The organism is Rhodoferax sp. RT4P68 (genome assembly GCF_056521305.1).
In genome coordinates this window covers 57,672-115,342 of sequence record NZ_JBWMBB010000017.1, presented here as the reverse complement: position 1 = coordinate 115,342, position 57,671 = coordinate 57,672, and the positions used below count along the sequence as shown (strand labels likewise).

Annotated in this window: 47 protein-coding genes and 1 pseudogene (2 of these 48 cut by a window edge); 29 read left to right on the top strand and 19 right to left on the bottom strand. The window is 68.4% G+C overall.

The genetic code is table 11. The annotated features are described in order from the left end of the window. The 3 genes from AC099J_RS28195 to AC099J_RS28185 form a co-directional block, all read right to left on the bottom strand. Nucleotides 1-764, bottom strand: partial view of a quinoprotein dehydrogenase-associated putative ABC transporter substrate-binding protein gene (locus tag AC099J_RS28195; protein WP_479618628.1) — the 5' portion only. Its footprint begins 127 nt before the window's first position; the window shows 764 of its 891 coding nt (coding positions 1-764); it begins with the start codon at nt 762-764; its stop codon lies beyond the left edge, outside the window. Next, nucleotides 761-1,165 (bottom strand): c-type cytochrome, encoded by a 405-nt coding sequence (locus AC099J_RS28190; protein WP_479618627.1) that lies wholly within the window; start codon nt 1,163-1,165, stop codon nt 761-763. Before AC099J_RS28190 ends, AC099J_RS28195 begins: the two co-directional genes overlap by 4 nt. A gap of 95 nt (nt 1,166-1,260) precedes the next feature. Then, a complete protein-coding gene (locus tag AC099J_RS28185; protein ID WP_479618626.1) occupies nt 1,261-3,087 on the bottom strand; it encodes a methanol/ethanol family PQQ-dependent dehydrogenase in 1,827 nt (608 codons plus the stop codon). Between the two features lie 535 nt (nt 3,088-3,622). Between AC099J_RS28185 and AC099J_RS28180 the strand changes: the two genes are divergently transcribed. The 6 genes from AC099J_RS28180 (at nt 3,623) to AC099J_RS28155 (ending at nt 10,928) form a co-directional block, all read left to right on the top strand. Further along, entirely contained in the window at nt 3,623-4,336 is a 714-nt protein-coding gene (locus AC099J_RS28180; protein ID WP_479618625.1) for an ATP-binding cassette domain-containing protein, read from the top strand. Nucleotides 4,337-4,412: 76 nt separating this feature from the next. Further along, nucleotides 4,413-5,408 (top strand): PQQ-dependent catabolism-associated beta-propeller protein, encoded by a 996-nt coding sequence (locus AC099J_RS28175; protein ID WP_479618624.1) that lies wholly within the window; start codon nt 4,413-4,415, stop codon nt 5,406-5,408. Nucleotides 5,409-5,524: 116 nt separating this feature from the next. Further along, entirely contained in the window at nt 5,525-6,667 is a 1,143-nt protein-coding gene (locus AC099J_RS28170) for a type 1 periplasmic-binding domain-containing protein (protein ID WP_479618661.1), read from the top strand. Nucleotides 6,668-6,747: 80 nt separating this feature from the next. After that, nucleotides 6,748-7,545, top strand: a complete 798-nt coding sequence (locus tag AC099J_RS28165; RefSeq protein ID WP_479618660.1) for an ABC transporter permease — start codon at nt 6,748-6,750, stop codon at nt 7,543-7,545. Between the two features lie 68 nt (nt 7,546-7,613). After that, on the top strand, nt 7,614-8,612 hold the full coding sequence (locus tag AC099J_RS28160) for a tripartite tricarboxylate transporter substrate binding protein (protein WP_479618623.1): 999 nt from the start codon (nt 7,614-7,616) through the stop codon (nt 8,610-8,612). A 15-nt stretch (nt 8,613-8,627) separates the two neighbouring features. Beyond that, nucleotides 8,628-10,928, top strand: a complete 2,301-nt coding sequence (locus AC099J_RS28155; RefSeq protein WP_479618622.1) for a TonB-dependent receptor — start codon at nt 8,628-8,630, stop codon at nt 10,926-10,928. 977 nt (nt 10,929-11,905) lie between these two features. On the opposite strand, the gene phnX is transcribed toward AC099J_RS28155, so the two are convergent. Genes phnX through AC099J_RS28125 form a run of 6 tightly spaced genes read right to left on the bottom strand, consistent with a single transcriptional unit; the run spans nt 11,906 to nt 18,540 of the window. Next, on the bottom strand, nt 11,906-12,739 hold the full coding sequence (gene phnX, locus AC099J_RS28150) for a phosphonoacetaldehyde hydrolase (RefSeq protein ID WP_479618621.1): 834 nt from the start codon (nt 12,737-12,739) through the stop codon (nt 11,906-11,908). 34 nt (nt 12,740-12,773) lie between these two features. Then, a complete protein-coding gene (locus tag AC099J_RS28145; RefSeq protein ID WP_479618620.1) occupies nt 12,774-13,904 on the bottom strand; it encodes a TIGR03364 family FAD-dependent oxidoreductase in 1,131 nt (376 codons plus the stop codon). 5 nt (nt 13,905-13,909) lie between these two features. Further along, nucleotides 13,910-14,635 carry an HAD family hydrolase gene (locus AC099J_RS28140; RefSeq protein ID WP_479618619.1) on the bottom strand — a complete coding sequence of 242 codons (726 nt, stop codon included), beginning with the start codon at nt 14,633-14,635 and terminating at the stop codon, nt 13,910-13,912. A 29-nt stretch (nt 14,636-14,664) separates the two neighbouring features. Beyond that, nucleotides 14,665-16,344 carry a putative 2-aminoethylphosphonate ABC transporter permease subunit gene (locus AC099J_RS28135; protein ID WP_479618659.1) on the bottom strand — a complete coding sequence of 560 codons (1,680 nt, stop codon included), beginning with the start codon at nt 16,342-16,344 and terminating at the stop codon, nt 14,665-14,667. Between the two features lie 47 nt (nt 16,345-16,391). Next, nucleotides 16,392-17,486 carry a putative 2-aminoethylphosphonate ABC transporter ATP-binding protein gene (locus AC099J_RS28130; RefSeq protein ID WP_479618618.1) on the bottom strand — a complete coding sequence of 365 codons (1,095 nt, stop codon included), beginning with the start codon at nt 17,484-17,486 and terminating at the stop codon, nt 16,392-16,394. A 16-nt stretch (nt 17,487-17,502) separates the two neighbouring features. Next, nucleotides 17,503-18,540: a putative 2-aminoethylphosphonate ABC transporter substrate-binding protein gene (locus AC099J_RS28125; RefSeq protein WP_479618617.1), complete on the bottom strand. Its 1,038-nt coding sequence runs from the start codon at nt 18,538-18,540 to the stop codon at nt 17,503-17,505. 158 nt (nt 18,541-18,698) lie between these two features. Between AC099J_RS28125 and AC099J_RS28120 the strand changes: the two genes are divergently transcribed. Both AC099J_RS28120 and AC099J_RS28115 read left to right on the top strand, forming a co-directional pair. Further along, complete coding sequence (locus AC099J_RS28120) at nt 18,699-19,427, top strand: phosphonate utilization associated transcriptional regulator (RefSeq protein WP_479618616.1); 729 nt, start codon at nt 18,699-18,701, stop codon at nt 19,425-19,427. An 89-nt stretch (nt 19,428-19,516) separates the two neighbouring features. After that, nucleotides 19,517-20,113, top strand: a complete 597-nt coding sequence (locus AC099J_RS28115) for a phosphonate degradation HD-domain oxygenase (protein ID WP_479618615.1) — start codon at nt 19,517-19,519, stop codon at nt 20,111-20,113. A gap of 3 nt (nt 20,114-20,116) precedes the next feature. On the opposite strand, the gene AC099J_RS28110 is transcribed toward AC099J_RS28115, so the two are convergent. After that, nucleotides 20,117-21,025, bottom strand: coding sequence for a LysR family transcriptional regulator (locus AC099J_RS28110; RefSeq protein WP_479618614.1), 909 nt, complete (start codon nt 21,023-21,025; stop codon nt 20,117-20,119). 104 nt (nt 21,026-21,129) lie between these two features. On the opposite strand from AC099J_RS28110, the gene AC099J_RS28105 reads away from it, so the two are divergent. The 4 genes from AC099J_RS28105 (at nt 21,130) to AC099J_RS28090 (ending at nt 24,675) form a co-directional block, all read left to right on the top strand. Then, a complete protein-coding gene (locus tag AC099J_RS28105) occupies nt 21,130-21,903 on the top strand; it encodes an SDR family oxidoreductase (RefSeq protein WP_479618613.1) in 774 nt (257 codons plus the stop codon). Between the two features lie 79 nt (nt 21,904-21,982). Then, a complete protein-coding gene (locus AC099J_RS28100) occupies nt 21,983-22,252 on the top strand; it encodes a hypothetical protein (protein WP_479618612.1) in 270 nt (89 codons plus the stop codon). Nucleotides 22,253-22,328: 76 nt separating this feature from the next. Next, on the top strand, nt 22,329-24,122 hold the full coding sequence (locus tag AC099J_RS28095; RefSeq protein ID WP_479618611.1) for a monovalent cation:proton antiporter-2 (CPA2) family protein: 1,794 nt from the start codon (nt 22,329-22,331) through the stop codon (nt 24,120-24,122). After that, nucleotides 24,094-24,675: a DUF924 family protein gene (locus tag AC099J_RS28090; RefSeq protein ID WP_479618610.1), complete on the top strand. Its 582-nt coding sequence runs from the start codon at nt 24,094-24,096 to the stop codon at nt 24,673-24,675. Before AC099J_RS28095 ends, AC099J_RS28090 begins: the two co-directional genes overlap by 29 nt. On the opposite strand, the gene AC099J_RS28085 is transcribed toward AC099J_RS28090, so the two are convergent. After that, nucleotides 24,676-24,837 carry a hypothetical protein gene (locus tag AC099J_RS28085; protein WP_479618609.1) on the bottom strand — a complete coding sequence of 54 codons (162 nt, stop codon included), beginning with the start codon at nt 24,835-24,837 and terminating at the stop codon, nt 24,676-24,678. 128 nt (nt 24,838-24,965) lie between these two features. Then, a pseudogene (locus tag AC099J_RS28080) lies at nt 24,966-25,346 on the bottom strand (cytochrome P450); the annotation flags it as partial. A gap of 435 nt (nt 25,347-25,781) precedes the next feature. On the opposite strand from AC099J_RS28080, the gene AC099J_RS28075 reads away from it, so the two are divergent. The 3 genes from AC099J_RS28075 (at nt 25,782) to AC099J_RS28065 (ending at nt 29,536) form a co-directional block, all read left to right on the top strand. Next, nucleotides 25,782-27,011: a metallopeptidase domain-containing protein gene (locus AC099J_RS28075; RefSeq protein WP_479618608.1), complete on the top strand. Its 1,230-nt coding sequence runs from the start codon at nt 25,782-25,784 to the stop codon at nt 27,009-27,011. 82 nt (nt 27,012-27,093) lie between these two features. After that, complete coding sequence (gene lgt / locus AC099J_RS28070) at nt 27,094-27,921, top strand: prolipoprotein diacylglyceryl transferase (RefSeq protein ID WP_479618607.1); 828 nt, start codon at nt 27,094-27,096, stop codon at nt 27,919-27,921. Nucleotides 27,922-28,099: 178 nt separating this feature from the next. Beyond that, entirely contained in the window at nt 28,100-29,536 is a 1,437-nt protein-coding gene (locus tag AC099J_RS28065) for an iron-containing redox enzyme family protein (RefSeq protein WP_479618606.1), read from the top strand. A 19-nt stretch (nt 29,537-29,555) separates the two neighbouring features. Here AC099J_RS28065 and AC099J_RS28060 read toward each other — a convergent pair whose 3' ends face one another. Beyond that, nucleotides 29,556-30,188 carry a GAF domain-containing protein gene (locus AC099J_RS28060; RefSeq protein WP_479618605.1) on the bottom strand — a complete coding sequence of 211 codons (633 nt, stop codon included), beginning with the start codon at nt 30,186-30,188 and terminating at the stop codon, nt 29,556-29,558. Between the two features lie 223 nt (nt 30,189-30,411). Here AC099J_RS28060 and AC099J_RS28055 point away from each other — a divergent pair, with 223 nt between their 5' ends. The 3 genes from AC099J_RS28055 (at nt 30,412) to AC099J_RS28045 (ending at nt 34,551) form a co-directional block, all read left to right on the top strand. Continuing rightward, entirely contained in the window at nt 30,412-31,695 is a 1,284-nt protein-coding gene (locus AC099J_RS28055; protein WP_479618604.1) for a phospholipase D-like domain-containing protein, read from the top strand. A gap of 108 nt (nt 31,696-31,803) precedes the next feature. After that, complete coding sequence (locus tag AC099J_RS28050; protein WP_479618603.1) at nt 31,804-33,090, top strand: solute carrier family 23 protein; 1,287 nt, start codon at nt 31,804-31,806, stop codon at nt 33,088-33,090. 120 nt (nt 33,091-33,210) lie between these two features. Beyond that, a complete protein-coding gene (locus AC099J_RS28045; RefSeq protein ID WP_479618602.1) occupies nt 33,211-34,551 on the top strand; it encodes an MATE family efflux transporter in 1,341 nt (446 codons plus the stop codon). Nucleotides 34,552-34,921: 370 nt separating this feature from the next. Here AC099J_RS28045 and AC099J_RS28040 read toward each other — a convergent pair whose 3' ends face one another. The 4 genes from AC099J_RS28040 to AC099J_RS28025 form a co-directional block, all read right to left on the bottom strand. Further along, complete coding sequence (locus AC099J_RS28040; RefSeq protein ID WP_479618601.1) at nt 34,922-35,983, bottom strand: TAXI family TRAP transporter solute-binding subunit; 1,062 nt, start codon at nt 35,981-35,983, stop codon at nt 34,922-34,924. After that, the gene (locus AC099J_RS28035; RefSeq protein WP_479618600.1) at nt 35,980-36,759 is read right to left on the bottom strand and encodes a double zinc ribbon domain-containing protein; all 780 of its coding nucleotides are present in this window, start codon (nt 36,757-36,759) and stop codon (nt 35,980-35,982) included. Before AC099J_RS28035 ends, AC099J_RS28040 begins: the two co-directional genes overlap by 4 nt. 589 nt (nt 36,760-37,348) lie before the next feature. Continuing rightward, nucleotides 37,349-38,803 (bottom strand): N-acyl-D-amino-acid deacylase family protein, encoded by a 1,455-nt coding sequence (locus tag AC099J_RS28030; RefSeq protein ID WP_479618599.1) that lies wholly within the window; start codon nt 38,801-38,803, stop codon nt 37,349-37,351. Nucleotides 38,804-38,860: 57 nt separating this feature from the next. After that, entirely contained in the window at nt 38,861-40,150 is a 1,290-nt protein-coding gene (locus AC099J_RS28025) for an alanine racemase (RefSeq protein ID WP_479618598.1), read from the bottom strand. 83 nt (nt 40,151-40,233) lie between these two features. On the opposite strand from AC099J_RS28025, the gene AC099J_RS28020 reads away from it, so the two are divergent. Further along, nucleotides 40,234-40,623, top strand: a complete 390-nt coding sequence (locus AC099J_RS28020; protein WP_479618597.1) for a RidA family protein — start codon at nt 40,234-40,236, stop codon at nt 40,621-40,623. Nucleotides 40,624-40,634: 11 nt separating this feature from the next. Here AC099J_RS28020 and AC099J_RS28015 read toward each other — a convergent pair whose 3' ends face one another. Next, nucleotides 40,635-41,183: a hemerythrin domain-containing protein gene (locus AC099J_RS28015; protein ID WP_479618596.1), complete on the bottom strand. Its 549-nt coding sequence runs from the start codon at nt 41,181-41,183 to the stop codon at nt 40,635-40,637. A 204-nt stretch (nt 41,184-41,387) separates the two neighbouring features. On the opposite strand from AC099J_RS28015, the gene AC099J_RS28010 reads away from it, so the two are divergent. Beyond that, complete coding sequence (locus tag AC099J_RS28010; protein WP_479618595.1) at nt 41,388-41,921, top strand: hypothetical protein; 534 nt, start codon at nt 41,388-41,390, stop codon at nt 41,919-41,921. A gap of 50 nt (nt 41,922-41,971) precedes the next feature. Here the strand turns inward: AC099J_RS28010 and norR are convergent, their stop codons facing one another. After that, nucleotides 41,972-43,522: a nitric oxide reductase transcriptional regulator NorR gene (norR, locus tag AC099J_RS28005; protein ID WP_479618594.1), complete on the bottom strand. Its 1,551-nt coding sequence runs from the start codon at nt 43,520-43,522 to the stop codon at nt 41,972-41,974. A gap of 142 nt (nt 43,523-43,664) precedes the next feature. On the opposite strand from norR, the gene ytfE reads away from it, so the two are divergent. The 9 genes from ytfE to AC099J_RS27960 all read left to right on the top strand — a co-directional run. Continuing rightward, nucleotides 43,665-44,366 (top strand): iron-sulfur cluster repair protein YtfE, encoded by a 702-nt coding sequence (gene ytfE, locus AC099J_RS28000; protein WP_479618593.1) that lies wholly within the window; start codon nt 43,665-43,667, stop codon nt 44,364-44,366. 18 nt (nt 44,367-44,384) lie between these two features. Next, nucleotides 44,385-46,676 carry a nitric-oxide reductase large subunit gene (locus AC099J_RS27995; protein WP_479618592.1) on the top strand — a complete coding sequence of 764 codons (2,292 nt, stop codon included), beginning with the start codon at nt 44,385-44,387 and terminating at the stop codon, nt 46,674-46,676. Nucleotides 46,677-46,829: 153 nt separating this feature from the next. Then, entirely contained in the window at nt 46,830-47,825 is a 996-nt protein-coding gene (locus AC099J_RS27990) for a Bug family tripartite tricarboxylate transporter substrate binding protein (protein ID WP_479618591.1), read from the top strand. A 295-nt stretch (nt 47,826-48,120) separates the two neighbouring features. Continuing rightward, on the top strand, nt 48,121-50,409 hold the full coding sequence (locus AC099J_RS27985) for a glycosyl hydrolase (RefSeq protein WP_479618590.1): 2,289 nt from the start codon (nt 48,121-48,123) through the stop codon (nt 50,407-50,409). Between the two features lie 102 nt (nt 50,410-50,511). Continuing rightward, complete coding sequence (locus AC099J_RS27980; RefSeq protein ID WP_479618589.1) at nt 50,512-52,707, top strand: Ig-like domain-containing protein; 2,196 nt, start codon at nt 50,512-50,514, stop codon at nt 52,705-52,707. Between the two features lie 25 nt (nt 52,708-52,732). Beyond that, nucleotides 52,733-54,052, top strand: coding sequence for a porin (locus tag AC099J_RS27975; protein WP_479618588.1), 1,320 nt, complete (start codon nt 52,733-52,735; stop codon nt 54,050-54,052). A gap of 10 nt (nt 54,053-54,062) precedes the next feature. Next, nucleotides 54,063-55,835 (top strand): glycoside hydrolase family 17 protein, encoded by a 1,773-nt coding sequence (locus tag AC099J_RS27970; RefSeq protein WP_479618587.1) that lies wholly within the window; start codon nt 54,063-54,065, stop codon nt 55,833-55,835. Beyond that, nucleotides 55,835-57,187 (top strand): glycoside hydrolase family 30 protein, encoded by a 1,353-nt coding sequence (locus AC099J_RS27965; protein WP_479618586.1) that lies wholly within the window; start codon nt 55,835-55,837, stop codon nt 57,185-57,187. Before AC099J_RS27970 ends, AC099J_RS27965 begins: the two co-directional genes overlap by 1 nt. A gap of 35 nt (nt 57,188-57,222) precedes the next feature. Beyond that, a protein-coding gene (locus tag AC099J_RS27960; protein ID WP_479618585.1) for an MFS transporter crosses the window boundary here: on the top strand, nt 57,223-57,671 show its 5' portion. Its footprint extends 1,954 nt past the window's final position; 449 of the gene's 2,403 nt are visible here — the first part of the coding sequence; its start codon is at nt 57,223-57,225; the stop codon falls past the right edge of the window.

The window sequence follows — 57,671 nt, the reverse complement described above, 5'->3', positions numbered from 1 at the left end:
TAGCGCACGCCCATGGCCATCTGGTAGTCCAGCCGGATGCCCTTCTCGGACTTCAGCGGCACCACCGTCATCTGGGGCGACTTGATCTGCCGTGCGAAGAAGCCGGCGATCGGGCCCCACACCACCACCGCGTCGAGCTTGCCCTCGGCCAGGTCGCGGGCGACGATCTCGCCGGCGTACTGCGCCGGGTCGGCATTCACGAGCTTGTAGGGCACGCCTTGTTCGAGCAGGCCGTGCCGGGCCAACCAGGCCGACGCTGGCGAGCGGTCGTAGATGCCGATGCGCATGGCCTTCAGCCGCGCCGGATCGAGTTTCAGGAACTCTTCTGCCGTCGTCACGTTGTCCAGGCCCTTGCCCTTGGGGAACATCAGCGCGTAGGTGGAGCGGTAGTAGGGCTTGGTGACGGACACCTCGTCCAGCCCCACCGGCACGCCCATGACGATGTCGCAGGGGTAGTCCTGCCCCGGCACCTTGAAACGCAGCGTGTTGCGAAAGAACGCCATGCGCTGCGGGAAGGAGTAGTAGGTGACCGGCAATCCCAACGCCTTGCCAAACAGCTCGGCGATGCGGTTTTCGATGCCTTCTCCTTGCGTGTTGGAGAACGGCATGTTGTTCGGGTCCTGGCACACCCGCAGCGCGGTGCGCGGCGGCGCCTCCTGGGCCACGGCGGGCAGCAGCGCGCAGGCGGCAGCGGCACCCAGCAGGCCGGCACGCAGGCCAGCGCCAAGGGCAGCGCGGGCGGTCGCGCGCTGGCGGCCTTTCATTTGGCCTCTTCCACGCGGGCGCGGGTGATGGCGCCGTCGGATCGGCCCTTGAGGTAGGCGTACAGCTGGTCGATGTTGCCCATCACCTGCGGGCTGGTGCCGAAGCTTTGCATGCCCTTCTCGAGCCGGCCGTCGCGCACGACCTTGATGAATTCTTCCTTGGTCAGCGTCTTCAGACTGGTGATCAGCGAGGGGCCGACCATGCCTTCCTGGTTCGGGCCGTGGCACCGATCGCAGGCGGCAGCGCGCCAGGTGCGAAAGCCTTTCATGGTCTCAGGGTCCACCTTGTAGCCTTCGGTGACCTTGTAGGGCGGCGGTTCGGCGGCGGCAGTGGCCGGCACGCAGGCCATGGTGGCGAGCAGGGCGATAGAGGGCAGCCAGATGGGCATGCGAAGGTTCATGGCTCCGGGATCTCTCGGTGAAGGGTCGTGGGGAGGGAGAGCCCCGCCAGCGGGGCTCCCACGGGCCGCGCACAGCGGCCGCGGTATCTCAACGGTCAGTTGGGCAGTGCGAACACCGTCAGCGAGCCACCGAGGTCGGTGTACTGGCCCAGTTCCTTGTAGCCGCCCACGGCACCCAGGCCTTCGGTGCTCTTCTCCGGGTCGATGCCGGCCGCCATGCCGATGCCGGCCCAGCCACCGATGCCCGAGAACACGCCGATGTACTGCTTGCCCTTGTGCTCATAGGTGAACACGTTGCCGATGATGCCGGACGGGGTCTTGAACTTGTACAGCTCCTTGGTGATGTCCCTGGCGTCCACGCACTTGAGGTAGCCCTCCAGCGTGCCGAAGCACGAGATGCCCCCGGCCGTGTTCAGCGAGCCGCTCCACACCGAGAACTTCTCGGCCTTGGACTGCACGATCTTGCCGGTGCCAGCGTCCCAGGTGATGAAGTTGCCCATGCCACCATGGCTGCCCGGCGTGGGGTACATCGACAGCGTGGCGCCCACGTAGGGCTGGCCCGCGGTGTATTCGACCTTGAAGGGCTCGTAGTCCATGCAGACATGGTTGGTCGGCACGTAGAAGAGCTTGGTGTTGGGGTCGAACGAGGCGGGTTGCTGGTCCTTGCTGCCCAGGGCGGCCGGGCAGATGCCCTTGGTGTTGACGTCGGCACCGTTCTGCGCGGTCGAATACTTGGCCACCACCTGCGGCCGGCCGGTCTTCATGTCCACATGGGTGGCCCAGTTCACCTTGGGGTCGTACTTCTCGGCCACCAGCAGCGCACCGGTGACGCGGTCCATCGTGTAGGCGAAGCCATTACGGTCGAAGTGCACCAGCGCCTTGGTCGGCTTGCCCTTGACGTTGATGTCCGCCAGGATCATCTCGTTGACGCCGTCGAAGTCCCACTCGTCGTAAGGCGTCATCTGGTAGACCCAGTTGGCCTTGCCGGTGTCCACGTCACGCGAGAAGATGCTCATCGACCACTTGTTGTCGCCAGGGCGTTGCGCCGGGTTCCAGGTCGAGGGGTTGCCGGTTCCGTAGTAGACGGCGTTGGTCGCCTTGTCGTAGCTGAACCACCCCCAGGTGGTGCCGCCGCCGATCTTCCACTGGTCGCCCTGCCAGGTCTTGAGCGACGAGTCCTTGCCGACCGGGGCCATCTTGCCGTCGGTCCAGGTCATGGTCTTGTCCGGGTCCATCAGCATTTCGGCGTCCGGCCCGGTGCTGTAGCCCTTCCAGACCAGCTTGCCGTCGGCGATGTTGTAGGCGGCCAGGTAGCCCCGCACGCCGAACTCGCCACCGCTGATGCCGGTGATGACCTTGTCCTTGAACACGTGGGGCGCGTTGGTGTTGGTGGCGCCGACCTTCGGGTCGCCGTTCTTCACCGTCCACACCACCTTACCGGTCTTGGCGTCCAGCGCGACCAGGTTGGTGTCGGCCTGCTGCAGGAAGACCTTGCCCTCGGCATAGGCCAGCCCGCGGTTCACGGTGTCGCAGCACATGACGGCGATCACGGACTGGTCCTGCTTGGGCTCGTACTTCCACTTGATCTTCTGCGTGTCCACGTCGATCGCGAACACCTTGTTCGGGAACGGCGAGTGCAGGTACATGGTGCCGTCGATCACCAGGGGCGAGCCTTCGTGGCCGCGCAGCACGCCGGTGGAGAACATCCACGCGACCTGCATCTTGCCCACATTGGCCTTGGTGATCTGGTTCAACTTGCTGTAGCGCTGGTTGAACATGTCGCCCGCTTGCATCGCCCAGTTCTTCGAATTGGCGATGTTTTTCTCGACATCGGCATTGGCCAGCGCGACGGCTGGTAGTGCCAACATTGCGATGCCTAAAACCCGTGCAAGACGGGCGGCGATCGGCCTGGATAACGTCATGGATGTCTCCTCATTCTTCAGTCGGTTGGGAACACGATCAAGGCTGCCAGCCTGCGGATCTTTCGATCATCTCGGCGAGTGCCCCGGACCGCAACATCCATGCCCACGTTGGACGCGTGCGCAAACGCTGGTGCCCTGGCCGGTGATGCATGTCGGCCACGCCAGCGCGCTTCCCACTGGCAATGCCGAGCGCGGTGACACCGAGACCCCACGCACGGCCCGATGCGAGGGACCTGGAACCTAGGGAAACCCCCTGGGAGATCGGCGCACGGCCTGGCCCCGCGAGCGCCGCTGCAGGCGGCGCATTGCATCGGTGTGCGCATCAAATATGGTGCAAAGTGTCTCGCTCCAAACACCGCAGGCCGAACGTCGTGCACCGTCCACCGTGCTGCGCGCGGCGCCAGCGCTGGCGATGGCGTGTGCGGGCATCACGGTGAAAACCCGGGGCGTGCAGGGGCACAGAAGTTGCAGGATTGACACTGCGCAATTCGCCCGACCCGCCACCCCCACCAGCCGAAAGTTTTCAACGCCCGACATGCTGCGCACCACCGACCTGACCAAGCGCTATGGATCGCGAACGGCGCTGCAGTCGCTGTCGCTGCACATCCCCGCAGGCCAGTTCGTGGCGCTGCTCGGGCCCAACGGCGCAGGCAAGTCCACGCTGTTCCAGGTCCTCACGGGCATGTTCGCGGCGGATGCCGGCGAGGTCGAGGTGGCCGGCCATTCGCTGCGCCGCGCGGCCACGCAGGCGCTGCGCCACATCGGCGTGGTGTTCCAGCAGATCTCGCTCGACCTGGACCTCTCCATCCGGCGCAACCTGCTGTTCCAGGCCGACCTGCATGGCCTGCCGCGGCCCCTGGCCCACGCCCGCATCGCCGCCGCCTGCGCGCGCCTGAACATCGATGCCGACCTGGACCGCAAGGTGCGCGAGCTGTCCGGCGGCAACCGGCGCAAGGTGGAGCTGGCGCGCGCCGGCCTGCACCGTCCCGCCGTGCTGCTGATGGACGAGGCCACGGTGGGGCTGGACCCGAAGTCGCGCCAGGACCTGCTGGCCGCCCTGCGTGCGGACGTGCGCGAGCGCGGCGTGTGCGTGCTGTGGGCCACGCACCGCGTCGAGGAAGCCGAGCAGGCCGACCGCGTGCTGGTGCTGCACAAGGGCGCGCTGCTGGCGGATGGCACGCCGGCGCAGGTGGTCGAGCGCCTGGGCGGCGCCACGCTGGAGGAGGGATTCATCGCACGGACTTCGTGACACCGCTGACACCCGCTGACACAGACTGACACCGCCAGCCCTCCGGCTGCGCCAGAACAAACACAGGAGACATCGCATGCTGCAAGCCACCCGTTCTTCCACCGCCTCCATGGCGCGTGCCGGCGCCGCCGCGCTCGTGCTGGCCCTGGCCTGCGGCGCCGCGCTGGCGCAGGGCACCGCCTACGTGACCAGCGAGAAGGACAACGCGCTGACCCTGATCGACCTGGGCACGCTGGCAGTGAAGGGCACGATCCCGACGTGCAAGCGCGCGCGCCACATCCAGCTGACGCCCGAGCGCCAGATCATGGTGGCCTGCACCGATTCCAACCAGGCCGACCTGATCGACCCGGCCAGCGGCAAATCGCTGCGGCGCATCCCGCTGGGCGATGAGCCCGAGGCCTTCGACCTGTCGCCGGACGGCAAGGTCATCTACGTGTCGAACGAAGACGCGGGCGAAGCCAGCTTCATCGACACGGCCAGCGGCAAGAAGCTGCGCGCCGTCAAGGTGGGCGGCGAGCCCGAAGGCGTCAAGGTCAGCGCCGATGGCAAGACGCTGTACGTCACGTCCGAGGTGGCCAGCCTGATCCACGTGATCGACACGGCCAGCGGCAAGGTGGTCAAGAACATCCGCGCCGGCAAGCGCCCGCGGCGCATGGCCATCACGCCGGACGGCAAGGAGCTGTGGGTCACCAACGAGCTGGACGCCAGCGTCAGCATCATTTCCACGGCCACGCACGAGGTCATCGACACGCTGAAGTTCGAGGTCAAGGGCGCGCGCGCCGAGGACATCACGCCGGTGGGCGTGCAGATCACCAGCGATGGCAAACGCGCCTTCGTCGGCCTGGGCCGGGCCAACCATGTGGCCTTTGTGGACGTGGCGAGCCGCAAGGTCGAGTCGCTCGTGCTGGTGGGCAAGCGGGCGTGGAACGTGACGCTGGACAAGGCGCAGACGCGGCTGTGGGTGGTCAACGGCCTGAGCGACGACGTGACGGTGGTCGACGTGGCCGGTGCCAAGGCCGTCAAAAGCATCCCGGTCGGCCGCGTGCCGTATGGGCTGGTGATCGTGGAATGAGGCGCGCCCGGCTCATCACAGGCACGCGCTGCGCAACCGAAGGCGAAGGCATCGGCACCGCGGCCCCCTCTCTGACGCGCGTGCGGCAGGGCAGGCTTGCCGGCGTGCTGCTGGCCATGGCCATGCTGGCCGTGGCCGGGGCGGCGCCTGCCGCTGCGGCGGCCGTGCTCAGGGCCACGTTGATCACGCAGGGCGACGACCCGCGGCTGGAGCGTTCGCGCCTGGAGCGGGCCTACCTCGGCCATCCGGGCGGCCCGCTGACCGACGGGCTGGAGGTGGCGCTGGACGAGGCGAAGTTCGAGCTCGACGCCGCCGGTGCCGAGGTGGCGCTGGCCAGCGCGCCGGCCACCACCATCGAGGCGGCGCGCGCCGCGGCGCTGGCAGCCGAGAAAGCCGGCGCGGCCGTGCTGCTGACCGACCTGCCGGCCGACTGGACGCTGGCCGTGGCCGACGCCGTGAAGCTGCCGGTCCTGAACCTGGGCGAGGCCGCCGACCGTCTGCGCCAGCGCGACTGCCGCGCCCGCATGTTTCACCTGATCCCCAGCGAACGCATGCGCAGCGATGCGCTGGCCCAGGCCCTGACCACGCGCAAGTGGAGCAAGCTCTTGCTGCTGGTGGGCGACAGCCCGCAGGACGCGGTGCGGGCCGCCACGGCGCAGGCCTCGATCAAGCGCTACGGCCTGCAGGTGGTGGCCACCAAACCGTTCAAGCTCTCAGCCGACCCGCGCGAGCGCGAGCTGGCCAACCCGCTGCTGCTGACCGCCGGCAACACCTACGACGCAGTGTGGGTGGTCGACAGCGACGGCGAATTCGCCCGCACGTTGCCCTACCGCACCGTGCTGCCGCGCCCGGTGGTGGGCGATGCCGGGCTGGTGGCGCTGGCTTGGCACCCGCAGTTCGAGCGCTATGGCGCGCCGCAGGTGGCCCGGCGTTTTGCCAAGGCCGCCAAGCGGCCGATGGTGGCGCAGGACTGGGCAGCGTGGGTCGCAGGCAAGGCCCTGGCCGCTGCAGCCGTGGCCGCGCCCAAGGGCCCGAACGCCGCCTGGGCGCAGGCGCTGGGCAAGGGCGCGCTCGATGGTTCCAAAGGCACCAACCTGAGCTTTCGGCCCTGGGACGGCCAGCTGCGCCAGCCCATGCTGCTGACCGACGGGCAGGGCGTTGTCGCCCAGGCGCCGGCCGAAGGCGTGCTGCACCCGCGCGACGTGCTCGACACGCTGGGCGCCGACGCACCGGAGAAGCTGTGTCCCATCGCCCGGTGAACACGTTGACCACGGCCGCGCCCGCTGGCGACCCGGCCGAGTCGCCGGCACGTCGCGGCCTGGCCCATGCGCTGCAGGCGATGCGCGCCATCGTGCTGCGCGAGCTCTACAAGTTCTCGCAGCAGACCGGGCGGCTGGTGTCGGCGCTGGTGCGCCCGCTGCTGTGGCTGGCGGTGTTCGCGGCGGGCTTTCGCAACGTGTTCGGCGTGGCCATCGTGCCGCCCTACGACACCTACATCCCCTACGACGTCTACATCGTGCCGGGGCTGGTCGGCATGGTGCTGCTGTTCAACGGCATGCAGTCCTCCCTGGCGATGGTCTATGACCGTGAGATGGGGCTGATGCGGCTGCTGCTCACGGCGCCGCTGCCACGGCCCTGGCTGCTGTTCTCCAAGCTCTGCGCCACGGCCTTGCTGTCGGTGCTGCAGGCGCTGGCGTTCGTCATCGTGGCGGTGCTGATCGGCACCGATCTGCCGCTGTGGACGCTGGCCAGCCTGCACGCGCTGGTGGCGCTGACGGTCGGCGCGCTGATGCTGGGCGCGCTGGGGCTGTTGCTGTCGGTGCACATCAAGCAGCTGGAGAACTTCGCGGGCACGATGAACTTCGTCATCTTTCCGATGTACTTTCTGTCGACCGCGCTCTACCCGCTGTGGAAGCTGCAGGAGTCGGGCGCCGAGTGGGTCTACCAGCTCGCGCGCTTCAACCCGTTCACTTACGCGGTGGAATGGATTCGCTTCGCGCTGTACGGCAAGGACCCGGGTTTGGCGCCCTATGTCGTGCTGGGTTGCCTGCTGGTGTTCTTCGGGCTGGCCTGCTGGGGTTACGACCCGCAGCGCGGCTTCGGCGGGCTGACCAAGCGGCCGGGGGGCGCGCCATGAGCCGCGTCCGGCCGCGCGTTCAAGCGACCAGTCAGGCGCCCGCCGCAGGCGAAGCCGGGAATTTGCCCATGGGGGGCGACAGCCGGCCGACCCGGCGCGCCTGCCTGCGCGGGGCCGCCGCGCTGGCGCTGGCGGCCACGCCGTGGGCCTGCGCGCTGGCGTCGACCGATGCGTTTCCGTCGCGGGCAGTCACGCTGTGGGTGCCCTGGCCGGCGGGTGGCGCCACCGATGTTTCGCTGCGCCTCTTGGCAGAGCTGGCGTCCGTCGCGCTGGGCCAGCCGGTGCTGACCGAGAACCGCGGCGGTGCCGGTGGCACGCTGGCCATGCCGGTGCTGCAGCAGGCGCGGCCCGACGGCTACACCATCGCGCAGATGCCGCAGCCGGTGTTCCGCGCGCCGCATGTGCACAAGGTGCTGTGGGACCCGATCCGCGACGTGACGCCCATCGTGCAGGTCTCCAGCGTCACCTTCGGTTTGCTGGTCGCGGCCGGCAGCCCGGTGCAGTCGCTGGACGACCTGTTCGCCATCGCACGGGCGCGCCCCGGCGCGCTGACCATCGCCACCAACGGCATCGGCACCACGCCCCACATGCTGCTGGAGACCTTGTTCACGGCGCGCGGCCTGCGCTACATCCACGTGCCGTACAAGGGCACGGCCGAGCAGCTCAACGCGATCGCCGGCGGGCAGGTGATGGCCGGCATCAACTCCACCGGCTTCGGCCCGGCCGTGGACGCCGGCACGCTGCGGCTGCTGGCCGTCACATCGGCCGAACGCTCACGGCGCTGGCCGCAGGTGCCGGCGCTGCGCGAGCTCGGCTTCGACATCGTGGCCCGGTCGCCCTATGGCCTGGCCGGGCCACGCGGCCTGTCGCGCGCTGTCGTGACGACGCTGCACGACGCCTTCAAGACCGCCATGTTCGACCCGCGGTTTCGCGACGAGCTGGCCAAGTACGACCAGGAGGTCGACTACCTCGGCCCGCAGGCCTACGCGCAGGCCTGCCGGGACGTTTTCGCGCAGGAGCGCGCGATGGTGGAGAAGCTGGGGCTGACCCGCACCGGCAATCAATAAAAGAAGGAGACACCCGTGATTCGATCCAGCAATCAAAACGAGCGCAGGCGCAGGCTGATCGCCCTGGCCATGGCCGCCGCCGGCTGCCCGGCCGCCGTGCAGGCGCAGCTGGCCGCCGCGCCGGCCGCGAGCCTGCCCACCGTCGAGGTGGTGGGCGCCACGCCGGTGCCGGGCATCGACGTGCCGAAGGACCAGATTCCCTCGAACGTGCAGACGGCAGACGACCGCGACCTGCGCCGCACGCAGAGCCTGAACCTGCTGGACTTCATGGCCACGCAGATGCCCAGCGTGAACGTCAACGAGATCCAGGGCAACCCGTACCAGGCCGACTTGAACTACCGCGGCTTCAGTGCCAGCCCGCTGCTGGGCACGCCGCAGGGCATCTCGGTCTACCAGGACGGCGTGCGCACCAACGAGCCCTTCGGCGATGTCGTGAACTGGGACTTGATCCCCAAGGGCGCGATCTCCAGCATCACGCTGCTGCCGGGCTCCAACCCGCTGTTCGGCCTGAACACGCTGGGCGGCGCGCTCTCGCTCAAGACCAAGCGCGGCGACACGCACCCCGGCACCGCGCTGGAGCTGCAGGCCGGCTCGTTCGGGCGCATCAGCACCGAGCTGACGCACGGCCGCAAGCTGGGGCAGGACGCGCACCTGTTCCTGGCCATCGGCGGGCTGAACGAAGACGGCTGGCGCGACCATTCGCCCTCGCAGGTGCGCCAGCTGTTCGCCAAGGTCGGGCAAGACCGCGGCGCCTTTTCATGGGACCTGGGCTTCACCTACGCCCGCAACCGCATGATCGGCAACGGCCTGTTGCCCGAATCGATGCTGGCGCAGAGCCGCACCCAGGTCTACACCCGGCCCGACGAGACCCGCAACCGCCTGCAGATGCTGACGCTCAACGCCAGCTACCAGGTGAGCGATCAGCAGACCCTGGCCATGACGGCCTACACGCGGCGCACACGCTTCAGCACCTTGAACGGCGACCTGAACGACGACTTCGACCCGCCCGGCACGCCAGAGACAGGCGTGGAGAACCGCAGCGCCACGCAGCAGCGCGGCGAAGGCGTGGCGCTGCAATCGACGTGGACGCGGGGCATGCACCAGCTGACCGTCGGCACCTCGTTCGACCGCGCGCGCACGGGCTTTCTGCAGACCGAGTCTGAGGGCTTTCTGGACCCGTCGCGCGCGGTGGTGCCAACGGAAGACCCCGAGGTCGACGCGCTGCTCTCCGGCAAGAGCCGCACCGCAAGCGTGTATGTCTACGACCTGGTGACGCTGCGGCCGGACCTGCAGCTCAGCCTGGCGGGCCGCTACAACCAGACCCGCGTATCCACCCGCGACGACGGCCGCACCCAGCTCGGGCTGGGCACCAACCTGGATGGCGACGGCCGCTACAACCGCTTCAACCCCGCCATCGGCCTGACCTGGCAGGCCACGCCGACTCTGACGGCCTACGGCAGCTGGAGCCAGGGCAGCCGCGCGCCGAGCCCGATCGAGCTGGGCTGCTCCGACCCATTGAACCCCTGCGTGCTGCCCAACGCGCTGCAGTCCGACCCGCCGCTGGAGCAGGTGATCTCGCAGACGCTGGAGGCCGGCCTGCGTGGCAAGCTGGGCGCCGGCATGCGCTGGAACGCCTCGGTGTTTCGCACCGTCAACAAGAACGACCTGCTGTTCGTCAGCAGCGGCTTGTCGCGCGGTTACTTCACCAACTTCGGCCGCACGCAGCGCCAGGGCGTGGAGCTGGGGCTGTCGCAGCAGACGGCGGCGTTCGACTGGGGCGTGTCGTACAGCTGGCTGCGCGCTCGCTTCGGCTCGTCGGCCTGCCTGGTGTCCGAGGCCAACAGCTCGGCCGAAACCAATCCGGCCTGCACCGGCGACGACGAGATCGCCGTGCGGCGCGGCGACCGCCTGCCGGGCCTGCCGGCCCATGCGCTGAAGTTCAACCTCGACTGGCGCGCCACGCCGGTCTGGAGCCTGGGCGCGCAATGGCGCGTGTACGCGGGGCAAACCGTGCGTGGCAACGAGAACGGCCAGCACCAGGCGGACGGGGTCGACTTCTTCGGCAGCGGCCGCGTGGGTGGCTTTGCGCTGCTGGACCTGACGACGCGCTACCGCATCGGCCGCCATGTGGAGCTGTTCGCCAAGGTGGCCAACGTGTTCGACCGGCGCTATGCCACCGGCGGGCAGCTGGGCGAGAACGCGCTGGGTGCCAGCGGCGCGGTGGTGGCGCCCGGCGCCTGGCGCAACGAGCAGTTCGTGGCGCCGGGCGCGCCGCGTGCGGCCTGGGTCGGGGTGCGGGTGGAGTTCGGCGTCTGAGAGGCAGGCCATTCAAGGGGTTGACGCTGGTAGTTCGCTGAGTCCTGGGTCTGGCCGCTTGTACCGGATGTGCCTGGGTGTGCTGGGTGTGCTGGGTGTGCTGGGTGTGCTGGGTGTGCTGGGTGTGCTGGGTGTGCCGGGTGTGCTGGGGATGCTGGGGATCCTGGGGAGGCTGGGGATGCTGGGGGCCGCCCGGCATGGGGCACCCCCAGGGCCGGCCCGGCTCAGCGCCCCTCGCCCAGGGGCTCGGGGTCCCCTGCGGTGCTCGCGGCATGGGCGCATTGCACAACTCGCACCACTCACTGCGTTCGTTCACCTCGAACAGGTGCAATGAGTCAGTTTACGAAGCGTGCTTCGCCGCCGCCCATGCCGCTGCGCTCCTCGGCGCATCTGCAGGGCCGGCCCTGGGGGTACCCCATGCCGGGCTCGGTGCGGCTGACTCCGATGCACGGTGCGCGCTCGTAGGCCGGCGAGAGGGGGCGCTGGTGGCTCGACGACACGGCCCGCTTGTAGCCCGACGAGAGGGCCCACCAGTAGTCCGGAGCGCGCGAGCCCGCGTCACGCGGGCCTGTCTCCCGACAGCGCTTCAGCCACCCACCACGTAGCCCGGCCTGGGGTGGCCGCCGTGGCCAACCTGTGGACGCGCCGAGGAGCGCAGGACTGCGGGCGGCGGCGCAGCACGCCTCAATGACTAGCTCATTGCACTTGTTCGAGGTGAACGAACGCAGTGAGTGGTGCGAGTTGTGCAATGCGCCCGCAGGCCGAGCACCGCAGGCTGCCCGAGCCCCTGGGCGAGGGACGCGTCCACCGGGCGGCCGCGGCGGGCACCCCAGGCCGGGCGGCCCTCTCCAGCGGCCCTCTCCCTCAGCCCTCTCCCGCAGGCCTCTCCCGCAGCCCTCTCCACCCCCGCGACCCCAGCGATCGCAATGACCTCTAAAGGCATGGGCGTTAGACGGTGCCGTGGCAAGGGGCACCGGTCAGGGCCGCACGCCGTCGCGCAGCTTGCGCGCGATGTCGTCCAGCACCGGCAACAGGTCGTCCACCGAATCGACGACGTAGTGCGCCCCGGCACCGGCCAGCTTGGCCGTGGCGGCGCTGCGTTGCACCTGCTGCTCAGAAGCGGAGAGGGCGTTCCATTCGGCCAGCGTCAGGCCCATGGCGTTGCCGCTGACGGCGACGCCCACCGTCCAGGTGCCGGCGTGCAGCCCTTCCTGGATGCCAACCTCGGTGTCGTCCACTTTCACGACGGTGGCGGGCCACCAGACGCCCAGGTCGGCGAAGGTGCGCCACATCATCAGTGGCGAGGGCCGGCCGGCCGCCAGGTCGCCGGCGCAGACGAGGTTGTCCGGCGCGTAGCCCCCGGCAGCCGCGATCGGCAGCAGCACCTCCATGATGGGCCGGTTGTAGCCTGTGGTGGAGCCGATCTTCAGGCCGCGCGCACGCACGGCCGCCACGGTCTGCAGCGCGCCGGGGATGAACTCTGCGAAGTCGGCCACCACGGCCGCGTTCATCGGCGTGAAGACCTCGTACAAATGGTCCACGTCCGCATCGGTGAAGGGGCGGCCGTGGCGGGCCTGCCATTGCGCGGCCACGTCCGGCAACTGGCCCAGCGCGTGGATGTGATCCCACTTGGCCACGCCCATCGGGCCGCGTGCCTGCTCGATGGTGAGCGCAACGCCGAACTGCTCGAACAGCCGCACGAAGGCGCCCATGGGCGCGCAGGATCCGAAATCCAGGATGGTGCCGGCCCAGTCGAACACGACGGCGCTCAGCGCCAGGGGCTTGGTCGATGCGGGAAGAGGGGTTGTCATGGGGTGTTCAGGCTTTCGAAGACATGTTGTTCTGTCACCAGGCCGCCATCACCTCTTCGGCAATGCCGAAGGCGGTGCTGGCGCCAGTGCCGCTGGTGACCAGCACCACGCGTGTGGCCTCGTCGGGTGCGTCGATCAGGCAGTCGGTGCTGGCCGATGACGGGTAGGTGCCGACCCAGCGCTCGCTGACGCGGCAGTCCTGCAGCTGCAGGGTGCGGTGCAGGTGCTGCAGGATCAGATCGTCCACGCGCTCCTGCGCGAAGGGCGCGGGCGCGGCGCCGTAGTGGTGGGAATCGCCGACCACCAGCGAGCCGTCTGCACTCTGCACGACGATCAGGTGGATGCCGTGCGCCAGCGACTCGGCGTCCTCGCGTTCGAGCTGCGCGAGCAGCGGCGCGGCGGCCGGCAAGCGGCTGTAGCCGTGGTAGCGCACCAGGCTCAGGTCGGCCATCACCGCGCCGGGCAGGCGAAAGCCCGGCTGTGGCACCACGCGCAGCATCTGCAGCTGGCACAACCGCAGCTGGTGGGGCAGCAGGCGCTCGGCGAACAGGCCGTGCAGCTCGCTGTTGGTACAGACCACCACGCGCTCTGCGAACAAGGTGCCGCGCGCGGTGCGCACGCGCGGCGTGGCCACCTCGAGCACGGCCTCGCCGAAGCGGAACACCACACCGTGCGCCTGCGCCAGCCAGCGCGCCAACAGGCCGATGGCGGTGCGCGACTCGACCCGCATCTCGTGCGGGCTGTACAGCACGGCCTGGGCGCCTTGGAGCTGCAGGGCAGGCGCGCGGCGGGCGGCTTCGTCGGGGGCCAGCAGCTCGCAGCCATCGGCCATGTCGGTCGCCATGAAGGCTTGCAGCACCGGCAGCGCCAGCGGCCGAAAGGCCGTGAGGTACAGGCCGTGGTGCACGGCCTCGATGCCGGCCTGCGGGGCGACGGCGCCCCAGACCTCGCGCGCGCGGCGGGCGCGGCGCCAGGTATCGCCGGCGCCCTGGCCGGTGACGGTGATGAAGCCGAAGTTGCGGATCGAGGCGCCGACGCAGGCCGCGTCGCGCTCGACCACGCAGACCTTCAGGCCACGCTGCGCGGCGGTGTAGGCGTGGGCCAGGCCAACGATGCCGGCGCCCACCACGATCAGGTCGAATCGGGAATCTGAAGAAGTGTCCACGGTGCTTACAGGAGAGGGGTGGAAGGCGGCCGGTGCAGCTTGAGCACCGGCCAGCGGCGCGATGCGGCCTCTTCGGCCAGCCGGGCGTCGGGGTCGACGGCGACCGGCGCGCCCACGGCCAGCAGCAGCGGCAGATCGTTGATCGAGTCGCTGTAGAACGTGGCGTTGGCCAGCGCGGCCTCGGCGTCCTGCCCACGCTCGGCCAGCCACTGCTGCAGGCGCTGCACTTTGCCGCCCTGCATGTTCAGCACGCCTGCGGTGTGGCCGGTGAAGCGGCCATCAGTGTGCTGGGCCAGCTCGGTGGCGATCAGGTGGTCGAAGCCCAGTGCATCGGCGCTCGGCTGCGCCAGGATGCGGCTGGACGCGGTCGTCAGCACCAGCAGGTCACCGGCCGCGCGGTGCTGCTGCACCAGCGCATGGGCTTCCGCCGGGATGCGTGGCAGCACCACGCGCTGCGCGAAATCGGCCAGCAGGGGGGCCCACTGGGCCGGTGTGCGGCCACCGAAGACGGACGCGTAGAACGCGCAGAACTCGGCCGGCGTCACCAGCCCCGCGTGGTAGCGCCGGTCCATCTCGGCATTGCGCTCGGCCAACTGCGGGTCCAGCGCGTCCAGCGCGCACTGGGCCAGCAGGTAGTCGACCCACAGCACCTCGCTGTCGCCGCTCAGCAAGGTGTTGTCCAGGTCGAACAGCGCCAGGCGGGGGGAGTGAGTGGGGGCGTGCGGAGGCAAGGGCGCAGGGAAGGTCGGGCGGGCCCCCGTCATGTCGCGCGCCCCCGCCACGCCTGGGTGCTGCGCTCCACCCACCGGCCCAACCCCAGGTAGACCAGCGTGACCAGCGCCGAGGTGCCGGCGATCAGCACCGCCATGGCCGCGGCCGCGCCGGTGTCGCCGGCTTCGTCCAGGTTCAGGATGGCGACCGAGGCCAGCTTGGTGTCTGGCGAATACAGGAACACCACGGCCGAGATCGTCGTCATCGCGTTGATGAAGAAGTAGCGCGACACGTCCAGCAGCACCGGCAGGCAGATCGGCAACGTCACGCGCCAGAAGGTGGTGAACAGCGGCACCTTGAGCGAGGCGGACACGGACTCGAATTCGGCATCCAGGGCCTTCAGTGCGGTCACCACCGTGACGTGGCCGGTCGTATAGAAATGCACCACCGTGCACAGCACCATCAGCGGCAGCGTCTGGTAGAGCACGTTGAGCGGGTTGCCCGGGGCGTTGAAGAAGAAGATGTAGCCCAGGCCCAGCACCAGGCCGGGCACGGCCATCGGCAGCATGGCCAGCAGGCGCACCACGGGGCGCAGCGCATCGAAGCCGCGCGTCTTCTCCAGCAGCCAGGCGCCGACGAACACGATCACTGGCCCCAGCACGGCGGTGCACGCCGCCAGCTGCAGGCTGTTGAGCATGGCGTCGCCCAGCTCGGCATCGACCAGGCCGGCGAAGTAATGGTCCAGGCTGGGCGCAAGGTTGTAAGGCCACAGCTTGGCGAACGAGGCGAACACCGCCATGCCGAACATCGCCACCACCAGCGCGACGATGACCAGGCAGTACAGCGTCATTGCGGCGTCGAAGCCCCGTGCGCGGCGCGGCACCAGCGCGACGGCGCGTGCCGTCAGCGTGGCGGTCTGCTTGCGCTGCACCAGGGTGTCGATACCGAAGGTCAGCACCGCCGGCAGCAACAGCAGCAAGGCGACGACGGCGCCACGCTGGAAGTCCTGCTGCCCGATCACCAGCTTGAACACGTCGGTCGCCAGCACGTTGAAGTTGCCGCCGATCACCTTGGGGATGCCGAAATCGGTGATCACCAGCGTGAAGCAGACCAGCGCGGCCGAGATCAGCCCGTACTTGGCGCCGGGCAGCGTGATCGTCATGAACTTGCGGCGCGTGCTGGTGCCCAGCGCGTCGGCCGCCTCGTACAGCCGCGCATCGGCCAGCGACAGCGCGGTGACCAGAATCATCAGCACATGCGGAAAGGTGGCGAAGCACTCGGCCAGCACGATGCCCGGCGCGCCGTAAATGCTGTCGAAGCCCAGGCCCCGCCAGAAGTCCCTGGCCACGCCCTGGTTGCCGAACCAGTAGATCAGCGAGATCGCCGACAGCAGCGAGGGCGCCAGCAGCGGCAGCAGCATCACCGTGCGCAAGAGCGGCTTGCCGGCCATGCAGCTGCGCGTGAGCGCGTAGGCAAACACAAAAGCCAGCGGCACGACGATGGCCGTCACCAGTGCCGAGACCCACACGCTGTTCCACAGGCTGGTCAGCAGCCCGGGCGATGCGAGGTAGGCCGCAAACACCGCCAGGCCCGACTGCGCCACACCGTCCGGCGCGTCCAGCGCTTTGGACAGGATCAACAGCAAGGGTGCGACCAGGCCCACGCCCAGCAGCAGCAAGATGCCGAGCAGGCCCAGGCTGGCCAGCCGGTCCGACCAGTGCACGCGCATCTTCAAAGGTGCGGCGCTATGGGGCGCCGCTGCCGCCGCGAGGGTGTTCACGCCGCGGCGCCCAGTGGGAACACGCGCAGCCGGTCGGCGCGCAGCGCGAAGCGCACGCTGGCGCCTTCGTGCACGCCGAATTCGTCCATCTGGTTCAGCGAGTACTGCAGATGCAGGGGCTGGCCAGGAATGCCCTCGACCTCGACCTCGGCCATGCAGTTGCCGCCCAGGAACTCGATGTGGCGCACGGTGCCGGCGCAGCGCAGCGGGTCATCGTCGCGCACGCCGCCGACCACGCGGTCTTCGGGGCGCCAGTACAGGGCCACATCGCGGCCCGGCGCGATGGCTGCGCCGGCCGCCGGCGCGCACTGCAGGCGCTTGTCGCCGCAGCGGAACCAGTGGTCGGCCTCGGCCACGGCTTGCATCCGGTTGACCTTGCCGACGAAGCTGGCGACAAAGGGCGTGGCCGGCTCGCGGTAGATCTGCAACGGCGTGCCGACTTGCTCGATCACGCCGTGGTTCATGACCACGATGCGGTCGGCCACCGACAGCGCCTCTTCCTGGTCGTGCGTCACCATGATGGTGGTCACACCCAGCCTGCGCTGCAGCGCGCGGATCTCGTTGCGCAGGTGCACGCGCACGGTGGCGTCTAAAGCGGATAGAGGCTCGTCCAGCAGCAGCAGACCGGGCGAGGTGGCCAGTGCCCGCGCCAGCGCGATGCGCTGCTGCTGCCCGCCGGACATCTGCGCCGGGTACTTGCCGCCGCTGCCCGCCAGGCCCACCAGAGCCAGCAGCTCGTCCACGCGTGTGGCGATCTGCTGGCGCGTCTGGCGCCGGTTGACGAGGCCATAGCCCACGTTCTGCGCCACCGTGAGGTTGGGGAACAGCGCGTAAGACTGGAACATGATCCCGTAGTCGCGCTCGGCCGGCGGCAGCACCGAAATGTCGCGCCCGGCCTGCACGATCTGGCCGGCGGTCTGGGCTTCGAGCCCAGCCACGATGCGCAGCAGCGTCGTCTTGCCGCAGCCAGACGGCCCCAGGAAGCACACGAACTCGCCGCGCTGGATCGACAGGTCGATGCTGTGCAGCGCGTTGAAGGCGCCGAAGCGTTTGTGGATGCCCCGCAGCGCGAGGTAGGCGGTCTGGTCCATGGCGGGCGACTGCGGCTTACTTCTTCGCTTCGCTCTTGGCGTCGTAGCGCCTGGACCATTCGGCCAGCGTGCGTTCGCGCCCGGCGGCGGCCTTGTCGAAATCCAGCTTGATCAGGCGCGACTCGTAGTCGGCCGGGATGTTGGCCAGCTTGGGCGCCACGCCCGGCTGCGCCGTGATGGCGAAGTTCTTGCCGTACAGGATCATCGCGTCCTTGGACGAAGCCCAGTCGGCCAGCTTCTTCGCCGCGTCCAGCTTCTTCGTGCCTTTGTAGATGCCGAAGGCTTCCAGGTCCCAGCCCAGGCCCTCCTTGGGGAACACGAGCTCGATGGGCGCGCCCTTCTGCTTGTTGGTGTGGCCACGGTATTCGAACGAGATGCCGGCCACGAACTCACCAGCGGCCGCCATGTTGCAGGGCTTGGAGCCCGAATGCGTGTATTGCGCGATGTTCTGGTGCAGCGCATCCATGTACTGCCAGCCGCCGCCCTTGCCGGCGTCGTCGCCCCACATCTGCAGCCAGGACACCACGTCCAGATAGCCCGTGCCGGACGATGCCGGGTTTGGCATGACCACCTGGCCCTTGAACTCGGGCTTGGTCAAATCCTTCCACGTGGCGGGCAGGGCGATGTTCTTCTTCTTCGCCTCGACGGTGTTGAAGCACACCGTGGCGCCGAACACGTTCATGCCGAACCAGGCTGGCGGCGACTGCTTGTCGCGGTACGCGGGCATGATCGCGTCGAGGTTCAGCGGCGCGTAGGGCTCCAGCATGCCTTCGCGCTTGAACAGGGCCATGCTGGTGGCAGCCACGCCCATCACCACATCGGCCTGCGGGTTGGCTTTCTCGGCCAGCAGCTTGGCGGTGATGACGCCGGTCGAGTCGCGCACCCACTTGATCTCGATGTCTGGCTGCTGGCGGTTGAATGCCTCCTGGTAGGCCTTGAGCTGGTCGGTCTCCAGCGCGGTGTAGACGGTCAGTTGTTGCTTCTGCGCATGGGCAGCGCTGGCCAGCACGACGCCCAGGGTGGCGAAGGTCAGCAGCTTGGCGGCGAATTTCATCGAATGCTCCAGATGGGAAAGCCGTGACTTTGGCCACGCAAGAAGTCATCTTCGTGACATGTTCGCGAAGCAAAATTGAGGCCACGATCGTAGATTGCTGTTTGTAAATCGTAGACAATCTGTTGATTCGCTCGCTTCCCGATCACATCTTCACGCCCATGACCACTCCCATCCACGAGGCCATCGCGCAACTGCAAGGCACCTCGCTCGCCAGCCTGGTGCACAACGAGCTGGAGCGCATGATCGTGGCCGGCGAGTTGCTGCCCGGCGCCAAGCTGACCGAGCAGACCGTGGCCGGCCAGCTGGGTGTCTCGCGCGGCCCGGTGCGCGAGGCCTTTCGCATGCTCGAAGAAGCGGGCCTGGTGCGCACCGAGAAGAACCGTGGCGTGTTCGTGCGCGACATCGCGCTCGACGAGGCGCTGGAGATCTTCGAGCTGCGCGCCGTGATGGAGATGTACATCGGCCGCAAGCTGGCCGAGACCGTCACCGCCGCGCAGACCAAGGCCTTGCGTGCGCTGGTCGACGCCATGGACCAGGCCAGCAAGGCCGGCGCGGCGCAGGATTTTCACCGTGCCAACCTGGCGTTTCACGACAGCCTGCTGCAGCTGGCGGGCAACGCCAAGTTCGCAGCCGTGTACCGCCGGCTGATCAAGGAGCTCTCGCTGATCCGGCGCAAGAACCTCGGCGCCGAGTCCATGGCGGTCTACGCGCGCGAGCACCGGCAGATCGTCAAGGCCATCGCCGCGCGTGATGCCGAGGCCGCGGGGCGGGCCATGTTCGACCATGTGATGAACAGCCGCGAGCGCACGCTGCTGAACTTCGAGGCCCAGGCGCCGGCGCCCGTGGCCCCTACGCGCGGGCGTGCGCCGGCCCGATCACCCGCCTGAGATGAAACTGCCCCCACGCTCATCGCTTCGCGTATCGCTGCCCCCCGAGGGGGCGCGTCAGCGGCTTCGGGCGGCCGGGCGCCACTGACATGGCACTCGCCTTCGACGACATCGCGCTGCTGTTCCAGCGCCACGGCGGTACGCAGTACAGCGGCGAGCCGGTCACGCAGACCGAGCATGCGTTGCAGACCGCGTTCCTCGCCGAACAGGGCGGAGCCGACGACGAACTGGTCACGGCCGCGCTGCTGCACGATCTGGGGCACCTGCTGCACGACCACGGCGATTCGCCGACGCTGCGCGGTGTGGACGACCTGCACCAGTACGCCGCGTTGCCTTTCCTACGCGGGCTGTTCGGACCGCGCGTGCTCGACGCCATCTGCTGGCATGTCGACGCCAAGCGCTATCTGTGCGCCACACGGCCCGGCTACCACGCGGCGCTGTCGGCCGATTCGCAGCGCAGCCTGGTGTTGCAGGGCGGGGTGTTCACGGCCGAGGCGGCGCAGGAATTCATCGCCCGGCCGAACGCGCCCGAGGCGGTGCAGCTGCGCCTGTGGGACGACCAGGCCAAGGTGCAGGGCATGGCCACGCCAGATCTGGCGCACTACCTGGCGCGCGCGCGGCGCTGCCGCGTCGCGAGGCCCTGCGAACCTGGGGGAGGCAGGTCGCGACCTGCGCCGCTGCCCTGACGGTCAGTCGTTCAAATACTCTTTCAGCAAACCCTGCAGCCACCGCCCGAACACCTGCACACGCTGCGCCAGGTGCCGGTGGTGCGGGTAGACCAGGTGCACCGGCATCGGCGGGGGCCGGGCACCGGGCAGCACCTCCACCAACTCGCCCGCTTGCAGATGTTCGCTCACGTCGAACGCGGGGATCTGGATCAGGCCCAGGCCGGCCAGCGCGCAGGCGATGTAGGTTTCGGCGTTCTGGGCCGCTACGGAGCCCGGCAGCGCCAGCGTCTGTGTGGAGTCGCCGTCCTGCCATTCCCAGGGCGCGAACGTGCCGCTGGCGGTGGGGCCGTAGTGCACCTCGCGGTGGCCGTCATCCCGCAGCGCCTGCGGTGTGGCCGGCGTGCCGTGCCGGGCCAGATAACCCGGGCTGGCGCAGTTGATCAGCCCCAGATGGCCGAGCGGACGCGCCACCAGGCTGCTGGCTGGCAAGTGGCCCACGCGCAGCGCGCAGTCCACGCCCTCTTGCACCAGATCGACCGTGCGGTCGCTGCCACCCAGCTCCAGTTCGATGCCGGGGTGCAGCGCGAAGAACTGGGGCAGGCGCGGCGCCACCAGGCGGCGCGCGATGCGGCTGGGCATCTCCACCCGCAGGCGGCCGGCTGCGGCCGCGCTGCCCGGGCGGAACAACTGCTCCAGCTCCTCCATGTCGGCCACCAGCGTCTCGGCGCGCGCCAGCAGTGCCTCGCCATCGGGCGTCAGCCGCACGCTGCGTGTCGTGCGCTGCATGAGGCGCGCGCCCAGCCGCGCCTCCAGCTGCTGCAGCGCGCCGGAGACGGTGGCGCGCGGCAGGCCCAGTTGCTCGGCCGCCTGGGTGAAGCTGCCGCATTGGGCGATACGTGCGAACACGCGCAGGTGGTCGATGCGATCCATGGATTGGTCGGAATTTCCGGATAGTCTAGACAGAAGTTGGCTCTTTATCCGCTGGATGATCGTCAATAGACTGCGTCGGGCCCACACAACAACAGGAGCACCGCATGTCCCATCCCACCCTCCAAGACAAAGTTGCCGTCATCGCTGGCGGCGGCAAGAACCTCGGCGCGCTGATTGCCGCGCAGTTCGTCGATGCAGGCGCCAGCGGCGTGGTGTTGCACTACAACAGCGACTCGTCCAAGGCGGAGACCGACAAGACCGCCGGCGTGCTGAAAGAGAAGGGCGCCGATGTGCTGACCTTCCAGGGCGACCTGTCGGTGGTGGCCCATTGCACGCAACTGTTCGACCGCGCGCAGGCGCATTTCGGCCGCGTCAACGTGGCCGTCAACACGGCCGGTGTGGTGATCAAGAAGCCCATCCTGCAGGTCACCGAAGACGACTACGACAAGAGCTTCGACGCCAATTCCAAGGCCGCGTTCTTCTTCCTGCAGCAGGCCGGCCGCGTGCTGGCCGAGCGCGGCAGCATCGTGACCATCGTCAGCTCGCTGCTGGCGGCCTACACCGATTCGTACGCCGTCTACCCCGGCAGCAAGGCGCCGGTGGAGCACTTCACGCGCGCGGCGTCCAAAGAGTTCGGCGCGCGCGGCATCAACGTCAACGCCATCGGCCCCGGCCCCATGGACACGCCGTTCTTCTACGGCCAGGAGAGCAAGGAATCGTCGGCCTACCACGCGTCTGCTGCCGCGCTGTCGGGCTTCTCGAAGAAGGGGCTGACTGACATCGAGGACATCGCGCCGATCGTGAAGTTCCTGGTCACCGAGGGCTGGTGGATCACCGGCCAGACGATTTTCGCCAACGGCGGTTACACGACGCGCTGAATGGCCATGAACCGCTGGCCATCGCCCGTGGCCGAGTCCATGTGCTGCGGCTGATGGAACCAACAAGAGGAAGAAATCCATGCACATGGCCATGGTGATGGGCGCAGGCGTGCTGCTGCTCGTGGTGTTTGTGATGTTCGGCTGGCTGTGGGGCGCCAGCGCCGCCGGCATGGCGACTGCCGCCAAAGTGTTCATGCCGGTCTGGCTGCTCGTGGCGGCCACCAACATGTGGGTCGGCGTCACGCACGCGGGCTACACCGTGCGGCAGGAGGCGCCAATCCTCTTGCTCGTGTTCGCCGTGCCGGCCGTCGCCGCCGGCATCGTGGCCTGGCAGTTGTCGCGCGGCTGAACGGGCTGCATTCGACGAGTTTGCGGGCGGGTGTTCTGCTAACGTCCGCCGCGTCGTTGTTCGAGGGGGAAGGCCCATGGCCGTCGAAGGAAGCGCGGGTGACCTGGTCAAGGTCGTGAGCCTGCTGGGTGCCGCCGTGGTGGCGGTGCCCCTGTTCAAGAAACTCGGCCTGGGCTCGGTGCTGGGCTACCTGGCGGCGGGGCTGGCCATCGGCCCGTTCGGGCTCAAGCTGTTCGACGATCCGCAGGCCATCCTGCACGTGGCCGAACTGGGTGTCGTGATGTTCCTGTTCGTGATCGGGCTGGAGATGCAGCCTTCGCACCTGTGGAGCCTGCGCAAGCAGATCTTCGGCCTGGGCAGCCTGCAGTGCCTGGTATGCGGTGCCTTGTTGACGCTGGTGGGCATCGGCTTCGGCTTTTCGTGGCCGGTGTCGTTCGTCAGCGCCATGGGCTTCGTGCTGACGTCCACCGCCATCGTCATGCAGCTGCTGGGCGAGCGGGGCGACATCGCCGCGCCGCGCGGGCAGCGCATCGTCTCCATCTTGCTCTTTGAAGACCTGCTGATCGTGCCGCTGCTGGCTGTCGTGGCGTTCATCGCACCGCCCGCGCTGGACGCCGCTGCCGTCGCGCCTTCCCGCTGGGGCGTGGTCGGCCTGGCGCTGGCGGCGCTGGCCGCGCTCGTGGCGGCCGGCGTGTGGCTGCTGAACCCGTTCTTTCGCGTGTTGGCCAATGCCAAGGCACGAGAGGTCATGACGGCCGCCGCGCTGCTGGTGGTGCTGGGCGCGGCGCTGCTGATGCAGCTGGGCGGCTTGTCCATGGCCATGGGCGCGTTCCTGGCGGGCGTGCTGCTGTCCGAGTCCACCTTCCGGCATCAGCTGGAGGCCGACATCGAGCCCTTCCGCGGCCTGCTGCTGGGCCTGTTCTTCCTGGGCGTGGGCATGTCGCTCGACCTGGCCGTGGTGGCGCAGAACTGGCAGCTGATCGTGGCCGGCGTGCTGGCGCTGATGGCGACCAAGGCCGCGTGCATCTACGCCGTGGCGCGCTTTGCCAAGAGCTCGCATGCCGATGCGCTGGACCGCGCCGTGTTGATGGCGCAGGGCGGCGAGTTCGCGTTCGTGCTGTTCGCCGCCGCCCTGGGCGCACGCGTGATCGACGCCACGGTCAACGCCAACATGACCGCCATCGTCGTGCTGTCGATGGCGTTGACGCCGCTCGTGGTGCTGCTGCACGGCCGCTTCGGGCCGCGCAGCGCGGTGTCGATGGAGGGCGTGGAAGAGGCGCACGACCGGCAGGCCAACGTGCTGGTCATCGGCTTCGGCCGTGTCGGCCAGATAGCCAGCCAGGGCGTGGTGGCGCGCGGCGCCTCGCTGACCGTGATCGACAACGACACCGAAGTGATCCGCGCCGCGCAGGCCTACCTGGGGTTCAAGGTCTACTACGGCGACGGCGCGCGGGCCGACGTGCTGCATGCGGCCGGCGCGCACAGCGCCAGTGCCATCCTGGTCTGCGTGGATGACAAGGCCGCCGCCACGCGCATCGCCGAAACTGCCAAACACGAGTGCCCGCATGCCCGTGTGCTGGTGCGGGCCTTCGACCGAGAGCACGCGCTGGCGCTGGTCAAGACCGGCGGCGCGGACTTCGTGGTGCGCGAGACCTTCGAGTCGGCCATGCTGCTGGGGCGTGAGGCCGTGCTGGCCACCGGCGCGACGGTCGACGAGGCCGATGCGGTCATGGCCGACCTGCGCCGGCTGGACGGTGAACGGTTCGACCTGGAGGTCGCGGGCGACGCTTTTGCCGGCCGGGCCCTGGTGCTGGGCCGCTTGCGCAAAAAGGAGAACGACGATGCCAACGCCCAAGCCCCCGCCGTCTGACGCTGCCGCGCCTTCGCCGCTGGACGCCCCCGCCGTGGTGGCGTTCTGGCGCGACGCCGGCCCCCCACGCTGGTTCGCCAAGGACGAGGCTTTCGACCGGCGATTCCGCGAGTGCTTCCACGACCTGCATTTCGCTGCGGCGCGCAGGGAGCATGACGGCTGGCTGGCCACTGCCGAGGGCGCGCTGGCGTTGCTGCTGTTGCTGGACCAATACCCGCGCAACTGCTTTCGCGGCACCGGGCACATGTACGCCACCGACCCGCTGGCGCGCATGTTCGCGCGGCAGGCGATCGACCTCGGCCTGGACCAGCAGGTCGAGCCTGCGCTGCGGCTGTTCTTCTACCTGCCGCTGTCGCATTCCGAAGATCTGGCGGACCAGGAGCGTGCGCTCGCGCTGAACACCGCGCTGGGTGAGCCCTCGCGCAGCCACGCGCAGGAGCACCGCGACATCGTCGCCCGCTTCGGCCGGTTTCCGCACCGCAACGCGCTGCTGGGGCGGGAGACGTCGGAGGAGGAGGAGGCTTTCCTCCGGGCGGGCGGGTTTGCGGGGTAGTCACCCGCCCGCGCACTCGCGCAACAGCAGGCGCAGCCCCTCCGGCGTCATCGTGAAAGCGAAGCGCTCCTGCGTCGGCTGCCCGTCCGGTGTGTCGGCGGCGGTGATGTCGAAATGGCCGAGCAGCGTGGCCATGGCCATCTTGATTTCCAGCAGCGCCAAGTAGCGGCCAGGGCAGGTGCGGGCGCCGGCGCCGAAGGGGGTGGAGACGCGCTTGGCATCGTTGGCCTGTTGCGCTTGCCCGCCTGGGCCAGCCAGCGCTCGGGCTCGAAGGCGGCGGTGCGGGGCACGTGGGCGTCGCTCACGCTGTTGCGGCGCATCAGGTTCAGCACCACGGCGTCGGCGGGTAGCAGCAGGTCGCCCACCTGCGTATCGCGGATCGCCTGCAGGGCGATGAACGCGGCCACGGGTTTGAGGCGCATGGTCTCGTGGGCGCAGGCCTCCACGAAATCCAGCGGGGCCAGCTGCTCCATGGTGGGCGCGCTACGGTCGGCGACCACGCGGCGCACTTCCTCGGTGGCCCGCGCCAGAGCGGCCGGGTGGCGCCACAGCAGATCGACCATCCACGACAGCGTGTTGGCCATGGTGTCTTCGCCGGCCAGCAGCATGGTGAAGACGTTGCCGGCGATCTGCGTGTCGTCGATGCCGCTGCCTACTTCGTCGGCGGCCACGACCGTTGCCTCCAGCAGGTTGGCCGGCTGCAGCAGCGCACGTGCGGCGGCGGCCTTGGCGGCTGTGGCGGCATGCGCTTGGATTCGTCCATGGGGGCTTTCGGCGGTGGCGGTCGTGGGATCGGACTGGCGACGCGCAATTGAGGTGGCGCAGCGCACGGTGTCGAGCCCCGTGCGCGCCGGCCGAACATCGTCTGCACGCCCTGGATGCAGACATCGCGAGCGTGCAGACCGCCAGTTCTCATCTGAAGAGTGGACGCGGTGTACCGCAACCGCGGGACACGCCCCCGTTGTCCGCGCCGGTGCCCCGAAGGACAGTGGTGACGTGGCAATCCCGTCACGGACTTCGGCCTCGAAGCGACGCCACGTGCGTCGAAAGGACTCACCATGAAACACCCTCTTGCTGCGTGCACACTGCCAGATCTGAAGCGGAGCATGACGAAGCTGCTGGCGCGATGGCTGGTGATGCTGATGCTGGCCTGTGGCTCGACCGCAGGCTTCGCGACGCCGATCGACCCACCCCAGCCTGGCGCGTGGCTGATGTTTCTGTGCCAGGCGTCCGACGCCCCGCAAGAGCCGCAGACGCTGGCCCACTACCGCGAATTGTTCGACCCTGCGAATCCCGATCTCGTGCACGCCTATTTCCGCGCGATGAGCTTCGGCAAGGCCGACATCTCCAGGACAGCCGTGCTGGGATGGTTCCGCATGCGGGTGACCACCGCCGAGCTGGATCCTGCGGTGCGCAACAGCGCGACCAACCCCGGCCGCGCACAGACGGCAGAGGATTGCAAGGCGGCCGGTATCCAGAGTCTGGCTGCCTCGGGCTCCACCATCGATCCGAACCGCTGGGCCGGATTCATCGCCGTCATCAACGTCAATGCCGACGTGGGAGCGGTGGGCAAGAGCGTGGTGGCCAACGCGCTGGAACCGGCCTCGTTCTACCAGCACGAGATGCTGCACGTGATGGGCGTCGGGCACACCTACAACTTGCCCAACAACCGGTCGGACGACCACCTCTGGGGCTCGCCGGTGGTGTTCGCCTACGACGACCCATGGGACGTCATGAGCTACAACGTCGGCATCTTTTCGTACGACAGCGCCAGGCATGGCCAGACCGGGCCGGCATTGAACATGGCCTACCGCTCGCTGCTGGGCTGGTTGCCCGCCAACCGGATCACGACGCACCGCGTGGTGCGCGACGCCGACCGCAGGGCCGTGCGCGTCGCCTTAGCGCCCGTCAGTGAGCCACAACGGCCAGGGGCGCTGATGGCGGTGGTGAGCCTGCCGAATGGCGTGCGGTATGCGGTCGAGTACCGCAAGCAAAGCGGCTTCGACCGTGGCGTGCCGCGCGAAGAGGTCGTCGTGCGCGAATGGCGTGTCGACCAGGTGACCTACCTCGTGCGGCAGCAGAACGGCCATGTCGGCTACTACCCCGGTGAGACGCCGTTCACCGACACCCGCAACGGGCTGAAGATCACGGTCCAGTCGATTGCCGTGGATGGGAACAGCGCCATCGTCACGATCGACACGCGATCGGCGCGCGCGCAGTGCCTTGCCGCCTGCGTGGCCGAGCGCAACGAGTGCATGGGCAACGTTCCGAGACCTGGATCGCCCAGCGCCCGGCAATGCGTGCAGAACTACCAGCGGTGCATCGCTGCGTGCTGACCGCCACGTGACCCGGCACATCACCCGGCACTGGCGGGCGGCGCGCTGCCGACGCGCCACGCCCACGCGGCACAATCCGCCGATGCTCATGTACCCCCAGATCGACCCGGTCGCCCTGCAGATCGGTCCCGTTGCCATCCACTGGTACGGCATCACCTACCTCGTCGCGTTCGCGCTGTTCATGTTCCTCGGCATCCGCCGGCTGCGGCATGAACCGTTCGCCTCCATCACTGGCCCCGGCGCCTGGTCCCGCAAGGACGTGGAAGACATCCTGTTCCTGGGCGTGCTCGGCGTCATCGTCGGCGGGCGGCTGGGCTATTGCCTGTTCTACAAGCCGGGCTACTACCTCGCGCACCCGCTGGAGATCTTCTACGTCTGGCAGGGCGGCATGGCGTTCCATGGCGGCATGCTGGGCGTGATCGGCTCCATGCTGTGGTTCGCGCACTCGCGCCAGCGGCCCTGGATGCAGGTGGCCGACTTCGTGGCGCCGTGCGTGCCGACCGGGCTGGCGGCAGGGCGCGTCGGCAATTTCATCAACGGCGAACTGTGGGGCCGCTTCTCCAGCGCCGATCTGCCCTGGGGCATGGTGTTCCCGCAAAGCGGCTCGATGCTGCCGCGCCACCCCTCGCAGGTCTACCAGTTCCTGCTGGAAGGGCTGCTGCTGTTCGTGCTGCTATGGCTGTACGCCCGCAAGCGCCGGGCTGAAGGCCAGGTGGCCGCCATGTTCTTGATCGGCTACGGCGTGCTGCGCTTCGTGGCCGAGTTCTTCCGTGAGCCCGATGCGTTCCTGGGCATCCTGTCGCTGGGTCTGAGCATGGGCCAGTGGCTGTGCGTGCCCATGGTGCTGGCCGGCATTGCCATGTGGGTCTGGTGTGGCAAGCGCAGCGTGGGGCGCACAGTCACCCGCTAAAGTCGCAGCGTCGCGGAGGACGGGCGTCAGCGGTGGCTGCCCGTGACGTGGGGTGTCGTCCCACATCAGCACATGGCCATGCCCTTGGGTGCAGGCACCAGCGTGGTGCCATTCTTAGGGAATGTCCAGTGCCCACTCCAGTGCCCCATCCAGGGCCCACGCCCCCCGCCGCCCGTCCATGCTCGCGCGACCGTCGCCCAGCGGCACTCCTGCCTGGCCGGTCAGCCGGCTGCAGGCGTATGCCTGTTCGGACGATCGCTACCCGGCCAGCGCGGCCGCCATTGCGCTGCCGCAGAGCGCGCCCTTGTTTCGGGACTCCTACACCCAGCTGCTCGATGCCGCGACCGACGCCGACGTCGCGCGTCGGCGTGCGCTGGGCTTGCTGCGCGAATCGCTGGCCGCCGTCGAGGACACGGCGGACGATCTGCCTGCGCGACCGGACGATCTGGCGGCCTGGATGACAGAGTCCGCCACGCGCGCGACCGATGCCTACCAGGACTACCTGGCGCAGCGCAGGGCGGGCGCGCCTCGGCGTTTCTTCACCAGCCGCGCACATGCGCTGTACTTTCTGCAGACCGTCGCGCCCACCAAGCTGGTCGACGGCTCGTGGCTGTACGGCACGCTGCGCCACGCGCGTGACCCGCGCATGGCGGGCCTGGCGCAGACGTACCTGGAAGAGCTGGGCAACGGCGACATCACCAAGAACCATGTGGTGCTCTTCCGTGGGTTGCTGCAGTCGCACGGGCTGAATGAGGGCACGCATCTGGACGACGCCTACTTCCAGCAGGGCGCCATCCAGCTGGCCTTGGGCCTGACGACCGAGCAGATGCTGCCCGAGGTGATCGGCTTCAACCTTGGCTACGAGCAGCTGCCGCTGCATCTGCTGATCACGTCGTATGAGCTGAACGAGCTGGGGATCGACCCGTACTACTTCACGCTGCACATCACCGTGGACAACGCCGACAGCGGGCACGCGCGCAAGGCAGTGGACGCGGTGGCGCAAAACGCTTCGCGCTACCCCGACGCCGCACAGTATTGGAACCGCGTACGCCAGGGTTACCGCTTGAATGACCTGGGCTTGGGCACCAACGCCTTGATCCAGGGATTCGACGCCGAGACAGAGTTGCTCCGCATCCTTCGCGCCAAGAGCGTGGCCGGCGAGGGCGCCCATTCGGACTATTGCCGCATCGAAGGCAAGACCGTCAACGAATGGCTGGGCGACCCGGCGCAGATGCGGGGATTCCTCGATGCGCTGGTGCGCAAGGGATGGATCGAACGTGGCTCGAACCCCAACCAGAGTCGCTTCTGGCAACTGCTTTCAGGCGACCGCGCCGAGATGTTCGGCGTCTTCAGCGACTACGAGCTGCAGGTCATCTTCGACTGGATGCGTGGCGATGCCAGCGCGGACGGCACACGCTTCGACGCCGAGGTGCCGGAACCGGGCAAGCGCTTGCGACCGATGAGTTTTCGCGCGCAACAGCGGCTGCAGGCAGCCCGTGATGCTGCGGCGGATGACGCCGAGTCCGCGCTGCTCGCCATGGCGCCGGGAGCGCATTGGACGGCTGAGGGCCTGGCGGCCACGCGGCAGCTGGTGACGTCGATTCGCGCCGCGTGACGCCCGGCGGTCTCTCGCTTCAGGCCGCGTCGGGCGCGTTGACTCCGGCCCCCGGTCGCTGCGGATAGGGCGGCACCTTGCCGGACTGGGCCAGCGCGCTGCTGACCTGCAACAGCAGCTCCAGGTCGAGTTGGTCGGGGTCGCGCGTCACCAGGTCGTAGTGGCACAGCGTGCCGATCAGCGTGCCGTCTGGCTCCATGATCGGAATGCCGCAATACGCCAGCACCACGTCGCGCGCGGGGTGATTCGCCGTGCGCGGGTCCACGCGCGCGTCAGCGGTCACGAAAGGCTGTCGGCGCTCGCGCACATACGAGCAGTAGGTGGCGGTGTCGGCAACTTCGGCGGCTTGAGTCTCCAACAGGTTGTCGCGGTCGATGTGCACGCACGACGTCGCCATGCCCCCCTGGAAGCGGAAGATGCTCAGGAACCGGTAGTCCGACCGGCGCAGCACTGAATACAGTGCCGCGCGAATGCCGTCACTGTGCAGCAGGCTCGCAAACACGTTGAACGCCACGGTGGTCTGGTTGATCGTGCCGCCGGTTGCCAGGGCGGGGCGTGAGAGGGCGTCGGCGAGTTCGGTCGATTGCGCAGCGCCCTGCATGGCAGGCTTCACGTCGTGCGGGGCCGGGCCCGGTGGATTGGGGTTCGTCATTGCTGCGGGTCCCAAATGGAAAGGGCCGAGACAACATGCCCGGCCACCAGGGGAGTTTAGAGGCTGTGGGATTGCCATTGCTTTTAGGGGCATGGCGTTGCCATGTGGCAGGCAGCCGGGCGCAGATGTGGCGCAGGCGGGCAACCCAATCGGTGCCCGTCCTACAGGCAAAGTCTGGCGAGCCCCAGACACTGCAGGCCCTTTGCGCGCCCTGCACAACACCATGAAATCGATGCGCCAGTCCGTTTGGATCGTCCTGTGGAGCGTGCTGCTGACCATTGCGGCAGGCCTCATCATCATGAACTTCACGAGCGGTGAGAAGAAGCTCGAAAGACATGTGCAGCGGGAATACGCACTGCACGATGCGCAATACCAGCGTGCGCTCAGCGTGCTGCTGGGGCCGCCGGTGATCGAAGGCAACCGCTTCGAGGCGCTGTACAACGGCGACCGCATCTTCCCGCCCATGCTGGCCGCCATCCGCGGCGCGCAGCGCAGCATCACCTTTGAAACGTACATCTACTGGTCTGGCGACATCGGCCGCGCATTCGCCGACGCGCTGGCCGAGCGCGCGCGAGCGGGTGTCAAGGTGCATGTGCTGCTCGACTGGGTGGGCAGCGCCAAGATCGACGAGAAGTTTCTTCAGGAGATGGAAGCTGCCGGCGTGCAGGTCCGCAAGTTCCACGAACCCGCCTGGTACCACCTGGGCCGCATGAACAACCGCACGCACCGCAAGCTGCTGGTGGTGGACGGGCGCATCGGCTTCACCGGCGGCGTCGGCATTGCGCCGCAATGGACGGGCGACGCGCAGGACGCCGACCACTGGCGCGACTCGCACTACAGGGCCGAAGGCCCGGTGGTGGCGCAGATGCAGGCGGTGTTCATGGACAACTGGATCAAGGCCTCTGGCGACGTGCTGCATGGCGAGACCTACTTCCCCGCGCTGGCGCCCGTGGGTACCGGCCGCGCCCAGGTGTTCAGCAGTTCGCCATCCGGCGGCAGCGAGAGCATGCACCTGATGTACCTGCTGTCCATCGCCGCGGCGACCAAGACCATCGACCTCTCAAGCGCTTACTTCGTGCCGGACGAGTTGACCGTCGAGGCGCTGGTGGCCGCCATGCGGCGCGGCGTGCGGCTGCGCATCATCACGCCCGGGCCGATCATCGACGCGCAGACCGTGCGCGCCGCGTCACGCGCCAGCTGGGGGCCATTGCTGGAGGCCGGCGCCCAGATGCACGAATACCAGCCGACCATGTTCCATTGCAAGGTGTTCGTGGTCGACGGGCTTCTGGTGTCCGTGGGCTCGACGAACTTCGACAACCGCTCGTTTCGCCTGAACGACGAAGCCAACCTCAACATCTACGACGCCGATTTCGCGGCGGCGGAGACGGCCCAGTTCGAGGCCGACCTCAAGCACTCGCGGCGCATCACGCTGCAGGCCTGGCAGGACCGCCCGCTGCGCGAGAAGGCCATGGAGCATCTCGCCGCCACGCTGTCTTCACAGCTGTAGGGGGCGGGCGGGCCCCGCCGGGGCGCGCTGTGCTGGTGTGGAGCGACGGCACAAGACGGCACAATCGGCGCCGATCTTTTTCGCACACACCGCACAACGAGGAGCGCCATGCCCAGCCTGTTTCCGACCTGGACCTTGAAGACCACCGGCGAGGTGGCGCCCGACGAGCGGCTGCCCACAGCGCAGACCATCGTGATGGGCGTACAGCACGTGGTGGCCATGTTCGGATCGACCGCGCTGGCGCCCATCCTGATGGGGTTCGATCCCAACACGTCGATCTTCTTTTCCGGCGTCGGCACGCTGATCTTCTTCCTGCTGACCGGCGGCAGATTGCCCAGCTACCTGGGCTCCAGCTTCGCGTTCATCGGGGTGGTCATCGCGGCCACGGGCTATGCCGGCAGCGGGCCGAACGCCAACATCGGCCTGGCGCTGGGCGGCATCATCGCGGCGGGGTTGCTGTACATCGCCATCGGCCTGGTCGTGCAGGTGCTGGGCACGGGCTGGATCGAGCGGTTGATGCCGCCCATCGTCACCGGCACGGTGGTGGCCGCCATCGGGCTGAACCTGGCGCCGGTCGCGGTCAAGATGCTGGGCGGCACGACCTTCGACACCACGGTGGGCCTGCTGACCGCGCTGGCCGTCGGCCTGATCGCCGTGCGCGGCCAGGGCGTGACGGGGCGGCTGCCCATCCTGCTGGGTGCGCTGTTCGGCTATGTGCTGTATGCCATCGGCACCAACGCCATGGGCTGGGGCAAGCCCATTGATTTCTCGGGCGTGGCGCAGGCGGCGTGGTTTGGCCTGCCCAAGTTCAGCGCGCCGGTGTTCGACGCCTCGGCCATGCTGCTGATCGCGCCGGTCGCCGTGATTCTGGTGGCCGAGAACCTGGGCCACGTGAAGGGCCTGGCGGCCATGACCGGCCGCAACTTCGACCCGCTGATGGGCCGCGCCTTCATCGCAGACGGCATCGCCACCGTGGTCTCGGGCGCGGGCGGCGGCACGGGTGTGACGACGTATGCCGAGAACATGGGCGTCATGGCGGTCACGCGGATCTATTCGACGCTGGTGTTCGTGGTGGCCGCGCTGGTGGCGCTGCTGCTGGGCTTCTCGCCCAAGTTCGGCGCACTGATCCTGACGCTGCCGGTGCCCGTGATCGGCGGGCTGGCGCTGGTGGTGTTCGGCCTGATCGCGGCCACTGGTGGGCGCATCTGGGTCATGAACAAGGTCGATTTTTCGCGGCCGCGCAACCTGATCACGGCCGGTGTGGCGCTGACGGCCGGGGCGGGGGACCTGACGCTGTCGATCGCGGGGTTCAAGATGGGCGGCATCGGCACGGCGACCTTCGGCGCCATCGTGCTGTACCACCTGCTGCGCGAGCGCGAGGCAACCCGTCTTTGAAGTGCCCTGCATCCAAGTCCCGGCCTTCGAGCCAGGCATGCCACATCGGCGACAACCGGCGCGGCCGGGCCATGGACATACTGGCGCATGGCCGTAGCACCTGATCCCTCCGCCCACCCCTTGCTCAGGGCCCCGGTGCTGCCCACGCTGTGGCGCTTGGCGGTGCCCAACATGGTGGCCATGGTGGGCAGTGCGGTGGCGGCGATCGGCGAGACCGCGTATGTGGGGCAGCTCGGTGTGGCAGCGCTGGCCGGCATGGCGTTGGTGTTCCCGCTGCTGATGCTGCAGCAGATGTTCTCCGGCGGCGCGATGGGCGGTGCGGTCGCGTCACTGGTGTCGCGGGCGCTGGGCGCCGGCCAGACGGCGCGGGCTGAAGCCTTGGTAGTGCACGCCCTGGCCATCGCGGTGGTGGCGGGGCTGGCGACCACGGTGGTGATGCTGACGCTATCGGATGCGGTGTTCGGCCTGCTCGGTGGCCAGGGCGAGCCGCTGGCGCAGGCGGTGGCCTATGCCCAGGTGGCCTTTCTCGGCTCCACCGGTGTGTGGCTGCTCAACACCTTGTCGGCGGTGCTGCGGGCCACCGGCAACATGCTGGTGCCGTCGGCCATCCTCATCGCCGTGGGCCTGGCGCAGGTGGCACTGGCCGGCGTGTTCGGCCTGGGCGCCGGGCCCATCCCGCGGCTGGGCATGCAGGGCATCGCCCTGGGTCAGGTGCTCGCGTATGCCGGCGGCACGGTCGTGCTGGGCTGGTACCTGCACAGCGGCAAGGCGCGTATTCGCCTGCGCCTGCGCGGCGCCACCTGGCAGCCTGCGCTGGCGCGCGACCTGCTGCAGTTGGGCCTGAAGGCCTGCGCCTCGCCGGTGCAGACCATCGGCACCATGATGATCGTGACCTGGCTGGTGGCGCGCAGCGGCTCGCAGGCGCTGGCCGGCTACGGCATCGGCATGCGGCTCGAATTCCTGCTGGTGCCGCTGGCCTTCAGCTTCGGTGCCGCGTCAGTGCCGCTGATCGGTATGGCGATCGGTGCCGGCCAGGTCGCCCGGGCCCGCCGCGTGGGCTGGACGGCGGCGGCGATGGCCGGTCTGCTGCTGGGCGCGGCCGGCCTGGTGCTGGCCGTGGTGCCCGGCCTCTGGACGGACCGTTTCACCCAGGACCCGGCCGTGCTGGCCGCAGCCGACACCTACTTCCGCTGGGCTGGGCCGTTCTACGCGCTGTACGGCGCCGGGCTCAGCCTGTACTCGTCGGCCATCGCGGCCAACCGGGTCGGCGGCCAGGTGCTGGCCGGCACGCTGCGGCTGCTGCTGGTGGCGGCGGGCGGCGCGGCCCTGGTGGCCGCGCAGGCGCCGGCCTGGGCGATCTTCGCGCTGGTGGCGGTTGGCATGGCGGTCTACGGCACCGCGTCGATTCTGTTGGTCCGTTACACGCCTTGGGAGCCGCCGCTGCGGATGACGCCGGCCTGAGCTTGGGCCTTCATATCAGGCGTGCAGATGAGTCCGGCGGGGCGGCCGGTAAATGTCGCGCTGCGGCCTGAACCTGAAGGGCGCCTCGGTGCAATCGGCGGTCGGCGGTCGGCGGCAGACGCTGGCGTCGGCAGCCAAGGGGCTGCGCGGCGACCGCGATGCCGCCGGGCAGCGGTTGACAGCCGAAGACTGGTCAGTGACCTTGGTGGATGAGGAAGGAGGGACGGCGTTGCGTCCGTTGCTGTCCTTGCCTCCGCCCCATTGAGCGACAGCAGCGCAGCGGGTGCGGTCTGTCGGGGCGGGCGCTCCGGCCGACGGGAATCGGCTAGGAGCGGGCCCCGGCTGAAGCGGTTGGTCTACGCCACTGAAGCTAGCCAGGTCCGCACAGACCAAGGATTTGTTCCTGCTGCGAACAGTTCTTCGCAGGTTTCGAATTCGCGGGCGTTCCCATATTCGGCTTTCCGGCGATGCAGGAGCGGATCTCACGCGTCGTCGCAGGATAGTAGAACCAACCGCGTCCGAGATCCGGAAGCGCCATCTGAACCTCTCGCCACTTCGGATGTCCTTTTTCTTGAAGCATCGAGAAGTTCTGGCACAGCGAACGCGTCAAATCGCGAAGGTGGTCCGCTGTATCTTTGAGCTGAAAATTATAGGTGACAAGGAACGCCTTGACGGCCAAGCCCGGGATATCGGTTGTCAGCAAGTTGGGATAATAGTTGGCCCGAATGCTCGCTGCAAAATACGTTTTGAGAACCTCTGTACTGGTCGAATGATTGGGGTCGAACTTGAGTAACTTGATGAGTTTTCGTGACTCAGGCTTCATGTCGACGAGCAGTTTGGCAGGCTGACCGGCGACGACCGCGACCACGTCGATCGACTTGTCGGTGACCAGCTTGGTCAGCCCCTCCTCATTGGACAAGTAACTGGTGCCCGCCGGCGGCATGGATTCACCAAACATCAAGCGATAAAGCGTCGATGAGGTGAGCGCTGTTCCGCTCCCCGACTCGCCTGCATTGATCTTTGCGTTTTGGATTTCGTGGATGTAATTCAGCTCCGAGTCAGCGCGAACGATGAAATAGATTTCCTCGTTATAAAGTGGCATCACCACCCGCAACGGCCTGATCATCGCGCGGGCTTCCACATTTCCGCTCTCAGCAAGGTCTAGAAAGGCCTGATAAACGTCGGATTGCACAAGCGCCAGTTTGACACCCGGGTCGTAACGCAGGCGCCGAACATTTTCTGCCGATCCGGCTGAAGGCAAAGCTTCGAGCTTGATGTCTGCAGAAGGGGCAACAAGCTCGGCAAGATCGCGCCCGATCTTGATATAGGTGCCTCGCTCTGACGCAGTGACGATTTTGTATTCCACCGTCGCGAAGGCCGGAATATGACAGAGCGTCGTCACCAATAACATGCTCAATATACATTTTTTCATCTCAAAGCTTCTCCCGTGGTAGCCGGGTCGCAGAGCCCCAACGATGCAACGGCCGGTGGACATTTTCCAACTGCCGATAGCTCTTGAGGGGTCCTTGTTACGGGCTCAATCGCCGGCGATGGTTGCGCAGCCAGTGGATACTCAGCACGAGGTGGCGTCAGCGTCGTTTTTGCAGGTCGATTTGCGCTGGCCGGGGGTGTTTGAACCATGCCGACTTGTTTCGAAGCCGCATCGACTGCTGCTGCGCGATTTACTGGTGCAGACTCCTCGGGCTGACGCGCGCCGGACATGTCGATGACCGCCTGGTTTGGGCCCTGCGTTCGCGCGGGTGCTGCAGGATGCCCACGGTACAAATACACCGCCACAGTTGTCGAGATCAATAACAGCAATATAGCCGCGATCGCCATGGATTTGCCGCGTGGCCGATCGGCGAGGTTGGCAGACGTCACGGACAAGTGGGTTTGTGTGACCGTTCGCCGTTCAAGGTGTGAATCAGTCAGGCGAGCAATGGGGTGCTCAACCCTGGAAGCTTCAACTGCGGGATTTAAAGCCTTGTCGACAATCCAAGGCGGGAGCGAGAAATCAAAATCCGATGCGTCAACCAGAGAAAACCCAGCGCCACATTGATAGCACTTCGTCGCGGTTCGGAGGTCCATCGCGCCACACTGGTGACAGGGTTGAAGGTTCAATTGTCCGTCACAATGACTGCAATCATCTGCGTCAGGCGGATTGAGATGCTGGCAGAAAAGGCACTGCAGACTAGATAATTGCGACATCTCGGTCAGGCCACCTTCATATTCCGCAAAGTTGCATCAGCAGATTAAAGAAACTGAGCCGGTGTACGAGCGCGAGCAAACCAAACGCACACTCCATCTTAAGTCAACACGCCAAAACTGCGGCCATTGTTTTGGCCTTCTCCCAACATGAACCGCGTTGACCCGCCCACATGGACGCCCAACGAGCGAAGTCAGGGTCGGTCGACTAAAGCCGTCCGAATGCGGCGGCTCTCAGCCCTGATCTGCCGCTGGCCGCTGCGCGACGAACGACAGCTGATGGCCGATGGCGCGCATGCGCCTCTCCATGGCCTGTGACGACATTCAGTCTGCAGCGGTGGGCATGCCTTGAAGACATCGGCTGCGGCCCGCTGCAGACCGGCCTGATCGACGGGCAATCGACTCGTGACGTCTGCAGCCGCCTCGTCGTGCTGCCCCCATCGCAAAGCCGCACAACTCTGCTTTGCATCCGCGCGGCGTTGCGATCAGCAGTTCGCCCGTGCGCGCTGTCATGCTGGCCAGCCCAAGCGTGGCCGGTGTCAGGTCTAGTTGAGATACCAGCCACTGGCATTCCCGGCCGCTGACGATTGCCTCAACCGCGCGACAACATCCGCCCCGCCCGCGCCAGCACTGCCCGGCTACCTTCCCGGTACGCCAGCGCCCCGTTCACGAACACTGCCTCCACACCTTCGCTCAGCCGCTCTGGCTGCTCGAAGCTGGCCATGTCCGTGATGCGCTGCGGGTCGAACACCACCACATCGGCCGCAAGCCCGGCGCGCAGCAGGCCGCGGCCGTGCAGGCGGAACTGGCGGGCCGACAGGCCGGTCATCTTGTGGATGGCCTGCTCCAGCGTGAACAGGCCGCGGCCGCGCCAGTAGCGGGCCAGCACGCGTGGGAAGGCGCCCCACAGGCGCGGGTGCGGGTGGCGGTCGTGGGGCAGTCCGTCCGAGCCGATCATGCAGCGCGGGTGGGCGATGACGCGCTCTACGTCGTCCTCGTGCATCTGGAAGTAGCAGGCGCCGCCGGGCATCAGCCGGCGCGCAGCGGCCAGCTGGTCCACGCCCCATTCGGCGGCGATGTCGGCCAGCATCCGGCCGCCCATCTCTGGGTGCGGGTCGCTCCAGGTGAGGAGCACGTCGATCACGCCATCGATCAGGTCTTCGCGCAGCACGGTGGAGCCGGCGATGTAGGGGTAGACGTCCATCGCGATGTCCTGCCGCTGCGCCAGTTCGTCGATCAGCGGCAGCGTCTCGCGTGTGCGGCCCCATTGGCTGGGGCCGGCGCACTTGTGGTGCGAGATCACCAGCGGCAGGCCGGCTTCGAAGGCGCAGTCGCCGGCTTCGTGGATGGCTTCGATGATGGCCTGCATCTCGCTGCGCAGGTGCGTGCTGTAGACGCCGCCGGCACGCGCGACGACGCGGGCCAGGTCGGTCACCTCGTCGGCCGGGGCAGCGAAGGCCTCTTCGTAGAACAGGCCGGACGACAGGCCCAGCGCGCCAGCGTCCATGCACTCCTGCAGCAGCGCGGCCATGTGGGCGCGCTCGTCGGCGGTGGCGGCACGCGTCAGGTCGTGCATGGTGGCGAAGCGCAGCGTGGTGTGGCCCACCAGGGCGGCCACGTTCACTGCTGGCTGCGCGGCGTCCACCGCAGTACGGTACTCGGCCATGGTGGCGTGGCGGTAGGCGTCTGCGCCCAGCAGCGTGAGCGGTGGCTGCGCGCGCTCGGTGCGGTAGGGGGCCAGCGAGATACCGCAGTTGCCGGTGATGACGGTGGTGATGCCCTGCGACAGCTTGGGCAGGTATTCGGGGGTGCGCAGCACGGCGTTGTCGTCGTGCGTGTGGACGTCGATGAAGCCGGGGGCGATGACCTTGCCGCGGCAGTCCATGGTCTGCAGGTCGGCCACGTGCAGGCCGGCGGGCAGGTGGTCGCGCAGCTGCAAGCCCAGCCGTTCGATGCGGCCGTCCAGCAGCAGCACATCGCCCGACCAGCCGGGCGCGCCGCTGCCGTCCACGATGCGGCCGCCTTCGAGCAACTGGGGTGCAGTCATGTCAATCCTCCATGCGCAATGCGCTGGCCGTCGCGCACCACAGCGCGCCGGTCTGACTCAGAACTGCGTGGTGATGGCATCGACCACGCGCAGCTGCTCGTCGACGATGGGCATCCAGCGCCACTTGTCAAAGGTGGTGCAGGGGTGCGAGATGCCCAGGCCGATGCGCTCGCCCACCACAGGCGCGTCAGCGTCGTCCGCCTCTTCCCAACGCAGGTAGGCGTGCTGGTCGTTCAGCGCGGTGATGGCCCAGCTGCCGGGCACGCCCTGCGTCGCCAGGCTGTCGCGCGCGGCGCGGGCGATGGGCACGGGCAGTGACAGGTCGAACGAAATGTCGCGCCGGCCCACGGCCAGGATAGCCAGGCGCGGCTCGGGTCGCGATTGCACGGTGGCCCACACTTCCAGCGCCGGGCGCAGGCCATCGGCGCATTCGCAACCCAGGCGCTGGTTCACGGCGTTGACCATGCGGCCGTAGAAGCCGTGGTCGTGCGTCACATAGCAGCCCGAGCGCAGCAGCCCGCGCACCGGGCGGCCCAGCGTGGGCCGCAGCCGGCCTGCCACCAGGTCGAAGATGGCCGAGCCGCCGGCCGAGAACAGCACCTCGCCGGCCTCGAACAGCTCCTGCGCCACGCAGGCCCGCGCCACGGCTTCGACACGGTCCATCAGCGTGTTGGCGTAGGCGGTGTCAGGGGCGCTCTGGCCGGTCGCGCCCTGGCCCTCGTAGCACTCGATGCCGACCAGTTGCGTCGCCGGGCTGGCGCGCAGGGCGCCGGCCAGGGCCAGCGCCTCGCCGTGCGTACGGCAGCCGGTGCGGCCGCCGTCGGTGCCGATCTCCAACATCACCTCGAACGCGCCGGAGCTGCCCTGGCGCGTGTGCCAATCCTCGATCAGCGCCAGCTGCGCCAGCGAATCGACCAGGAAGACCACGCGGAGGTTGGGATGCCTGTTCAAAAGATGGCGGATGCCGGCCAGGTCGTCGTCCGACACGACCTGGTTGGCGATCAGCGTGCGCCGCGCGCCAGCCGCCACGCCGATGGCCAGCTGCGCGACGGTGGCGAAGGTGATGCCCCAGGCACCGGCGTCGAGCTGGCGCTGGAACAGCTGCGGCGACATGGTGGTCTTGCCGTGCGGCGCCATGTCCACGCCCTGGCTGCGCGCGTACGCCTGCATCCAGGCCAGGTTGTGGGCGAGCGCGTCACGGCGGATCACCGCAATCGGCAGCGGCAGATCGCCGGCCAGCACGTTCCAGCCGGCGGCGCCAACCGTGCTGCGCAGGCGCGGCGGCTGCGTGCGGGGGTAGCCCTTGTAGGTGGAGTCGAGCAGAGGGTCGAGCAAGGTGTCGTGCATGGTTTGATCATCCGCTTGTTACCAATGGTGCCCACGAGCCGCGCAATTTACTTTCAAATCCGAACTTCCAACAAGGAGACCCCATGCCGCTGGAATACCTGGGCCTGCCGCCCGTTGCATCCGACCGCGCTGCCCGGCCGCTGTCGCCGGCCGTGCGGGCGGGCGATTTCGTCTACGTGTCCGGCCAGGTGCCGGTGAACGCCGAGGGCGAGATCGTGGCCGGCGGCATCGAGGCGCAGACGCGGCAGGTGATGGAGAACGTGCGCGCCGCGCTGGAGGTGGCCGGCGCTGGCTTCGACGACGTCTGCAAATGCACCATCTGGCTGACCGACGCGCGTGACTTCGGCGCCTTCAACCGCGTCTACATGGGCTTTTTTCCACACGGCAAGCCGGCGCGCTCGACGACCGAGGCGCGGCTGATGATCGACGCCAAGGTCGAGATCGACGTCATCGCGTACAAGCCCAAGGGCTGAGGCGCGCGCTGCTAGTGCCGGGGCGTGAAGGTGGCGCCGCGCCGGCGCGCCATGTCTTCACCCATCGCGCGGGCCTGCTCGGGCGGCAGGCCGAACTTTGCGACGGGGAACGCATGGTGCTCCTCAGCCGCGAGGTGCCCGCGGTACAGGGCCGCATAGGCGACCCAGCGCGCGCGGGCAGCGGGCAGGTCGTCGGCCGTCAGCGTGCCGGCCTGCACGGCCAGCAGATCGGGGCGCAGCCCCGCCCACTCGCTTTCCATCACCTGGTGCTCACCACGCAGGCGCGCAGCCATGGCGGCGTGGCCAGTCTCGCGCAGCCGGGGCAGCACATGGCGCTCTTCGTCCTCATGGTGCAGCGGGGCGGCGGTGTCGAAATAGCGCAGCAGGGTGCCCGCCGCATCGCGCGCCTGAGCATCGGCACCGTGGGTGGCGATGTGCGCGGCCAGCCGCTCCATCAGCCCCAGGTTGTGCTCCATGCGGTCGTGGCAGGCCTGCAGCAGCTCGAAGGGATGGTCGAAGCCGGCAGCGGGGCCGGCGTGCAGGGTGTTGGCGTGGGGCATGGCCAGATGGTGTTCGGTCGTCTCCGGGCGCAGTACGGGGCCAGTATCGTGGCCTGGGTGGTGCGGATGTTTGCGCTTGCTCAACTGGCTCACGCAGAACTGTTCCTGGTCAAAGTGCGGACATGCGCCGTGCCTGCGTGGCGGACTGCATGCCCGCGCCGCTTTGCCGTACGCTGCCACCTTCACCCACCGCCGGAGTCCGCCATGCCCCGCATCCCCCATCTCCTTGCCTGTTCTCTGCTGGCCCTGCTCAGCGCGCACGCTGCCGCGCAGGCCCAGAAGAAGCTGCCGCTGCTGGTCCAGAAGGAACTCGCCGAGATGGTCAAGATGTGCAAGGAGGTGGGCGGCAAGGCCGTCCGTTCGCCTGAGCTGCTGACCGTGGTCGACCTCAGCGGCGACGGCGTGGCGGACTTCGTGGTCGACCAGGGCGCGTTCATCTGCGAGGGCGCCGCATCGCTGTTCGGCGGGTCCGGCGGCAGCCAGGTGGCGGCCTATGTGGGCACGGCCGACGGGCAGGCGGTGGCGGCTTTCTCGTCGGGCGGCTTCGGCATGCGGATCGACAAGACCGCCCAGCCGCACCGGCTCGAACTGCAGGTGGGCGGGCAGCTGTGCGGCCAGAAGATCACGCCCAAGATGTCGCGCGCCGAATACCGGGGCTGCTGGCGCCCGGTGCTGTGGAATGCGCGCGCGGGCAAGCTGGATTTCGCGCCGGTGTCGCAGGTCAAGCCGGTGCAGTGAGCCGCCGGCGCGCCTGACGTGTGCTGTGGCGCGAGTCGGTCACCCGGCGATCACACGCCGCCCTTCATCCCCAGCCGCCGCGCCAGCTTGTGCAGGTTGCTGGCGTCGAGTTCGAGTGTCCGCGCTGCCTGCGCCCAGTTGCCGCCGTGGTGCGCCAGCGCCTGGGTGATCGCCTCGCGCTGCGCCGCGTCCACCGTGGCGCGCAGGCTGTGTGGCGGCAGCACGGCGGCGGCCGGCAGCGACGCAAGGGCAGGGCCCGCCGGCTGCACCAGCTCCAGGTCCAGCAGCTGCACATCGAGCGTGACGATCTCGTCGCGCCGGGCGCCACGGCTCAACGCCTTCAGCGCGGCGCGGCTGAGCACATGCTCCAGCTCGCGCACGTTTCCGGGCCAACCGTAGCGCAGCAGCGCCTCTTGCGCGGGCGCCGACAGCCGCAGGCTGCGCAGGCCCAGGCGCGCGCGGTTCAGCTCCAGAAAGCGGCCGGCCAGCAGCAGCACATCGGCCCCTCGCTCGCGCAGCGGTGGGATCGGGATCGGGTAGACCGACAGGCGGTGGTACAGGTCCGCACGAAACGCCCCGTCGCGCACCTGATCGCGCAAGCTGCGGTTGGTCGCCGCGATCACGCGCACGTCGACCTGGCGCGGCCGGTCGGCGCCCAGGCGCTGGATCTCGCCGTTCTGCAGCGTGCGCAACAGCTTGGCCTGGATCGACAGCGGCAGCTCGCCCACTTCGTCCAGGAACAGCGTGCCGCCATCGGCCGCCTCGAATCGGCCCGGCCGCTCGCCGACCGCGCCGGAGAACGCGCCCTTGGCATGGCCGAACAGCTCGCTCTCGGCCAGTGACTCGGGCAGGGCGGCGCAGTTGACGTGCACCATGGGCTTGGCGGCGCGGCGTGACAGCCGGTGCAGCCGGTGCGCGAACAGTTCCTTGCCGACACCTGTCTCGCCCAGGAGCAACACCGGCAGGCCGGAGTCGGCCACCACCTGCAGCTCGTGGAGCAGCTGGGCGATGGCCTCGCTCTGGCCCAGGATCTCGCTGTCTTCGCGCAGCACGGCGCCGCCGCCGGCCGGCGGGCCGCTCATGCGCATGGCGCGCAGTTCGGCCTCCAGCCGCGTCACGCGCACGGCCGCTTCGACCAGAGGCAGCAGGAGCGCGAGGTCCGCGCGCGCTGCGGCGCCAAAGGTGCCGACCGTCAACGCGTCCAGCGTCAGCACGCCCCAACGCCGGCCCTCGACGTCCAGCGGCGCACCCATGCAATCGTGCACGGCCGACGGCTCGCCGGCCCGCTCGACGACCAGGCCGTCGTAAGGGTCGGGCAGGCCGCTGTCGTGGTGGAAGCGGGTCACGCCGTGGCCCTGCAGGATGGCGGCCAGCCGCGGATGCTCGCGCACGGCAAAGCGCCGGCCCAGCGCGTCGCTGGCAAGGCCGTCTACGGCCATGGGGCGCAGGTGTTCGCCATCGGCCTCCAGCCGTAGCAGGGCCACGGCGCCACAGCCGAACTGCGCGCGCAGCGCCGCCACCAGGCGCTGGTGGCGCACGGCCACGGGCAGCTCGGCCGACAGGTCGGCCAGCAGCAGAGGATGTGCGGGGTTCATGGTCATCATTACCCTCTAATGGTTGTTCTGACCAGGATACAGGAAGGTTCAATATACCTCGATGTGGACAACACATTGAAAACTAACGATATTTTCCAGGCACGTTGCTCGCAAGCACCCATGGCATCACACACAACAGGAGCACCCCTTGGAAGCCTTGGCAGAACGCAACGACGAGATCCTGGACCAATCGCTCGGCCAGCTGGCACGGCGCATCCCTGGCGCCACACGCGTCTTCGACGCGCAGCAGCTGGACTTCTGCTGCGCGGGCAACCGCAGCCTGCGCAAGGCTGCCGGTGAAGCCGGCGTGGACGCCGACGCCATCGCACAGGCGCTGCGCGAGCTGGCGCAGCGGGCAGCCGACACCACCGAGCCCGACTGGAGCACGGCCACCGACATCGCGCTGGTCGACCACATCCTGGCCCGCTACCACGCGGTGCACCGCGAGCAGTTGCCCGAGCTGATCCGCCTGGCCCGCAAGGTCGAGCAGGTGCATGGCGCGCGGCCCGACTGCCCGCACGGCCTGGCCGACCACCTGAGCCAGATGGCGCAGGAGCTGGAAAGCCACATGCGCAAGGAGGAGGAGATGCTGTTCCCGCTGATCGCACGCGGCCAGGGCGCGATGGCGGGCATGCCCATCGACGTGATGCGCGGCGAACACGACGCGCACGGCGTCGAACTGCGCCGGCTGGAGGCGCTGACCAACGGCATCACGCCGCCGCGCGGCGCCTGCACCACCTGGCGTGCGCTGTACGCCGGGCTGGCCACATTCCGCGCTGACCTGATGCAGCACATCCACACCGAGAACAACATCCTGTTCGAGCGCTTCGCGCCGGCAGCGGTGCGCTGAGGCGCGGAAGGCAAGACCATGGGTGCGTACAAGAAATACTGGTTCACGCTGATCGGCGTGTGCATCGCGATGTTCTCGCTGCTGGGCTACTACGGCGCGGATGTCTACCGCTCGGCGCCGCCGCTGCCTGAGCGCGTCACCACCGCCGACGGCAAGACCCTGTTCACCGGCGAGCAGATCCTGGACGGCCAGACCGCCTGGCAGTCGGTGGGCGGCATGCAGCTGGGCTCGGTCTGGGGCCACGGCGCCTACCAGGCGCCGGACTGGTCGGCCGACTGGCTGCACCGCGAGCTGGTCGCCTGGCTGGACCTGGGCGCACAGCAGCGCCACGGCCGGCCCTTCGCGCAGCTCGACCCTGCCGGACAGGGCGCATTGCGCGCTGAACTGAAGGCCGAGTACCGGGGCAACCGTGTCGACGCGGCGAACCGGCTGGTCGTGAGCGAGCGCCGCGCCGAGGCCATCGCGCAGACCGCGGCCTACTACGACCTACTGTTCTCCGATGCGCCGGCTCTGCGCACGAGCCGCGCGAGCTTTGCGATGAAGGAGAACACCTTGCCCAGCGCCGAGCGGCGCCAGGCCTTGACGCAGTTCTTCTTCTGGACGGCCTGGGCCGCCGCCACCGAGCGCCCCAACTCGCAGGTGACCTACACCAACAACTGGCCGCACGAGCCCTTGATCGACAACCGGCCCAGCAGCGAGAACATCGTCTGGTCGATCGCCAGCGTGGTGATCCTGCTGGCGGGCATCGGCTTTCTGGTGTGGGGCTGGGCCTTCCTGCGCAAGCATGACGCGCCGCTGCCGGCCGCGCCCGCCCGCGACCCGCTGGCCAGCGGTGCGCTCACGCCATCGCAAGGCGCGCTCGCAAAGTACCTGTTCCTGGTGGTCGCGCTGTTCGTGTTCCAGGTCTTCGTGGGCGGCTTTACCGCGCACTACACGGTGGAGGGGCAGACCTTCTACGGCGTGGACGTCTCGCAGTGGTTCCCCTACAGCCTCACGCGCACCTGGCACATCCAGGCCGCGCTGTTCTGGATCGCCACCGGCTTCCTGGCCGTCGGCCTGTTCCTGGCGCCGCTGATCAACGGCGGGCGCGACCCGAAGTTCCAGAAGCTGGGCGTCGATGTGCTGTTCTGGGCGCTGGTGGTGGTGTGCGTCGGCTCCTTCGTCGGCAACTACCTGGCGATCGCGCAGGTGATGCCGCCTGCATGGAACTTCTGGCTCGGCCACCAGGGCTACGAGTACGTGGACCTGGGCCGGCTGTGGCAGATCCTGAAATGGGTCGGCATCCTCTTGTGGCTGGTGCTGATGCTGCGCGGTGTGCTGCCGGCGCTGTTCAAGCGTGACGGGCAGGACAAGAACCTGCTGGCGCTGCTGACGGCTTCGGTCGGCGCCATCGGCCTGTTCTACGGCGCCGGCCTGATGTATGGCGAGCGCACCCATCTGACGGTCATGGAGTACTGGCGCTGGTGGGTGGTGCACCTCTGGGTGGAGGGCTTCTTCGAAGTCTTCGCGACGACCGCGCTGGCCTTCGTCTTCAGCAGCATGGGCCTGGTCTCGCGCAGCATGGCCACCACGGCCAGCCTGGCCTCGGCCTCGTTGTTCCTGCTGGGCGGCATCCCGGGCACGTTCCACCACCTGTACTTTGCCGGCACGACCACGGCGGTGATGGCCGTGGGCGCCGCGTTCAGCGCACTCGAGGTGGTGCCGCTGATCGTGCTGGGCCACGAAGCCTGGGAGAACTGGCGCCTGAAGACGCGTGCGCCGTGGATGGCCAATCTCAAGTGGCCGCTGCTGTGCTTCGTGGCCGTGGCGTTCTGGAACATGCTGGGCGCCGGCGTGTTCGGCTTCATGATCAACCCGCCCATCTCGCTGTACTACGTGCAGGGGCTCAACACCACGCCGGTGCATGCCCATGCGGCGCTGTTCGGGGTCTACGGCTTCCTGGCGCTGGGTTTCACCTTGCTGGTGCTGCGCTATGTGCGGCCGCAGTTCGTGTTCAGCGAGCCGCTGATGAAGACCGCGTTCTGGGGCCTGAACGCAGGCCTGGTGCTGATGATCTTCACCAGCCTGCTGCCGATCGGCTTCATCCAGTTCCACGCCAGCGTCAGTGAAGGGCTGTGGTGGGCACGCAGCGAAGCCTTCATGCAGCAGCCGCTGCTGCAGACGCTGCGCTGGGTGCGCACCTTCGGCGATGTGGTGTTCATCGTCGGCGCACTGGCGATGGCCTGGCAGGTGGTGCTCGGCCTGCTGAACCGGTCGGCGCTGCCTGGCCCGGTGGCCCCTGGGCGCGTGCGGCCGGCTGGAGCGCGCTGATCCCCTGCTGGTGCAGATCGCATCGACCAGGGCCGCTCGCGCGGGGCTGATCTCTCGGGGATTGCGCTAGGCACGACTGGCGGGTAGGTTGACGATGATGCAGGCGGCGCACCACCGGTGTGCCGCCCGCTCAACCACCGGAGACCCACCCGCATGCCTTTTCCATCCGACCTCTCGCGCCGCCGCACCCTGCAAGGCGCGGCCGCATTCGCCGCCGCCAGCCTGGTGCCTGGCCTGCACGCGCAGACCGCGCGCTGGCCCGACAAGCCGCTGCGCGTCGTCGTGCCGTTCCCCCCGGGCGGCTTGACGGACGCCTATGCGCGGCTGTTCGCCGACCACTTCACGCAGACGCTGGGCCAGCCCTCCGTGGTGGACAACCGGCCCGGCGGTGGTGCCATCATCGGCATCAGCCAGGTGGCCAAGGCGGCGCCTGATGGCTACACGCTGCTGATTTCCACCTCCGGCACGGTGTGGCAGAACCGCGTGCTCTACACCAAGCTGCCCTACGACCTGGACAAAGACCTGACGCCGGTGGCGCTGTTTCCCTCCGGGCCGCTGGCCGTGGCAGTGGCGCCCGACGTGCCGGCCAACAACATGCGCGAATTCATCGCCTGGGCGAAGGATCGGCAGGTCAACATGGCCAGCTACGCGCCGGGTGCCTACCCGCACATGGTGGCCGACCAGCTGAACCGCCGTTCGGGCACGAAGATCCAGACCATCATGTACAAGGGCGAATCGCCGATGTGGATCGACGTGGCCGGCAATGCCACGCAGATCGGCATCGGCAGCTACCAGGCTTTTGCGACGGTGCAGGGGCGCGGCGTGCGTCCCATCGGCGTGACCGGCAAGTACCGCTCGCCCAAGATGCCCGACGTTCCCACGCTGGTGGAGCAGGGCATCGACTCGCCCTTGGTCGCGCTGGAAGGCGGCCTGGCCCTGATGGCCCCCGCCGGCACGCCCGAGGCCGTGCTGATGGCGCTCAACAAGATCGCCAGAGGCTGCGTGGAGACCGACCGCGGCAACAAGCTGCGCGAGAACTTCGGTATCCCGAACAAGCCCAAGGATCTGGCTGGCACGCGCAAGGATTGGGACACTGAAGTGCCGGTCTGGATCAAACTGGCGGTGGAATTGGGCATCAAGCTCGATTGAGGACAGCCGGTGGCGGGCCGCGCGCCTGCCACCACCATCGGCCTCTGCTGCACGTACTGCGCGATGACTGCGCGCGTGCTCCAGGCCTTCGCCCGCTCACCGCCCAAGGCGCCGCATCGGCGCCTGCATCGCCCCCTCTGCGCGGGCGATCCGCGAAGGCGGTGATCCCGTGATCTAGTGCACCGGCGCGCTTGCGCAGGGTGCACCCGATACGGGAAAACGATAGCCAAAACTGAAAGCGCTTTCAAACAAAATGCATGCAGCCGACCAACGGCGCACGCACGGAGACACACGCATGAAGCGCTTGCCAAGAATCATGATCAGCCTGGGCATCGGGCTGCTGACGGCCATGACCGCCCTGCAGGGCCATGCCCAGACAGAGACGCTGCGGATCGGCAGCGGCGCGGTGCGGCTGCAGCCCCACAGCGGTGATCCCGCGGTGCCGCGCGCGCCCCACCGCACCGAGGGCATGCTCAAGCGGGCCGCGCCCACCAACCAGTGGTATTCGACGCTGATCTTTGCGGACAAGCCCGAGCCCATCTACGCGCAGCCGCTGACCTTCCGCGCGGTGGAGCAGGGCCTGGAGATGGCCTTGCCACGCAAGGAGATCGTGGCCACCGAGCGGCGCGATGTCGAGGTGCACTACGCGCACAAGATGCCCATCGTCATCGCCCCGGCAGACTTCAAACCCGGCCGTGCGCTGCTGGCCGGCGCCAGCGACTGGGCCATCGACATCGCCATGGGCGACGGCGCCGATACGTTCGACGCCACCATCGCGCATGGCAGCCCCTACGCCTGGTTTCGCCTGAGCCGCGGCGATGTGCGGGTGAGCCTGCCGGCCGCCGGGGAGCGCATCGCCTCGGCCGACGCGCGCGTGCTGCTGCTGCGCGTGCAGGGCGTGCCCTATGCGCTGTACGGCCCCACGGGCGTGCAGTGGGAATCGGTCTCGCCCGCCGAGTGGCGCGGCCGCCTGCCAGCAGGCAAGGGGTATGTCGTGGCGTCCGCGTTGCCGGACGAGTCCGCGCAGACCCAGGCCCTGCTGCTCAAGCATGCCTACAGCCGGCTGGCCGACACGCGTGTGGATTGGAACGTCGACCGTGCCACCGGCGCCGTGGAGACGCGTTTCCAGGCCACCACGCAGGCGCTGGAAGGCAGCGATGCCGGCGCGTTGATGGGCCTGTACCCGCACCATTGGCACGGCAACGCCGAGGTGCAGGGCCACCTCGGCCCGGCGTATGAATCCGTGCGCGGCAGCATCCGGCTGCTGCCGGCGTCTGCCTTTCGCACCACGGCGCGCTATACCGGCTTCGTGCCGTACTGGCCGGGTGTCGAAGACGCCGCGCCGCGCATGGGCCAGCTGCAGGACGTCATGAAGACCGACCTGCGCAATGCGCGCCGCATGATGCTGGAGATCGGCAAGGGCCCGTACTGGCAGGGCAAGGGCCTGCTGCGCCTGGTGAAGATGCTGGACGTGTACGAGCAGCAGGGTGACCGCGAGGCGTCCGAGCGCATCCTGGGCCTGCTCAAGACGCGCGTCGCGGAATGGTTCGCCGGCGACGACCGCAAGAAGTACTTCCACTGGGACCGCGCCATGGGCACCGTGGTCGCCTACCCGGAGGAGTACTTCTCGGTGGTGCAGATGAACGACCACCACTTCCACTACGGCTACTGGATCCGCGCCGTGGCCGAGATCGCGCTGCGCGACCCGGCCTGGGCTTCGCGCCAGGGCTGGGGTGCGATGGTCGATCTGCTGATCAAGGACATCGCCCACACACGCCGCGGCGACGCCGAATTCCCGTTCCTGCGCAACTTCGACGCGTACGAAGGCCACTCCTGGGCGTCGGGCATCGGCCTGGGCGAGCACGGCAACAACCAGGAATCTTCGAGCGAGGCGCTGAACGCCTGGACCGGCCTGGTGTTGTGGGGCGAGGTGCAGGGCGACGCGGCACTGCGCGACCTGGGCATCTGGCTGCTGGTGACCGAGACCGAGGCTGTCAAGCACTACTGGTTCGACCTGCACAAGGTGGTGTTCGCCCCCGAGTACAAGAACGTGGACGTGAGCATGGTGTTCGGTGGCAAGTACGCGCACAACACCTGGTGGATCGACGATCCGCGCCAGATCACCGGCATCAACCTGCTGCCGATGACCAGCGTGTCCACCTACTTCGCCAGCCACCCGGATTACATCCGCCGCAACATGGCGGCGCTGCAGGAAGAGCAGGCCGTCTGGGCGGCACGCGGCAAGCGCGTGGACCCGGCCGACATCTGGCAGGACGTGTTCGCCAAGTACCTGGCGCTGGCCGACCCGGCCGCCGCGCTGGCGGCCTGGGACCGCTGGGGCGCCGTCGAGCTCGGCGACAGCCGCACCCACACGCTGCACTACCTGCTGAGCCTGGCCCGCATGGGCGCGCCGGACACCAGCGTGACCGCCGACACCACGCTCTACCAGGTGTTCAAAGGCGCCGATGGCCGCCGCACCTACCTCGCGTTCAACGCCGGGAAGGCGCCACTGCGCGTGCGCTTCAGCGACGGGCATGCGCTCGAGGTAGCGCCCGGTGCGCTGGCGAAATCGACCGCCCGCTGAGCCCCCCCTTCCCCTGTTCGACCCACCAGCCGCGCGCTGGCGATGCACCCGCACGCCAGCCCGCGCACCGATCACTCCCCGTTCCCTGAAGGACTTGACACCATGACGACCCGCCCCCCCTTCGCCTCACGTGCCCTGTGCTCTGCTTCCGTGCTCTCGCTGCTGCTGACAGCCTGCGGCGGGGGCGATGGCAGCCCGCCCCCCGCCGCGCCTGGCAGCGTGGTCACGGCCGTGGTGCCGGTGGTGACCATCACCAACAACGTGCCGGCCGGTGTCGCGACTGGCGCGGTCACCTTCACCTTCTCGTTCAACCGCGACGTCGGCACCACGTTCACGGCGGACGACGTGACCGTCACCGGCGGCACCAAGGGCGCGTTCACACGGGCCAGCGGCACCAGCGCCACGCTGCTGGTCACGCCGGGCACGGGCGCGGGCACGATCGAGGTGTCCGTGCCGGCAGGGGCCGTGGCCGATGCCGGCGGCGCGGCCAATGCGGCAGTCAGCGCGCAGAAGGCCTACAACGTGGCCGTGGCGCCGCCACCGCCGCCGCCGATGAGCGGCACCCGCCTGGTGAGCTTCGAGGAGACGCCGGCCCCGACGCTGATCGGTTTCGGCGGCGCGGAAGACGCCACCGTGGTGGCCGACCCGACCGACGCCTCCAACAAGGTGGCGCGCGTCGTCAAGAGCGGCACCGCCGAACTCTGGGCCGGCACCACCGTGGCCGTGTGCCCCGGCGATACCGTAGCGCGCATGCCGTTCTCGGCAACCGAGACCACCATGATGGTGCGGGTCTGGTCGCCCGATGCCGGCATCCCGGTGCGGCTGAAGGTGGAGAACGCGGCCGACCCCACGCAGTCGATGGAGACCGAAGCCACGGTGACCACCGCCAGCGGCTGGCAGACGCTGACCTTCAACTTTGCCAACCCAGCAGCCGGCACGGCGGCGCTGAACCCGGCCGCCACCTACAACAAGGCCTCGATCTTCTTCAACTTCGGCGTGACCGGCGCCACCGCCGGTGCGCGCACCTACTACTTCGATGACCTGACGTTTGGCGGCAGTAGCTTCTCGCCTGCGTGTGCGGGGGCTTCCGGTGGCGGCGGTGGCGGCGGCGGTGGCGGTGCCGTAGTCAGCAGCCAGATCACCATGAGCGAAGGCTCCGCGCTGACGTTCACCGGCTTCGGCGGCTCGGACGGCACCGCCGTGCCAGACCCCACGGACGCTGCCAACACCGTGGCGCGCGTCGTCAAATCCGCCGTCGCCGAGACCAGAGCCGGCACCACGATCTCGCTGCTGCCCAACCAGGCGATCTCGCCCATCGGCTTCAGCGCCGGCAACACCAGCATCACGGCGCGGGTCTGGTCGCCGGTGGCCGGCATCCCGGTGCGCATGAAGGTCGAGAGCGCCACCGACAACACCAAGACGGTGGAGACCGAAGCCACGGTCACCACCGCCAGCGGCTGGCAGACGCTCAGCTTCAACTTCGCCAACCAGGCCCCGGGCACGGCAGCGCTGAACCTGGCCACCGTGTACGACAAGCTGTCGGTGTTCTTCGACTTCGGCCGCGCGGGTGCCACAGTGGGGGCGGATCGCACCTACTACATCGACGACATCGCGTTCCCGGCGGCGTCGGGTGGCGCGGCGGTGACCCCGGTGGTGTTCGCCAGCGGCTACCAAAGCGCTGGCACAACCGCCCAGGGCGGCACCTGGAGCTATGCGAGCCGCGACTTCTCCAACTACCAGAGCACGTTTGTCGGCGGCGGCTTCGCGGATTCGTCGCCGGCCGTCGCCGACGACGCGCAGTACTTCTACATTGCCGTCACAACTAGCGCGCCGACGGCGCCGGGCACTTCACCCGTGACCAATGGCGGTGTCGTTGGTATGTCCGTGAAGCACCCCGGATTGACACTGACAGGGCAGACCCAGCTGGCGGTCAACCTGGGAATGGACGCGGACTTCTTCCTGAAGCCTACGAACAAGGACTACGAGGTGTTCGTCGTCGGCTCCACCAAATACAGCAACGGCAGCGGCGTTGACTGTCAGGTCACGCTCAAGAGCACCATCACGCCGACGACGGCACAGATGGTCACCTACACCGTGACGCTGGCCAGCATGACGCTGGTGGAGGCCTGCAACAGCGGGGGCTTCAACTCGGGTGTGACGACGGTGGCCCATGCGCTCGCCCAGCCGATCGGGGCGGTCGACACCCAGTTCAGCTTCCCGAACGTGAACACGACCAACACGAACGCGGGTGGGGTCTATCCCACCGGCATCACCCGCGGCAAGACCGAGTTCCGCTGATCGCACGCCACCTCGAAGGAGCCCCATGCCCACCCCCATCGCCCCCCCACCAGCGAACCGGCGCCAGGGCCTTGCCGCCGTGGCGGCCGCCGTGTTGCTGGCCTGCGCACCCGTCGCGCAGGCCATCGACCTCGGCCCGTTCAGCGTGAACGGCTTCGTCAAGGCCGAGGCCCAGCGCACCACCAACGTCTGCGAGCAGTGCCAGCGCGAGCAGGGCGAGGCCCGGCACCGGATCTGGGCCGACGACATTGGCTTCGCCCAGGCCTATGGCAGCCACTACTCGATGATCTCGCTGGTCCAGCCCTACCTGGGCTTCAAGCAGCAGATCGGCGGCGGCTTCACCGTGCATGGGCTGCTGAGCCAGCGCTGGCGCGACGGCAAGGTCGACCTCAAGGGCTGGTTCTACGAGCGCAACGCCGCCATCTCGCACGAGGACTGGGGCCGGCTGACCGTCGGCGCCATGACCACGCGCGGCTGGAGCGTGGCCGACTACCCGTATGGCACCAACGTCGGCGTGTCCGATGCCTGGGGCGCCAGCGGCGCCGGCTATGGCCTGCTCAGCCGCTCGGTGCGCTACATGACGCGCAAGCTCGACGTGCTGGACGGCGACCTGGTGCTGGAGGCTACCTACGACTTCGGCAAGAGCGGCTGGAAGCGCAACAAGCCGCGCTTCCTGGAGGTCTACGGCCAGTACGTCAAGGGCGACCTGGTCATCGATGCGGTGGCGCAGAGCGCGCGCAACGGCGAACCCGTGGGCTGGGGCAAGGCACCGTTCGGCGGGCTGACGCCGTTCCCCGAGGACGACGCGCTGCTCGGCGGATCGGACCAGGGCATGTTCATGGCGATGGCGCGCTACCAGGTGGATCCGAAGTGGGAAGTCTCGGGCGGTGTGCGCTTCAACCGCTGGAGCGGTGCCTATGCGGTGCAGACCACCACCGGCGCGCAAGGTCGCTGGAACAGCATGTTCAACGTGGACTGGGGCGGCTTTCGCGATGGCGTGGCCAACCCCGGCTACTCGGCGCGTTCCACCGATTTCATGCTGGGCCTGCGCTACCGCATCGACCAGCACTGGACTGCCACCACCGGCATGGTCCACCTGGGCAAGGCCAGCACGCGCAACCCCAGCGAGCGCGGCCAGAGCAACACCGCCACCATCAACACCATCGGCCTGGACTACGACTTTCGCAACGGGCTGAAGGTCTACGGCATGGCCGGCATCGTGCATTACGGCCGCAAGGGGCTGGCCCCGCTGTCCATGCCCAGCCACAGCGCCTTCACCAACGTCGACTCCCGCGTCGCCCGGCGCGGCGGCTGGGTCGGCATCGGCACGACCTTCACTTTCTGAGGTATCCAGGATGAACAACCCATCCCACTCCTTCGTTCGCCATACCGTCCAGCCATGGGCTGCCGCCTTGTTGGCCATGGCCGTGGTCATGACGCTGCCATCTTGCGGCGGTGGCGGCGGTGGCTACACCGATTCCGCCGTGTCGCAAAGCGACCGGCGTGAGCTGTCGCAGGCCTTCCTGACGCGCGCCGCCGTCAACTATTCGCCCTACCGCACGTCGCGCAGCGAATCCGATCTGAACGGCGAAACCATCACGCCGCAGAACGTGCTGGAAGACCTGCGCCTGGTGCAGGCCACCGGCATCGGCACCATCCGGCTCTTCAGCAGCCGCATCTTTTCGCAGACCGTGCTACAGGTGATCCGCGACAACGGCCTGGATCTCAAGGTCCATCTGGGCGCCTATCCCAACCCGGTGGTGTTCGACCCGCCGGATGCGGCCCGCAGCGTCGCGGCCGAGGCCGAGAACCAGGTCGAGCTGGACGCGGCGATCCGGCTCGCCAACACCTACCGCGACATCGTCGAGACTGTCAGCGTGGGCAACGAAGTGATGGTCGAGTGGTCCACCCACAAGATCGCCCCGGCGACCATGGCTGACTACCTGCGCAAGGTGCGTGCGGCCATCCAGCAGCCGGTCACCGTCAACGACAACTTCCTGTTCTGGCAGTCCGTGCCCAAGGAGATTGCCGGCCTCATCGACTACGCCGCCGTGCACGTCTACCCGTTTCTGGACACCTTCTACAACCCGACGGTGTACGACTGGCGCCAGAAGAACGTGCCCGAGGCGCAGCGCGCGCAGGCCATGGCCGATGCCTCGCTCGCCGAGGCCAAGCGCCAGTTCGGCCTGGCCCGCCAGGGGCTGGATTCGCTGAACCTGACCGATATGCCGATGGTGATCGGCGAGACCGGCTGGGCGGCGGTGGACACGCCCGGTGGCCCCAGCCTGGCCTACCGCGCGCACCCGGTGAACCAGAAGATGTACTTCGACGCGCTGCAGGCCTGGGCGCGCGAGGGCCGGCTGGATGTGCACGGCCCCAAGGCCATTTTCTACTTCCAGGCCTTCGACGAACCCTGGAAGCAGGGCGACGACGGCTGGGGCCTGTTCAACGCCAACCGCCAGGCGCGCTACGTCGTGCAGCCGCTGGGCACCTGCGGCGTGACCTGGACCTGCGAGGCCGGCGCATGGACGATGGCCGACGCCGTCAAGTGGCAGGCGCCGGTCATCGCGCCGGCAGTGAATGCCCCGCGCTACACGCTGTATGCCGACATGGCGGTGCCCGGCGAAGCGCGCGCGACCGGCTTGCGCTGGGATCCGTTTGCCAACACCGGCTATCGCGATGCGGCCGGCGCCGGCGCACCCGACGGCGGCGCCGCGTTTGAGATCACGCCCAACCCGGTGGACTACGGCTGGGGCCTGTTCCAGCGCGCGGCCGATGACTCGACCGAGAACCTGTCGGCCTATGCCAATGGCTACATCCGCTTCAGCGTGCGCAGCGACGGCTACCCCGGCAAGATCGAGATCGGCATCAGCACCGACACCGACGACCGCGACATCCAGGAGGCCTTCCTGCAGATCGCGCCGGGCGAGTACGGCTACTGCAACACCAACACCTGGTGCGAGGTGGCGGTGCCGGTCTCAGCCTTCCTGGCCAAGAACCCCAAGCTGGACCTGCGGCTGGTGAAGTTCCGCTTCGTCATCGCCGACCGCTTCAGCATGACCGGCAAGCCGTTGAACCTCACGGGCCTGCCCAACATCCGCATCGACGGTCTGCACTGGACGCCGTGATGGACGCGGCAGCGCCACCCCTGCGCTGGGTGCTGTCCGCGCGCGACAGTGGCGCGCGGCTGGCCGACCAGCCGCCGCTGCAGGCCGGCCCCTGCGATGCGCCGACGCGGCTGTGGGTGGACACCACGCGCCGCTTTCAATGCATCGAAGGCTTCGGCGGCGCCTTCACCGAGGCCGCGGCCACCACCTGGCTGCGCCTGTCACCCGAGCGGCGTGAGGATTTTTTGCGCGATTGCTTCGACCCTGCGCATGGCCACGGCTACACCCTGTGCCGCGTGCACATGAACAGTTGCGACTTTGCACTGGGCAACTACGCGCATGTGGAGAAGCCCGGCGATGTGGCGCTGCAAACCTTCTCGATCGCGCGCGACCGCCTGGCCCTCTTGCCGATGATCCAGGCCGCGCAGCGTGTGGCGGCGCGGTCGCTGAAGCTGCTGGTCTCGCCCTGGAGCCCGCCGGCCTGGATGAAGGACAACGGCCGCATGAACGAGGGCGGCCGGCTGCTGCCGCAGTACCGTGCTGCCTGGGCCCAGTGCTACGTGCGCTTCATCCGCGCCTACGAGGCCGAGGGCGTGCCGGTGTGGGGCGTCTCCGTGCAGAACGAGCCCGAGGCCCGGCAGCGCTGGGACTCGTGCCTGTACACGGCCGAGGAAGAGCGCGATTTCGTGCGTGACCACCTGGGCCCCGCGCTGCATGCTGCGGGTCTCGCCCATGTGCGCATCGTCGTGTGGGACCACAACCGCGACGCGATGGTCGAGCGCGCCAGCGTCATCTACGGCGACGCCGAAGCCGCGAAGTACGTCTGGGGCACCGGCTTTCACTGGTACGGCGAGGAACACTTCGACCACGTGCAGCTGGTACACGACGCCTGGCCCGACAAGCAGCTGCTGTTCACCGAAGGCTGCCAGGAAGGCGGGCCGCACTGGGGCCACTGGGAACTGGCCGAGCGCTATGCCCGCTCGATCATCGCGGACCTGAACCGCTGGACGGTGGGGTGGATCGACTGGAACCTGCTGCTGGACGAGCGGGGCGGCCCGAACCACGTCGGCAACTTCTGCAGTGCGCCGGTGCTGGCCGTGCCGGCCGAAGACGGGCTGCATCCACAAAGCTCTTACGCTGCCATCGGCCACTTCGCGCGCTTCGTGCAGCCGGGTGCGACGCGCGTGTTGTGCGCTGCCACGCGCGAGGCGCTGGAGTGCACGGCCTTTGCCAACCCCGACGGCAGCACCGTGGTGGTGGCGCTCAACCGCGGTGAGGACGCGCTGGCGTTTTCGCTGGCCATTGACGGCGCCGTGCATGACGCCCACCTGCCGGCCCATGCCATCGGCAGCTACCTGCGGCCCGCAACCTGAACCAGAACCAGAACAGAACCTCAAGGAAGCGAGCCATGTCCGCCATCGCCACCGGCACGTCCAGTGCCACAGACACTGCCACCCCCGCCGTCGCCGTCCCGTCGCGCAAGGTCTCGTTCGGCCAGAAGGTCGCATTCGGCCTGGGCATGCTGGCCAACCAGATGTTCCCGGCCGCGCTCGGCATCTTCATGGTGGTGCTGGTGCAGGACATGGGTTTTCCGGGCTGGATGTGGGGCGTGCTGTTCTTCCTGCCGCGCGTCTTCGATTCGGTCACCGACCCGATCATGGGCTTCATCTCCGACAACACCCGCTCTACCTGGGGCCGGCGCAAGCAGTACGTGTTCATCGGTGCCATCGTGATGGGCATCTCGTTCGTGGCGATGTGGCAGATCTACCGCACCGACGGCGTGAACTACAACTTCGTCTACTTCCTGTGCTGGTCCTTCGTGTTTTACACGGGGCTCACGCTGTTCAGCATTCCGTA

Bases quoted from the DNA above. Each gene is read 5' to 3' on its own strand.
- AC099J_RS28190 (WP_479618627.1), bottom strand. From the start codon at position 1,165: ATGAACCTTCGCATGCCCATCTGGCTGCCCTCTATCGCCCTGCTCGCC.
- AC099J_RS28185 (WP_479618626.1), bottom strand. From the start codon at position 3,087: ATGACGTTATCCAGGCCGATCGCCGCCCGTCTTGCACGGGTTTTAGGC.
- AC099J_RS28180 (WP_479618625.1), top strand. From the start codon at position 3,623: ATGCTGCGCACCACCGACCTGACCAAGCGCTATGGATCGCGAACGGCG.
- AC099J_RS28175 (WP_479618624.1), top strand. From the start codon at position 4,413: ATGCTGCAAGCCACCCGTTCTTCCACCGCCTCCATGGCGCGTGCCGGC.
- AC099J_RS28170 (WP_479618661.1), top strand. From the start codon at position 5,525: ATGGCCATGCTGGCCGTGGCCGGGGCGGCGCCTGCCGCTGCGGCGGCC.
- AC099J_RS28165 (WP_479618660.1), top strand. From the start codon at position 6,748: ATGCGCGCCATCGTGCTGCGCGAGCTCTACAAGTTCTCGCAGCAGACC.
- AC099J_RS28160 (WP_479618623.1), top strand. From the start codon at position 7,614: ATGGGGGGCGACAGCCGGCCGACCCGGCGCGCCTGCCTGCGCGGGGCC.
- phnX (WP_479618621.1), bottom strand. From the start codon at position 12,739: ATGACAACCCCTCTTCCCGCATCGACCAAGCCCCTGGCGCTGAGCGCC.
- AC099J_RS28135 (WP_479618659.1), bottom strand. From the start codon at position 16,344: ATGCGCGTGCACTGGTCGGACCGGCTGGCCAGCCTGGGCCTGCTCGGC.
- AC099J_RS28130 (WP_479618618.1), bottom strand. From the start codon at position 17,486: ATGGACCAGACCGCCTACCTCGCGCTGCGGGGCATCCACAAACGCTTC.
- AC099J_RS28125 (WP_479618617.1), bottom strand. From the start codon at position 18,540: ATGAAATTCGCCGCCAAGCTGCTGACCTTCGCCACCCTGGGCGTCGTG.
- AC099J_RS28120 (WP_479618616.1), top strand. From the start codon at position 18,699: ATGACCACTCCCATCCACGAGGCCATCGCGCAACTGCAAGGCACCTCG.
- AC099J_RS28115 (WP_479618615.1), top strand. From the start codon at position 19,517: ATGGCACTCGCCTTCGACGACATCGCGCTGCTGTTCCAGCGCCACGGC.
- AC099J_RS28110 (WP_479618614.1), bottom strand. From the start codon at position 21,025: ATGGATCGCATCGACCACCTGCGCGTGTTCGCACGTATCGCCCAATGC.
- AC099J_RS28105 (WP_479618613.1), top strand. From the start codon at position 21,130: ATGTCCCATCCCACCCTCCAAGACAAAGTTGCCGTCATCGCTGGCGGC.
- AC099J_RS28100 (WP_479618612.1), top strand. From the start codon at position 21,983: ATGCACATGGCCATGGTGATGGGCGCAGGCGTGCTGCTGCTCGTGGTG.
- AC099J_RS28095 (WP_479618611.1), top strand. From the start codon at position 22,329: ATGGCCGTCGAAGGAAGCGCGGGTGACCTGGTCAAGGTCGTGAGCCTG.
- AC099J_RS28090 (WP_479618610.1), top strand. From the start codon at position 24,094: ATGCCAACGCCCAAGCCCCCGCCGTCTGACGCTGCCGCGCCTTCGCCG.
- AC099J_RS28075 (WP_479618608.1), top strand. From the start codon at position 25,782: ATGACGAAGCTGCTGGCGCGATGGCTGGTGATGCTGATGCTGGCCTGT.
- lgt (WP_479618607.1), top strand. From the start codon at position 27,094: ATGCTCATGTACCCCCAGATCGACCCGGTCGCCCTGCAGATCGGTCCC.
- AC099J_RS28065 (WP_479618606.1), top strand. From the start codon at position 28,100: ATGCTCGCGCGACCGTCGCCCAGCGGCACTCCTGCCTGGCCGGTCAGC.
- AC099J_RS28060 (WP_479618605.1), bottom strand. From the start codon at position 30,188: ATGACGAACCCCAATCCACCGGGCCCGGCCCCGCACGACGTGAAGCCT.
- AC099J_RS28055 (WP_479618604.1), top strand. From the start codon at position 30,412: ATGAAATCGATGCGCCAGTCCGTTTGGATCGTCCTGTGGAGCGTGCTG.
- AC099J_RS28050 (WP_479618603.1), top strand. From the start codon at position 31,804: ATGCCCAGCCTGTTTCCGACCTGGACCTTGAAGACCACCGGCGAGGTG.
- AC099J_RS28040 (WP_479618601.1), bottom strand. From the start codon at position 35,983: ATGAAAAAATGTATATTGAGCATGTTATTGGTGACGACGCTCTGTCAT.
- AC099J_RS28035 (WP_479618600.1), bottom strand. From the start codon at position 36,759: ATGTCGCAATTATCTAGTCTGCAGTGCCTTTTCTGCCAGCATCTCAAT.
- AC099J_RS28030 (WP_479618599.1), bottom strand. From the start codon at position 38,803: ATGACTGCACCCCAGTTGCTCGAAGGCGGCCGCATCGTGGACGGCAGC.
- AC099J_RS28025 (WP_479618598.1), bottom strand. From the start codon at position 40,150: ATGCACGACACCTTGCTCGACCCTCTGCTCGACTCCACCTACAAGGGC.
- AC099J_RS28020 (WP_479618597.1), top strand. From the start codon at position 40,234: ATGCCGCTGGAATACCTGGGCCTGCCGCCCGTTGCATCCGACCGCGCT.
- AC099J_RS28015 (WP_479618596.1), bottom strand. From the start codon at position 41,183: ATGCCCCACGCCAACACCCTGCACGCCGGCCCCGCTGCCGGCTTCGAC.
- AC099J_RS28010 (WP_479618595.1), top strand. From the start codon at position 41,388: ATGCCCCGCATCCCCCATCTCCTTGCCTGTTCTCTGCTGGCCCTGCTC.
- norR (WP_479618594.1), bottom strand. From the start codon at position 43,522: ATGACCATGAACCCCGCACATCCTCTGCTGCTGGCCGACCTGTCGGCC.
- AC099J_RS27995 (WP_479618592.1), top strand. From the start codon at position 44,385: ATGGGTGCGTACAAGAAATACTGGTTCACGCTGATCGGCGTGTGCATC.
- AC099J_RS27990 (WP_479618591.1), top strand. From the start codon at position 46,830: ATGCCTTTTCCATCCGACCTCTCGCGCCGCCGCACCCTGCAAGGCGCG.
- AC099J_RS27985 (WP_479618590.1), top strand. From the start codon at position 48,121: ATGAAGCGCTTGCCAAGAATCATGATCAGCCTGGGCATCGGGCTGCTG.
- AC099J_RS27980 (WP_479618589.1), top strand. From the start codon at position 50,512: ATGACGACCCGCCCCCCCTTCGCCTCACGTGCCCTGTGCTCTGCTTCC.
- AC099J_RS27975 (WP_479618588.1), top strand. From the start codon at position 52,733: ATGCCCACCCCCATCGCCCCCCCACCAGCGAACCGGCGCCAGGGCCTT.
- AC099J_RS27970 (WP_479618587.1), top strand. From the start codon at position 54,063: ATGAACAACCCATCCCACTCCTTCGTTCGCCATACCGTCCAGCCATGG.
- AC099J_RS27965 (WP_479618586.1), top strand. From the start codon at position 55,835: ATGGACGCGGCAGCGCCACCCCTGCGCTGGGTGCTGTCCGCGCGCGAC.